55 protein-coding genes and 3 pseudogenes (2 of these 58 running past the window's edge) are annotated in these 55,164 nt (G+C 64.7%); 26 read left to right on the forward strand and 32 right to left on the reverse strand.

Annotation, left to right across the window (positions count from 1 at the left end):
* From FGF80_RS11180 to FGF80_RS11200, 7 genes and pseudogenes are all read left to right on the forward strand, one after another.
* Positions 1-220: the final stretch of a PrkA family serine protein kinase gene (locus FGF80_RS11180; RefSeq protein WP_138654040.1), read on the forward strand. The gene continues 2,066 nt to the left of window position 1, outside the view; the window shows 220 of its 2,286 coding nt (coding positions 2,067-2,286); the start codon falls outside the window, past its left edge; the stop codon is at positions 218-220.
* Positions 211-1,539 (forward strand): YeaH/YhbH family protein, encoded by a 1,329-nt coding sequence (locus FGF80_RS11185; protein ID WP_138654042.1) that lies wholly within the window; start codon positions 211-213, stop codon positions 1,537-1,539. Before FGF80_RS11180 ends, FGF80_RS11185 begins: the two co-directional genes overlap by 10 nt.
* A pseudogene (locus tag FGF80_RS19920) lies at positions 1,532-2,431 on the forward strand (SpoVR family protein); the annotation flags it as partial. The gene FGF80_RS11185 and the pseudogene FGF80_RS19920, both read left to right, overlap by 8 nt.
* Positions 2,432-3,127: 696 nt before the next feature.
* Positions 3,128-3,427, forward strand: a pseudogene (locus FGF80_RS19925) (LAGLIDADG family homing endonuclease); the annotation flags it as partial.
* Positions 3,428-4,735, forward strand: a pseudogene (locus FGF80_RS19930) (SpoVR family protein); the annotation flags it as partial.
* A gap of 97 nt (positions 4,736-4,832) precedes the next feature.
* Entirely contained in the window at positions 4,833-5,867 is a 1,035-nt protein-coding gene (locus FGF80_RS11195) for a HEAT repeat domain-containing protein (protein WP_006186702.1), read from the forward strand.
* A gap of 26 nt (positions 5,868-5,893) precedes the next feature.
* On the forward strand, positions 5,894-6,319 hold the full coding sequence (locus tag FGF80_RS11200) for a secondary thiamine-phosphate synthase enzyme YjbQ (protein WP_006186701.1): 426 nt from the start codon (positions 5,894-5,896) through the stop codon (positions 6,317-6,319).
* A 196-nt stretch (positions 6,320-6,515) separates the two neighbouring features.
* On the opposite strand, the gene FGF80_RS11205 is transcribed toward FGF80_RS11200, so the two are convergent.
* Complete coding sequence (locus FGF80_RS11205; RefSeq protein ID WP_138654046.1) at positions 6,516-7,181, reverse strand: glycerophosphodiester phosphodiesterase; 666 nt, start codon at positions 7,179-7,181, stop codon at positions 6,516-6,518.
* Positions 7,182-7,359: 178 nt separating this feature from the next.
* Between FGF80_RS11205 and FGF80_RS11210 the strand changes: the two genes are divergently transcribed.
* Entirely contained in the window at positions 7,360-7,806 is a 447-nt protein-coding gene (locus tag FGF80_RS11210; protein ID WP_138654048.1) for a response regulator, read from the forward strand.
* 69 nt (positions 7,807-7,875) lie between these two features.
* A complete protein-coding gene (locus FGF80_RS11215) occupies positions 7,876-8,610 on the forward strand; it encodes an SDR family oxidoreductase (protein WP_138654050.1) in 735 nt (244 codons plus the stop codon).
* Positions 8,611-8,638: 28 nt separating this feature from the next.
* On the opposite strand, the gene FGF80_RS11220 is transcribed toward FGF80_RS11215, so the two are convergent.
* A complete protein-coding gene (locus FGF80_RS11220; RefSeq protein ID WP_006186697.1) occupies positions 8,639-10,036 on the reverse strand; it encodes a sodium-dependent transporter in 1,398 nt (465 codons plus the stop codon).
* Positions 10,037-10,294: 258 nt separating this feature from the next.
* Positions 10,295-10,456 carry a hypothetical protein gene (locus tag FGF80_RS19210; protein ID WP_175417025.1) on the reverse strand — a complete coding sequence of 54 codons (162 nt, stop codon included), beginning with the start codon at positions 10,454-10,456 and terminating at the stop codon, positions 10,295-10,297.
* Positions 10,457-10,804: 348 nt separating this feature from the next.
* Between FGF80_RS19210 and FGF80_RS11225 the strand changes: the two genes are divergently transcribed.
* Both FGF80_RS11225 and FGF80_RS11230 read left to right on the forward strand, forming a co-directional pair.
* Entirely contained in the window at positions 10,805-12,349 is a 1,545-nt protein-coding gene (locus FGF80_RS11225; protein WP_138655521.1) for an acyl-CoA carboxylase subunit beta, read from the forward strand.
* 1 nt (position 12,350) lies between these two features.
* A complete protein-coding gene (locus tag FGF80_RS11230) occupies positions 12,351-12,704 on the forward strand; it encodes a hypothetical protein (protein WP_138654052.1) in 354 nt (117 codons plus the stop codon).
* 63 nt (positions 12,705-12,767) lie between these two features.
* On the opposite strand, the gene FGF80_RS11235 is transcribed toward FGF80_RS11230, so the two are convergent.
* Positions 12,768-13,922: an SPFH domain-containing protein gene (locus tag FGF80_RS11235; protein WP_006186693.1), complete on the reverse strand. Its 1,155-nt coding sequence runs from the start codon at positions 13,920-13,922 to the stop codon at positions 12,768-12,770.
* A gap of 192 nt (positions 13,923-14,114) precedes the next feature.
* Here FGF80_RS11235 and FGF80_RS11240 point away from each other — a divergent pair, with 192 nt between their 5' ends.
* Entirely contained in the window at positions 14,115-15,953 is a 1,839-nt protein-coding gene (locus FGF80_RS11240) for an acetyl-CoA carboxylase biotin carboxylase subunit (RefSeq protein ID WP_006186692.1), read from the forward strand.
* Between the two features lie 623 nt (positions 15,954-16,576).
* Here FGF80_RS11240 and FGF80_RS11245 read toward each other — a convergent pair.
* From FGF80_RS11245 to FGF80_RS11255, 3 genes are all read right to left on the reverse strand, one after another.
* Positions 16,577-17,035, reverse strand: coding sequence for a chymotrypsin family serine protease (locus FGF80_RS11245; protein ID WP_138654054.1), 459 nt, complete (start codon positions 17,033-17,035; stop codon positions 16,577-16,579).
* Positions 17,036-17,044: 9 nt separating this feature from the next.
* Entirely contained in the window at positions 17,045-17,443 is a 399-nt protein-coding gene (locus tag FGF80_RS11250; protein WP_138654056.1) for a BAR domain-containing protein, read from the reverse strand.
* Positions 17,444-17,678: 235 nt separating this feature from the next.
* Positions 17,679-18,812: a TIGR04053 family radical SAM/SPASM domain-containing protein gene (locus tag FGF80_RS11255; RefSeq protein WP_138654058.1), complete on the reverse strand. Its 1,134-nt coding sequence runs from the start codon at positions 18,810-18,812 to the stop codon at positions 17,679-17,681.
* 147 nt (positions 18,813-18,959) lie between these two features.
* On the opposite strand from FGF80_RS11255, the gene FGF80_RS11260 reads away from it, so the two are divergent.
* Positions 18,960-19,304 carry an Htur_1727 family rSAM-partnered candidate RiPP gene (locus FGF80_RS11260; protein ID WP_006186690.1) on the forward strand — a complete coding sequence of 115 codons (345 nt, stop codon included), beginning with the start codon at positions 18,960-18,962 and terminating at the stop codon, positions 19,302-19,304.
* Positions 19,301-20,515 carry a TIGR04347 family pseudo-SAM/SPASM protein gene (locus FGF80_RS11265; RefSeq protein ID WP_138654060.1) on the forward strand — a complete coding sequence of 405 codons (1,215 nt, stop codon included), beginning with the start codon at positions 19,301-19,303 and terminating at the stop codon, positions 20,513-20,515. The genes FGF80_RS11260 and FGF80_RS11265 overlap by 4 nt, the downstream gene beginning before the upstream one ends.
* Before the next feature lie 148 nt (positions 20,516-20,663).
* On the opposite strand, the gene FGF80_RS11270 is transcribed toward FGF80_RS11265, so the two are convergent.
* Together FGF80_RS11270 and FGF80_RS11275 are read right to left on the reverse strand one after the other, a co-directional pair.
* Positions 20,664-20,966, reverse strand: coding sequence for a CGCGG family putative rSAM-modified RiPP protein (locus FGF80_RS11270; protein ID WP_138654062.1), 303 nt, complete (start codon positions 20,964-20,966; stop codon positions 20,664-20,666).
* A 105-nt stretch (positions 20,967-21,071) separates the two neighbouring features.
* The gene (locus FGF80_RS11275) at positions 21,072-21,524 is read right to left on the reverse strand and encodes a ubiquitin family protein (protein ID WP_138654064.1); all 453 of its coding nucleotides are present in this window, start codon (positions 21,522-21,524) and stop codon (positions 21,072-21,074) included.
* A 93-nt stretch (positions 21,525-21,617) separates the two neighbouring features.
* Between FGF80_RS11275 and FGF80_RS11280 the strand changes: the two genes are divergently transcribed.
* The gene (locus FGF80_RS11280; protein WP_238705281.1) at positions 21,618-23,000 is read left to right on the forward strand and encodes a hypothetical protein; all 1,383 of its coding nucleotides are present in this window, start codon (positions 21,618-21,620) and stop codon (positions 22,998-23,000) included.
* A 39-nt stretch (positions 23,001-23,039) separates the two neighbouring features.
* Here FGF80_RS11280 and FGF80_RS11285 read toward each other — a convergent pair whose 3' ends face one another.
* Complete coding sequence (locus FGF80_RS11285) at positions 23,040-23,642, reverse strand: hypothetical protein (protein WP_138654066.1); 603 nt, start codon at positions 23,640-23,642, stop codon at positions 23,040-23,042.
* 92 nt (positions 23,643-23,734) lie between these two features.
* Here FGF80_RS11285 and FGF80_RS11290 point away from each other — a divergent pair, with 92 nt between their 5' ends.
* On the forward strand, positions 23,735-24,997 hold the full coding sequence (locus FGF80_RS11290) for a cation:proton antiporter (RefSeq protein ID WP_006186684.1): 1,263 nt from the start codon (positions 23,735-23,737) through the stop codon (positions 24,995-24,997).
* A 7-nt stretch (positions 24,998-25,004) separates the two neighbouring features.
* Here FGF80_RS11290 and FGF80_RS11295 read toward each other — a convergent pair whose 3' ends face one another.
* On the reverse strand, positions 25,005-26,222 hold the full coding sequence (locus tag FGF80_RS11295) for a hypothetical protein (RefSeq protein WP_138654068.1): 1,218 nt from the start codon (positions 26,220-26,222) through the stop codon (positions 25,005-25,007).
* Positions 26,223-26,229: 7 nt separating this feature from the next.
* Complete coding sequence (locus FGF80_RS11300) at positions 26,230-26,862, reverse strand: hypothetical protein (protein WP_138654070.1); 633 nt, start codon at positions 26,860-26,862, stop codon at positions 26,230-26,232.
* 249 nt (positions 26,863-27,111) lie between these two features.
* Between FGF80_RS11300 and FGF80_RS11305 the strand changes: the two genes are divergently transcribed.
* Positions 27,112-27,402 carry a HalOD1 output domain-containing protein gene (locus FGF80_RS11305; RefSeq protein ID WP_006186681.1) on the forward strand — a complete coding sequence of 97 codons (291 nt, stop codon included), beginning with the start codon at positions 27,112-27,114 and terminating at the stop codon, positions 27,400-27,402.
* A gap of 11 nt (positions 27,403-27,413) precedes the next feature.
* On the opposite strand, the gene FGF80_RS11310 is transcribed toward FGF80_RS11305, so the two are convergent.
* The 3 genes from FGF80_RS11310 to FGF80_RS11320 all read right to left on the reverse strand — a co-directional run bounded on the left by FGF80_RS11310 (position 27,414) and on the right by FGF80_RS11320 (position 29,401).
* Positions 27,414-27,809 (reverse strand): acyl-CoA thioesterase, encoded by a 396-nt coding sequence (locus FGF80_RS11310; RefSeq protein WP_006186680.1) that lies wholly within the window; start codon positions 27,807-27,809, stop codon positions 27,414-27,416.
* Positions 27,810-27,896: 87 nt separating this feature from the next.
* A complete protein-coding gene (locus tag FGF80_RS11315; RefSeq protein ID WP_006186679.1) occupies positions 27,897-28,649 on the reverse strand; it encodes a ribonuclease H-like domain-containing protein in 753 nt (250 codons plus the stop codon).
* Positions 28,650-28,741: 92 nt separating this feature from the next.
* Positions 28,742-29,401, reverse strand: a complete 660-nt coding sequence (locus FGF80_RS11320) for a DUF7504 family protein (RefSeq protein ID WP_006186678.1) — start codon at positions 29,399-29,401, stop codon at positions 28,742-28,744.
* Positions 29,402-29,536: 135 nt separating this feature from the next.
* Here FGF80_RS11320 and FGF80_RS11325 point away from each other — a divergent pair, with 135 nt between their 5' ends.
* Positions 29,537-30,310 (forward strand): DUF7547 family protein, encoded by a 774-nt coding sequence (locus FGF80_RS11325; RefSeq protein ID WP_138654072.1) that lies wholly within the window; start codon positions 29,537-29,539, stop codon positions 30,308-30,310.
* 34 nt (positions 30,311-30,344) lie between these two features.
* On the opposite strand, the gene FGF80_RS11330 is transcribed toward FGF80_RS11325, so the two are convergent.
* From FGF80_RS11330 to hflX, 5 genes are all read right to left on the reverse strand, one after another.
* The gene (locus tag FGF80_RS11330; RefSeq protein WP_138654074.1) at positions 30,345-30,704 is read right to left on the reverse strand and encodes a PhlB family protein; all 360 of its coding nucleotides are present in this window, start codon (positions 30,702-30,704) and stop codon (positions 30,345-30,347) included.
* Positions 30,701-31,861 (reverse strand): thiolase family protein, encoded by a 1,161-nt coding sequence (locus tag FGF80_RS11335; protein WP_138654076.1) that lies wholly within the window; start codon positions 31,859-31,861, stop codon positions 30,701-30,703. Before FGF80_RS11335 ends, FGF80_RS11330 begins: the two co-directional genes overlap by 4 nt.
* Before the next feature lie 254 nt (positions 31,862-32,115).
* Positions 32,116-32,475 (reverse strand): PhlB family protein, encoded by a 360-nt coding sequence (locus FGF80_RS11340; protein ID WP_138654078.1) that lies wholly within the window; start codon positions 32,473-32,475, stop codon positions 32,116-32,118.
* Positions 32,472-33,629 carry a thiolase family protein gene (locus FGF80_RS11345; RefSeq protein WP_138654080.1) on the reverse strand — a complete coding sequence of 386 codons (1,158 nt, stop codon included), beginning with the start codon at positions 33,627-33,629 and terminating at the stop codon, positions 32,472-32,474. Before FGF80_RS11345 ends, FGF80_RS11340 begins: the two co-directional genes overlap by 4 nt.
* A gap of 122 nt (positions 33,630-33,751) precedes the next feature.
* Positions 33,752-35,056 carry a GTPase HflX gene (hflX, locus tag FGF80_RS11350; RefSeq protein WP_006186674.1) on the reverse strand — a complete coding sequence of 435 codons (1,305 nt, stop codon included), beginning with the start codon at positions 35,054-35,056 and terminating at the stop codon, positions 33,752-33,754.
* 333 nt (positions 35,057-35,389) lie between these two features.
* On the opposite strand from hflX, the gene FGF80_RS11355 reads away from it, so the two are divergent.
* A complete protein-coding gene (locus tag FGF80_RS11355; RefSeq protein WP_006186673.1) occupies positions 35,390-35,707 on the forward strand; it encodes an FUN14 domain-containing protein in 318 nt (105 codons plus the stop codon).
* A 79-nt stretch (positions 35,708-35,786) separates the two neighbouring features.
* Here FGF80_RS11355 and FGF80_RS11360 read toward each other — a convergent pair whose 3' ends face one another.
* From FGF80_RS11360 to FGF80_RS11395, 8 genes are all read right to left on the reverse strand, one after another.
* Positions 35,787-36,512, reverse strand: a complete 726-nt coding sequence (locus FGF80_RS11360) for a ribosome assembly factor SBDS (protein WP_006186672.1) — start codon at positions 36,510-36,512, stop codon at positions 35,787-35,789.
* 200 nt (positions 36,513-36,712) lie between these two features.
* Positions 36,713-37,483 (reverse strand): archaeal proteasome endopeptidase complex subunit alpha, encoded by a 771-nt coding sequence (gene psmA / locus FGF80_RS11365; protein ID WP_138654082.1) that lies wholly within the window; start codon positions 37,481-37,483, stop codon positions 36,713-36,715.
* A gap of 4 nt (positions 37,484-37,487) precedes the next feature.
* Positions 37,488-37,973 carry an Rpp14/Pop5 family protein gene (locus FGF80_RS11370; protein WP_138654084.1) on the reverse strand — a complete coding sequence of 162 codons (486 nt, stop codon included), beginning with the start codon at positions 37,971-37,973 and terminating at the stop codon, positions 37,488-37,490.
* Positions 37,970-38,602: a class I SAM-dependent methyltransferase gene (locus FGF80_RS11375; protein ID WP_006186669.1), complete on the reverse strand. Its 633-nt coding sequence runs from the start codon at positions 38,600-38,602 to the stop codon at positions 37,970-37,972. The genes FGF80_RS11370 and FGF80_RS11375 overlap by 4 nt, the downstream gene beginning before the upstream one ends.
* Positions 38,586-39,290: an RNase P subunit p30 family protein gene (locus tag FGF80_RS11380; protein ID WP_006186668.1), complete on the reverse strand. Its 705-nt coding sequence runs from the start codon at positions 39,288-39,290 to the stop codon at positions 38,586-38,588. Before FGF80_RS11380 ends, FGF80_RS11375 begins: the two co-directional genes overlap by 17 nt.
* Positions 39,291-39,367: 77 nt before the next feature.
* Positions 39,368-39,691, reverse strand: coding sequence for a hypothetical protein (locus tag FGF80_RS11385; protein WP_138654086.1), 324 nt, complete (start codon positions 39,689-39,691; stop codon positions 39,368-39,370).
* A gap of 377 nt (positions 39,692-40,068) precedes the next feature.
* Entirely contained in the window at positions 40,069-40,887 is an 819-nt protein-coding gene (tbsP, locus tag FGF80_RS11390) for a transcriptional regulator TbsP (RefSeq protein ID WP_006186667.1), read from the reverse strand.
* Between the two features lie 409 nt (positions 40,888-41,296).
* Complete coding sequence (locus FGF80_RS11395; RefSeq protein ID WP_138654088.1) at positions 41,297-43,471, reverse strand: hypothetical protein; 2,175 nt, start codon at positions 43,469-43,471, stop codon at positions 41,297-41,299.
* Between the two features lie 268 nt (positions 43,472-43,739).
* Between FGF80_RS11395 and glyA the strand changes: the two genes are divergently transcribed.
* The 3 genes from glyA (at position 43,740) to FGF80_RS11410 (ending at position 46,988) form a co-directional block, all read left to right on the forward strand.
* Positions 43,740-44,987: a serine hydroxymethyltransferase gene (glyA, locus tag FGF80_RS11400; RefSeq protein WP_138654090.1), complete on the forward strand. Its 1,248-nt coding sequence runs from the start codon at positions 43,740-43,742 to the stop codon at positions 44,985-44,987.
* 197 nt (positions 44,988-45,184) lie between these two features.
* Positions 45,185-45,997: an alpha/beta fold hydrolase gene (locus FGF80_RS11405; RefSeq protein ID WP_138654092.1), complete on the forward strand. Its 813-nt coding sequence runs from the start codon at positions 45,185-45,187 to the stop codon at positions 45,995-45,997.
* A gap of 97 nt (positions 45,998-46,094) precedes the next feature.
* Positions 46,095-46,988 (forward strand): bifunctional methylenetetrahydrofolate dehydrogenase/methenyltetrahydrofolate cyclohydrolase, encoded by an 894-nt coding sequence (locus FGF80_RS11410; RefSeq protein WP_138654094.1) that lies wholly within the window; start codon positions 46,095-46,097, stop codon positions 46,986-46,988.
* Positions 46,989-47,088: 100 nt separating this feature from the next.
* On the opposite strand, the gene FGF80_RS11415 is transcribed toward FGF80_RS11410, so the two are convergent.
* The 3 genes from FGF80_RS11415 to FGF80_RS11425 form a co-directional block, all read right to left on the reverse strand.
* Positions 47,089-47,436: a PqqD family peptide modification chaperone gene (locus tag FGF80_RS11415; protein WP_006186662.1), complete on the reverse strand. Its 348-nt coding sequence runs from the start codon at positions 47,434-47,436 to the stop codon at positions 47,089-47,091.
* Positions 47,433-49,415, reverse strand: coding sequence for an OPT family oligopeptide transporter (locus FGF80_RS11420; protein ID WP_006186661.1), 1,983 nt, complete (start codon positions 49,413-49,415; stop codon positions 47,433-47,435). Before FGF80_RS11420 ends, FGF80_RS11415 begins: the two co-directional genes overlap by 4 nt.
* Positions 49,416-49,614: 199 nt before the next feature.
* The gene (locus FGF80_RS11425; protein WP_006186660.1) at positions 49,615-50,361 is read right to left on the reverse strand and encodes a DUF7117 family protein; all 747 of its coding nucleotides are present in this window, start codon (positions 50,359-50,361) and stop codon (positions 49,615-49,617) included.
* 254 nt (positions 50,362-50,615) lie between these two features.
* On the opposite strand from FGF80_RS11425, the gene FGF80_RS11430 reads away from it, so the two are divergent.
* The 4 genes from FGF80_RS11430 to FGF80_RS11440 all read left to right on the forward strand — a co-directional run bounded on the left by FGF80_RS11430 (position 50,616) and on the right by FGF80_RS11440 (position 53,896).
* The gene (locus FGF80_RS11430; RefSeq protein WP_006186659.1) at positions 50,616-51,227 is read left to right on the forward strand and encodes a hypothetical protein; all 612 of its coding nucleotides are present in this window, start codon (positions 50,616-50,618) and stop codon (positions 51,225-51,227) included.
* Positions 51,228-51,615: 388 nt separating this feature from the next.
* The gene (locus FGF80_RS19215) at positions 51,616-51,762 is read left to right on the forward strand and encodes a hypothetical protein (RefSeq protein WP_006186658.1); all 147 of its coding nucleotides are present in this window, start codon (positions 51,616-51,618) and stop codon (positions 51,760-51,762) included.
* A 451-nt stretch (positions 51,763-52,213) separates the two neighbouring features.
* Entirely contained in the window at positions 52,214-52,489 is a 276-nt protein-coding gene (locus FGF80_RS11435; RefSeq protein WP_006186657.1) for a PadR family transcriptional regulator, read from the forward strand.
* Between the two features lie 108 nt (positions 52,490-52,597).
* On the forward strand, positions 52,598-53,896 hold the full coding sequence (locus FGF80_RS11440) for an MgtC/SapB family protein (RefSeq protein WP_138654096.1): 1,299 nt from the start codon (positions 52,598-52,600) through the stop codon (positions 53,894-53,896).
* A 49-nt stretch (positions 53,897-53,945) separates the two neighbouring features.
* On the opposite strand, the gene purD is transcribed toward FGF80_RS11440, so the two are convergent.
* Positions 53,946-55,164: the 3' portion of a phosphoribosylamine--glycine ligase gene (gene purD, locus FGF80_RS11445; protein WP_138654098.1), read on the reverse strand. Its footprint extends 74 nt past the window's final position; the window shows 1,219 of its 1,293 coding nt (coding positions 75-1,293); its start codon lies beyond the right edge, outside the window — the gene reads right to left on this strand; it ends in the stop codon at positions 53,946-53,948.

A 55,164-nucleotide genomic window follows, 5' to 3' on the forward strand; every position in this document is an offset into this window, starting at 1 on the left:
GATCAAGACCGTCCTCGAGAGTCACGACTGGGACGACGTCGAGCGGACCTTCGGGGACTTCGACCCGCGCCAGTGGAGCGACCCGCCAAGCGGGACCGAGACGGCCGCCGTCAAGGAGAGCACGATCGATACGATGGTCGATCTCTTCGGCTACTCCGAGGCGTCGGCCGAGCTGACCAGCAGACACGTCATGGGACAGGTGAGCTACAGATGGGACTGAGAGACGACCTCGAGCGGTTCCGGGAGGTGGGTGAACAGCGTCGCGAAGATCTGGCCGACTTCATCCAGTACGGCGACCTCGGCCAGAGCCGGCCGGGCGAGATCAAGATCCCGGTCAAGATCGTCTCGCTGCCGGAGTTCGAGTACGATCAACGCGATCAGGGTGGCGTCGGGCAAGGCGAGGACGGCACGCCCGACACCGGCCAACCGGTCGGCCAGCCACAACCGCAGCCGGGTGACGACGACGGCGAGGACGGCGAACCGGGCGAGGACGGCGGCGACCACGAGTACTACGAGATGGACCCCGAGGAGTTCGCCGCGGAACTCGACGAGGAACTGGGGCTCGATCTCGATCCGAAGGGCAAGACGGTCGTCGAGGAGAAGGAAGGTCCCTTTACCGACCTCACGCGGACCGGTCCCAACAGCACGCTCGACTTCGAGCGGATGTTCAAGGAGGGGCTCAAACGCAAGCTCGCGATGGACTTCGACGAGGAGTTCCTGCGGGAACTCTGTAAAGTTGCGGACATCGAACCTCGCGACGTCTTCGAGTGGGCTCGCGGCGAGAACCTGCCGGTGTCGATGGCCTGGATCGAAGAAGCCTACGCGGACATCCCCGACGATGAGCGGGGGAAGTGGGCCTCGATCGAGGAGGTCGAGGCAACCGTCGAACGCGAGAGCGTCCAGCAGAAGATCCGCCGCGAGGGGATCAAACACGTGCCCTTCCGCCGCGAGGACGAACGCTACCGCCACCCCGAAATCATCGAGGAGAAGGAGAAGAACGTCGTCGTCGTCAACATCCGCGACGTTTCCGGCTCGATGCGAGAGAAGAAACGCGAACTCGTCGAGCGGACCTTCACCCCGCTGGACTGGTACCTACAGGGCAAGTACGACAACGCCGAGTTCGTCTACATCGCCCACGACGCCGACGCCTGGGCGGTCGACCGCGACGAGTTCTTCGGCATCCGCAGCGGCGGCGGCACCAAAATCTCGAGCGCGTACGAGCTCGCCGCCGAGTTGCTCGAGGACTACCCCTGGGCCGACTGGAACCGATACGTCTTCGCCGCGGGCGACTCGGAGAACTCCTCGAACGACACCGAGGAGCGCGTGGTCCCGATGATGGAGGAAATCCCGGCGAACCTCCACGCCTACGTGGAGACCCAGCCAAGCGGCAACGCGATCAACGCCACCCACGCCGAGGAACTCGAGCGTCACTTCGGCACCGACGCCGACGACGTCGCGGTGGCGTACGTCAACGACGAATCGGACGTGACGGACGCGATCTACGAGATCCTCTCGACGGAGGGTACTGCAAATGAGTAATTCGGACAGATTCCGCAAACAGGCGATCGCCAGCGAACTCGAGGAGCCGGTCGACGAGGCCCGGGCCCTCGCCGAGAAACTCGGCCTCGAGCCCTATCCGGTGAAGTACTGGATCATCGACTACGACGAGATGAACGAACTCATCGCCTACGGCGGGTTCCAGAGCCGGTACCCTCACTGGCGGTGGGGGATGCAGTACGACAAGCAACAAAAGCAGGGGCAGTACGCGGGCGGGAAGGCCTTCGAGATCGTCAACAACGACAATCCCGCGCACGCGTTCCTGCAGGAGTCCAACACGGTCGCCGACCAGAAGGCGGTCATCACCCACGTCGAGGCTCATTCGGACTTCTTCGCCAACAACGACTGGTTCGGCATGTTTACCAGCAGGCGCGCGGACGAGGATCAGGTCAACGCCGCGGCCATGCTCGAGCGTCACGCGCGGGCGATCGACGAGTATATGTCAGACCCCGATATCGACCGCGCCGAGGTCGAGAAGTGGATCGACCACTGCCTGTCCCTCGAGGACAATATCGACCAGCATCAGGTGTTCAGCCGGCGGCTCGACGTCGACGGACCCGCGATCGAGGGGATCGACGAGGACCTCGCCGAGAAGTTGGACGAACTCGAACTCTCCGACGAGATCAAAGGCGAAGTCTTCACCGAGGAGTGGGTCGAGCAACTCGAGGAAGAGGAGCTTACCGGGACCTTCCCCGAGGAGCCACAGAAGGACCTGCTGGCCTTCGTTCGCGAACACGGCAAGCAGTACGACGACGAAGCCGGTCGGGGCGTCGAGATGGAGGAGTGGCAACGCGACATCCTCGATATGATGCGCGCGGAGGCCTACTACTTCGCCGCCCAGAAGATGACGAAGGTGATGAACGAGGGCTGGGCCTGTGTCGATCCGGACACGCCAATATTCACTGCCGACGGACTTGTCTCGATGCGTGAAGTGGTCGATAACCACATGACCGTCTCCGACGGAGAAACGTCCCGAGCGGTCTACGACTCGAACGTCATTCACGATCACGACACCGTGACGATCGAGACCCGTCGCGGCTTCGAACTGACCGGGTCGAACAATCACCGGATTCGGCTTCCGGACGGCTCGTGGTCGCGCCTTGACGAGCTGTCGGTCGGCGACGAAATCGAAGTCTCGGGTGGGAACGAAACGTGGCCATCGACGTACGTTGATCTCGAGTGGCAGCCGCCGGAAAACGTCACGCTGAACGATGTCGCCGAGGAAGCTGGTGTTTCGGTCTGGACGGTCATGCGGTACCGACGAGTCGGCCGGGCACGAAAGGCCGAAGCCGTAGAGAACGCCTTGGGGGAGTACCAGGGGGGAGATCGAGGACTGGCCCAGCGAGACCCGATCGCCGTTCCCGACACGATCGACGAGCAGTTCGGTCGGTTCTTGGGATTGCTCGTGGGTGACGGCCACATCTCTTCGGCTGCCGGGCACGTCGGGTTTACCAACGGGGAGAAACGCCACGCCGAGGAGTTCGCCGGGCTCGTCGACGAACTCTTCGGGATCGATCCAACTGTCGAGCAGCAAGGGAGCCGATGGCGAGTATACGCGTATTCCCGTAATATGGTCGATTTACTGCAAGCAGAGATCGGCCTTCCGGACGGCAAGGCAGCGGACAGAAAGTCGGTTCCGGAACCGATCCGTCGCTCCCCACGAAGCGTCGTCGCCGAGTTCATCCGCGGGCTGTTCGACGCGGATGGCTACGCGGGCGATCAGGGTGCGATCCTGACCACGTCGAGCGAGGAACTGAGCGAAACAGTCCTGTTGCTCCTGACGAACTTCGATATCCTCGGTCGACGCCGGGAACAGACGGACGGGTGCTACCACGTCCATCTCACTGGCAAATCGGCCCGCACGTTCGCCGACGAAATCGGGTTCGGGTACTCAGAGAAGGCCGATGCGCTTCGCGCGTATCTCGACGATCTCGCGTGGTTTGAGGAAGAAGAATGGAGTGACGAAGTTGTCTCGATAGAGGAGTCGACCGGGACTGTGTACGATATTTCGGTCGAAGAAACGCACCGATACGCGGGTGCTGGAGTCATCAACCACAACTCCTACTGGGAATCGACGATGATGACCGACGAAGCCTTCGCGGGCGACGACGAGTTCCTCAACTACGCCGACCACATGGCGAAGGTGCTGGCGTCGGGCGGACTCAACCCCTACAGCCTCGGGATGGAACTCTGGGAGTACGTCGAGAACACGACCAACCGGCGGGAGGTCCTCGAGGCCCTGCTGCGCGTCGAGGGCATCTCGTGGCGCAACCTCGTCGATGTCGTCGACTTCGACGCCGTCCTCGAGCGGCTCGAGCCGCCGGCGGCGATCGAGACCATCACTCCCGAGACGCTCGACGCGCTCGAGGGGGTCTCCGACGAGTGGGTCGACCACGAGGCCGTCGAAAAGGCCCGCGCGGGCGAGATCGACGTTTCGAACTACCCCTGGAAGGTTCTAACCGAGACGGGGTTGGCGCGTCGCCACTACTCGTTGGTCAAGCGCCAGCACCGTGGGTTCCTCAGTCGGGTCAATCAGAACGAACTCGAGCGAATCGGTCGGTACCTGTTCGACGACGCCCGCTACGCGTCGGTCGAAGAGGCGCTCGACGATATCGACTTCACGGCGGGCTGGAACCGGCTGTTCGACGTCCGGGAGAGTCACAACGACGTGACCTTCTTGGACGAATTCCTGACCCAGGAGTTCATCACGGAGAACAACTACTTCACCTACGAACACTCCCAGGCGACGGGGCAGTTCCACGTCGCCAGCGACGCGGCCGAGGACGTCAAAAAGAAGTTGCTGTTGCAGTTCACTAACTTCGGGAAGCCGACGATCGCGGTCTACGACGGCAACTACAACAACGCCAACGAACTGCTGCTCGGCCACCAGTACAACGGCGTCATGCTCGATCTCGAGCAGGCCACGGAGACGCTCAAGCGGATCTTCGAACTGTGGGGGCGGCCGGTGAACCTGCTGACGATCGTCAAGGAGGTCGACGAACACGACATCGAGGTCGCCAAGCGCCGCAACCGTGAGCCAGAACCCGAAGAGCAGGGCAAATTGATCCGGTACAACGGCCAAACGGTGACGACCGAAGACGTGCCCTGGGAGGAGGTCGAACACCTCGCTGCCGACGACGTCGACTACGACACGAAGCCCGACGAATGGCTCGCGTAAGGGCGCTTGCGATCCGGTTGCCGTCTCCTCGGAGCGTATCGGTTCGGGGGCCGTTGGCCAGAACCCTTACATCGTCGTTCGCCAATGCAGGGACACGATGGATGGGGATGGGGGTGAGGCCGTCGAGCCTCGGGGCCGGGGGGCCACCGGGCTCGATCTGCCAGCAGTACTGACACGACTCGACGATCAGGAGCCGGCGGAGCAACGGGCCGCTGTCCGCCGGATTCGGACCACAATCGACGACCAGGGGCAGGCGGCGGCGTATGCCCCGACGGTGCCGAAGTTACGGTCGCTGCTCGAGCGGACTGAACTGGATTTTCACGACGAGATCGCCGCCTGTCTCGCCGAGTTGGCGGCCGACGCACCGACGGACGTCGCGCCGTCGACCGGCACGATCGTAACGGTCGCCCGCGAAAACGCCGACCAACCGGTGGCGCGGGAACTCCTTCGGTGTCTCGCCGCCGTCGCGGCCGAGCGGCCGGACGTCCTGGTCGAGCACCTCGAGGCGATCGCCGACGTGCTGGATCGGCGACGCGGGTACGACCGCCACGGGCTCCAGGCGATCGCCCGCGTCTCGACGGCGGAGCCGACGGCGATCGAACCGGTCGCGCCGATCCTCGTCGACGCGCTGGCCGCGAACCCGATCGAAAACGGGCCGCCGGTGTGCCGAGCGCTCGGTCGGCTGGCGCGGTCCGGCGGGGAACTGCCCACCCTCGAGTTCGTGACGCACGCTGCGGGTCTCGTCGACCACGACGACGGAGCGTTGCGACACGACGCGATCGGCTGTCTCGGCGATGTCGCCCACTGTGACCCCGACGCGGTCGACCCGGTCTGTGATGATCTCGCGGCGGCGCTTTCGTTTCCGGACCCGGAGACGCGGGCTATCGCGGCGGTCACGGTGGCCCGCATCGCCGCCGAGACCGGCGACGCGGTCGCGACGGTTCGCGAGGAGTTGCGCGAACGCCTCGCGGACGACCACGCGACCGTCCGGGCGAACGCCTGCGTCGCGCTCGGGTACGGGCACGTCGATGCGGCCGCGCCGCGGCTGCGGGAACTCGCGACCGATGACCCGGCACCGAACGTCCGCGATCGCGCTTCGTGGGCCGTGAGACGCCTTTCCGACGGCCGGTAGAGTCGACACGGACCGTAACGCAGTCGATGCTCGCGGCCGTTTCTCCGACTATGAACGTCAGCGTCGAGACCGAGTCCCGGTCGACGACCGTCGACGTAACCGACCGCATCGCCGCAGCCGTTCCGGACCACCTCGAGTCGGGCACCTGTACGGCCTTCGTCCAGCACACGACGGCCGGACTCGTCGTCCAAGAGGACGAGCCGCGGCTTCGAGGCGATCTCGAGTCGTTCCTGGGCGATCTAGTCCCCGACGACGGGCATGCACACGACGAGTTAGACGGCAATGCGGACGCCCATCTGCGAGCGGCGCTGCTCGGTCCGGACGTGACGATCCCGATCGTAGACGGGGAGTTAGCGCTGGGGACCTGGCAGTCGGTGTTGCTGGTCGAGTGCGACGGACCGCGAACCCGGACCGTGACCGTGACGACCGTCGGCGACACGAGTCGCCACTGAACGCCACTGCGCACCTGATCGCACGACGGCCGTGCGGTCGGTGTCTCACTCGTTTCAGTTGGCCTGCGAACGCCGTGCTCGAGGTGCCTGGCACGTGGGACCCGCCGGAGTCGGCCGGGGGTCGACGCGACGACACGAGGAGTCGGGCCCGAAGCGATCGAACGACGCGCTGTGACCCTCACTCGAAGCCGCGCGATCACACGGCGATCGGCCGATCCGCCGAAACGCAGTCGACGCCCCGGTACCAGAGCAGCACCGCCATCGATCGCCGCTCGACGGTCCACGCGTGAACCTCGAGCCCGACGCGTGTCGCCCGCGGGACGAGCCCGGTCACCAAACAGCGCCAGCGGTTCGCACCGAGCACGTCACAGTCGAGTTCGACCGCGGTCGTAACCGGCGTCTCGAGGTGGCGACTCACGAGCACCCCGATGGGCTGGTCCGGATCGCGCTCGCGGATCGCCCGCAGTTCGGAGACCAGAAAGGACGTCACGATAACGCGATTGTCGACGGCAGCCTCGTCGAGCACCGTGAGGACGTCCGCGGCGATGCCGGCTGTCTTGAGTTCGAGAGTGACCTCGACGGACGGCGGCAGGGCCGCGAGCATGTCCGCGAGGGTCGGAATCCGCTCGTCGGACTCGAGCACCGAGTAGTCGCTGAGTTCCGCGAGCGGGATCTCCGCGACGCTACCCGAACCGTCGGTGATGCGGTCGATCGTTTCGTCGTGGACGACGACGAGTTCGCCGGAGCCACAGCGCCGCACGTCGAACTCGACGGCATCGGCGTGCTCGGCGGCGGCCCGGACGGCACCGATCGTGTTCTCGGGGGCGGTCCCGGCGAAGCCGCGATGCGCGATGAGTCGCATTCACTGGCATAACGGGAGCCGCCGGCTTCAGTGGCGCGTTCGGTCGCAGAGCCTGTACCCGTCGCTCCAGGGCTGTCCAAATTACTTAGCAAGCAATGTTACAAGAGTCCGCCGACTAGATGGAGACGATTACTGGATTGGACTTCCGACTCATTCACTCGATCGGCGTGATCTACCTATGAGCGGTCGAGACAATGCGTCTGTCGACGTCCTGCTCGTCGAGGACGAGGCCGAAGCCGTTCGGCTCATCGGCGAGGCGTTCGACGAGGTCGACGCCGAAACGTCGGTTCGGGTCGCCGCCGACGGCGACGAGGCGCTGACGGTGCTGACCGAGCGCGGCGACGAGCCACCTTCGGTTCCGGATCTCGTGTTGCTTGACCTGGACGTGCCGCGGCTGAGCGGCCTCGAACTTCTCGAGGCGATCACGAACGAGCCGACGCTCGCGCGGCTTCCCGTGCTCGTGTTGACACAGTCGGCGGCCGTCGAGGACGTTCGAGCGAGCTACGAACTTGCAGCCAACGCCTCTCTCACGAAACCGTCCGAGCCCGAGGCCTACGCCGAGATGATCGAGGCGATCGCGGACTTCTGGTTCGGGCGGGCTGCCCTGCCGACGAACGGCTCGTAGCACCGATCCGAACGCGGCGGGGCGTCCTTCGCCCCGTCCTTTGATACGAACGGCCGGCACACGTACGGTATGGACGTCACGACCGACTTCGATGTCGATCTCGACGGCACCGTTGCGGTGATCACCGGTGCGAGCGGCGCGCTCGGCAGTGCGACCGTCGACCGCTTCCGCGCGGCGGGGGCGACCGTCTGTGCCGTCGACGTGATTCCGCCGGCCGACGAGGACAGTTCGCTCGAGGCGGACGTCGCCGACGAACCCGGCCTCGCGTTCTACGAGGGCGACCTGACCGACGAGGACGACGTCGCGGCCCTGATGGACGCCGTCGTCGACGATCACGGGCGGATCGACCACCTGCTGAACATCGCCGGGACGTGGCGCGGCGGCGACCACATCGAGGACACCGACCTCGCGGAGTTCGAGTCGCTCGTCGACATCAACCTGAAGACGGCCTTTCTCGCGTCCAAACACGCCCTGCCGCACCTCCGGGAGGCGGCGGGCTCGATCGTCAGTATCAGCGCTCGATCCTCGCTCGAGGGCGGCGCGGGCGACGGTCCCTACCGGATCACGAAGGCCGGCATCCGGCTGCTGACGGAAACGCTGGCCGAGGAGAACCGCGGGACCGTCCGTGCGAACTGCGTCATGCCGAGCGTGATCGACACGCCGATGAACCGCGAGCTGATGCCCGACGCCGATCACGACGAATGGGTCGCTCCGGGCGACATCGCGGACGTGCTCGCGTTCCTCTGTAGCGACGGTGCGGCGGTGACAAGCGGTGCTGCGGTACCGGTGTACGGCGAGGCCTGAAAAGGGACGGTGAACGGGTATCGATGCGTTACAGGTTCTGGCTGAGCCAGTCCGAGAAGGGCCCTGTGAGGAAGTCGACGTAGTCCACGAGGCCCAGGTACAGCGAGACGACGAGCACGATGACGATCGGGACGCGAACCGCCCAGATCCACGCCTGTCCAAGCCCGCCGAGATCGCCGATTCCCTTCGAGAGTTCCTCGACGGCGAACTTCGGTGCGACCCAGCCGACGAGCAACATCAACACGAGCGCACCGAACACCAGCAGGATACCGTCGGCGAACAGATCGAGCAGGTCGAGGAAGACCAGATCGTACGTGACCGGAACCCCGAGCAGGTAGATGACGCCGCCCATTCCGAGCGCCGCCTTCCAGCGCTCGATCCCCTTCTCGTCGATCATGTATGCGGTCACGACCTCGAGCAGCGAGATCGCACTCGAGAGAGCCGCGATCGTGACGGTCCCGAAGAACAGGATGCCGAGAAGGCGGCCGCCGGAGAGGGTCGCGAACGCGTCGGTCATCGAGATGAAGATCGCGCCGGCACCACCTTCACCCGGTTCGGTAATCCCGCCCGCGAAGAAGATCGGGAAGACGACCAGGCCAGTCAGGAACGCGATGCCGGTGTCGAATCCGATGATCGTGAGGGCGTCTCTGGTCAGGTTTCGGTCCTCACCGAGGTAGGATGCGTAGGTGATCATGACGCCCATCCCGAGCGAGAGCGTGAAGAACGCCTGTCCGGCCGCTGCGGGCAGGAGTTCGACCCAGTTGTCGAGAATGACGTTGAAGTCCGGGGACAGATAGTACGCATACCCTGCTCCGGCGTTGGGGAGCGTGTACGCCCAGATTGCCATGCCGACGAGCAAGAGGAGGATACCGGGAACCATCAGCTTCGTCGCGGTTTCGATACCGCGACGGATGCCGAGGGCGACGATCCCGATCGTCAACGCCATGAAGATCGTGTGTAACACGAACGCGTCGAGTCCGGTCGATAGCTCACCGAACATGAGAGCCGTCGTCGGCGCGCCGACTTCGGCCGCGGCGCTCTCGTAGCCCGCGAGGTGGCTCGCGTAACTCCCGCGGAACCCCTCGAGGAAGTACCGAATGAACCAGCCGGCGACGACGCTGTAGTACGACAGAATCACGCACCCCGTGACGATGAACACGCCTCCGATGTACTTCCAGGCACCCCCGCCCAGTTCCATCAGCGCGCCGACCGGATTTCGCTCCGTTCGTCTCCCGACGACGAACTCGACCAGAATGGCCGGGAACCCGATAAGTGCGACGAACAGCAGGTAGACGACCAGAAATGCTGCTCCACCGCCCTCTCCCGCGACGAACGGGAACCGCCAGATGTTTCCTAACCCCACCGCACTCCCGACCGCAGCGAGGATGAACCCTGTTCTCGTTGCCCATGTTTCGCGCTGTGCCATATCGGGGAGGATCGTTCCGGGGACCTAAAACCTTCTATTTGGGAACTAGGTACATGATGGTCTCATTTCCATACGTCTTGACACCATGTGACTTGAAACACAGTACCAAGAACCGTACCGGTGAGAGCCGGCACGCGCATTCGAGGGCGCAAGGGCGACGTTCGACGGCTGTGCGGCGGTTGCTTGCTGGACGAGAGAACGGCGTTTCGTCCCGAACGTCAGTTCGATCTGTCCATAGCAAGCGCTATCGTCCGACATTTAGTATTTCACGACCGGCGCGTGCTCCGACTGGACTGGAGACGACATGACGTCGATCATCGATAGCGTCCGCAAGATGATGACCGTGGGGATCGCTGTGTTCCGGATCGGCATGCCGAGGTTCCCCAGATCGCCGGTAACCGACTGGAGAACGCCGACCATGGCATCAGCATCGCCGCCGACGCCGGCACCGATACACCCGGCAACGCCTGTGATTCCTGCGATACCCAGCCCCCGTAGTACGTTTCGTCGATCAAATCCTATACTATAGAATTACAAGGTAATCTCTGGTAGAAGTCTCTTTGGCGACGTGCAAATTCCGGGAGAGTAACTGACGGAACCGGGCCGTGGAGGGCCGATGAGCGGCCGTCAGCCGGCCGCCGGACGCGAACCCTGATGCATGAAAACATACAATCCTTCATGGGAAATAATACGACTTACAGAACGTTTTTGACGCAGGTGACCGTTGCCTCGGGCAATGAGTTGGCACGGGAGGGTTTCCCTATGACGATGGAAGACCGCATCGACGAACTCGAGGAACTCCGCGAAGAGGCGCGGCGGGGCGGCGGCGAGGCCCGCATCGAGAAGCAACACGACAAGGGGAAGATGACCGCCCGCGAGCGGATCGACTACTTCCTCGACGACGGCTCCTTCACCGAGTTCGATCAGCTTCGGACCCACCAGACGAGCCAGTTCGGGATGGAGGAACAGAAGATTCCCGGCGACGGCGTCGTCACGGGCTACGGCGAGGTCAACGGGCGGAAAGTCTTCGTCTTTGCCCACGACTTTACTGTCTTCGGTGGTTCGCTCGGCGAAGTCTTCGCCGAGAAGGTCTGTAAGGTCATGGACATGGCGATGGAGGTCGGTGCGCCGGTCATCGGGCTCAACGACTCCGCTGGCGCTCGGATTCAGGAAGGGGTCAAGAGTCTGGCCGGCTTCACCGAGATTTTCCGCCGCAACCAGGAAGCCAGCGGCGTCATCCCCCAGATATCGGGGATCATGGGTCCCTGTGCCGGCGGCGCGGTCTACTCCCCGTCGATCACCGACTTCATTTTCATGGTGAAAGACACGAGTCACATGTACATCACCGGCCCCGGCGTCACCAAGACCGTCACCGGTGAAGACGTCACCCACGAGGAACTCGGCGGTGCGATGACCCACGCCGACAAGACCGGCGTCGCCCAGTTCGCCTGCGAGAGCGAGGAGCAGGCCTTAGACGATATCAAGCGACTCCTCTCCTATCTCCCGCAGAACAACGTCGAAGACCCCCCACGCGTCGAACCCTGGGACGACCCCGACCGCCGTGACGAGAAACTCAAGAGTATCGTCCCGCCGAGTCCGCAAAAGCCCTACGACATGACCGACGTCATCGATTCGGTCGTCGACGAGGGCTCGTTCTTCGAGGTTGCGGACAACTTCGCCAAGAACATCGTCGTCGGCTTCGGCCGCCTCGACGGGCGCTCGGTTGGCCTCGTCGCCAACCAGCCCCGCGTCAACGCCGGCACGCTGACCGTCGATGCCTCGATGAAGGGCTCGCGGTTCGTCCGCTTCTGTGACTCGTTTAATATCCCGATCGTCACGTTCGTCGACGTTCCCGGCTACATGCCCGGTACCGACCAGGAACACCGCGGGATCATCCGCCACGGCGCGAAACTGCTCTACGCCTACGCCGAGGCGACCGTCCCGCTGCTGACGGTCATCACCCGGAAGGCCTACGGCGGTGCTTACTGCGTCATGGCCTCGAAGAACCTCGGCGCGGACGTCAACTACGCCTGGCCAACGGCGGAGATCGCCGTCATGGGTCCGCAGGGCGCGGTCAACATCCTCTACCGCGAGGAACTCGAGGCGGCCGACAACCCCGACGAACTCCGCGACGAACTCATCGAGGAGTACCGCGAGGAGTTCGCCAACCCCTACACCGCGACGGACAAGGGCTTCCTCGACGACGTTATCGTCCCGACCGAAACCCGGCCACGGCTGATCCACGACCTCGAGATGCTCGAGACCAAGCGCGAACAGAACCCGGACAAGAAACACGGCAACATCCCGCTGTAACATGACCACCCAACAACAGCCGTCGGCCGACGACCGGGCCGCGGACGCCGGCGGCGAGCGGAACGACGACGCGTCGACGGGTCTCGAGGGGGTCCTGCCCGGCGACGTCACCCTCGACCTGCCGGACGACGCGGACGATGAGGAGGCGGCAGCGATCGCGGCCGCCGTCGGCGCGCACCTCCACGATCACGCGCTCGCAGCCGCCGCAGCGGCCGCCGAGGGCGAGGAGACGTGGGACGACGAACGGTGGGCCTTCGCCGGCCGGGTCCGCGCACAGCAACACCGGACCGTCCGCGTGCCCCGCGGCGCGCCGACCGACGCGTGGGCGGCGGCGGGACGGACCAGGCAGTTCTAACCCGCGGCGGACCGTCTGGCTGGGTCCTCGAGAACGAGAGCGAACCGCTACCCGCGGGCGGAGCTACTCCGAATCCGATCCCAGTTCCGGCTCCGGTTCGTCGTCGGATTCGGACATGGTGATCGGCTCGTCGGCCTCCATGCCCACGTCCTGGCCTTCCTTGATCGCTCGGGCTTGCTCTTCCATCGCTTCGACGTCCATTTCGGCCTGCTCGTCGATCTCGCCGATGATGTCGGCGATGTCGTCCAGCCCGATCAGTTCGCGCGTCTCGTCGTCGAACTCGAGGCTCTCGAGGTCCGTCCCGTTGCCTTTCACGTCGCTACCCGAGAGGTGTTTGCCGTAGCGGCCGACCAGCGAGGTGAGTTCCTGGGGCATGACGAACGTCGTCGACTCGCCCTGGCCGATATCGGCGAGCGTCTCCATTCCCTTGTCGATGACCGCGCGTTCGCCCATCGATTCCGCGGAGCGCGCTCGCAGGACGGTCGAGATCGCGTCACCCTGTGACTCGAGGATCTGGCTCTGCTTTTCACCCTGGGCGCGGATGATGTTCGACTGCTTGTCCCCTTCCGCCTTCTCGACGGCGCTGCGGCGTTCACCCTGCGCCTCGAGGATCATCGCACGGCGGCGGCGCTCGGCGGAGGTCTGTTCCTCCATCGCGCCCTTGACGCCCGCGGAGGGCGTGACCTCGCGGACCTCGACCGACTCCACTCGAATGCCCCACTCATCGGTGGGTTCGTCGAGTTCCTGGCGGATGCGCTCGTTGATCATCTCCCGCCGCGAGAGGGTGTCGTCGAGTTCCATGTCGCCGATCACGGCTCGCAGCGTCGTCTGGGCCAGGTTCGAGACCGCACGCTGGTAATCGTCGACCTCGAGGAACGCACGCTTGGCGTTCATGACCCGGATGTAGACGACGGCGTCGGCCGTAACGGGGGAGTTGTCCCGTGTGATGGCCTCCTGCTGGGGCACGTCGAGCGTCTGCGTTCGCATGTCGAACGTGTAGATCCGGGAGACGTACGGCGGGACGATGTTCAGCCCCGGCTCGAGCAGTTTGCGGTACTCGCCGAAGACGGTCAGCGCGGCTCTGTCGTAGGCGTCGACGATCTCGACCATCTGCCAGACCGTGACCACGACGAGGAAGAGTCCGATCAGGCCGACGAGCAGGAGCGGGTCCTCGAGCACCGATTGTGTCTGTAGCGGGCCGAGTACGTTCTCGTACATCGTGTGTATGAGGGACCCAGGTCGGATAACGCTTGCCCATAACACGCATGGAACGTGGTCGCGCTCGGTTCGGAGTGGAACCGACGCCGACAGCGATCGACGGCTTTCGGGACGTGATCTGGCAAAAACTGACACGAGATCGGACCCGTTGCGAAAAAGTAAGGTAGGGCCCTCACGACGGTATCCACAGAAATGTTCAGGAAGGTTCTCGTGGCGAACCGCGGGGAAATCGCCGTTCGCGTGATGCGAGCGTGCGAAGAGTTGAATATCGGGACCGTCGCGATCTACTCCGAGGCCGACAAGGACTCGGGTCACGTCCGCTACGCGGACGAAGCGTACAACGTGGGGCCGGCGCGTGCGGCCGACTCCTATCTCGACCACGAAGCCGTCATCGAGGCCGCGCGGAAGGCCGACGCCGACGCCATCCACCCCGGCTACGGGTTCCTCGCCGAGAACGCCGAGTTCGCGGGCAAAGTCCAGGACGCCGAGGGAATCACCTGGATCGGCCCGTCCAGCGATGCCATGGAGTCGCTCGGCGAGAAGACCAAGGCCCGGACGATCATGGACGAGGCCGACGTCCCGATCGTTCCCGGGACGACCGATCCCGTTACCGAGCCCGAGGCCGTCAAGGAGTTCGGCGAAAAACACGGCTACCCGATCGCCATCAAAGCGGAAGGCGGCGGCGGCGGCCGCGGGATGAAGGTCGTCTGGGACGAAAGCGAGGTCGAGGACCAACTCGAGAGCGCCAAACGCGAGGGCGAGGCCTACTTCGATAACGATTCGGTCTATCTCGAGCGCTACCTCGAGCAGCCCCGCCACATCGAGGTCCAGATCCTCGCCGACGAACACGGCAACGTCCGCCACCTCGGCGAGCGCGACTGCTCGCTCCAGCGCCGTCACCAGAAGGTTATCGAGGAGGCCCCGTCGGCCGCACTGACCGACGAACTGCGCGAGAAGATCGGCGAGGCCGCCAGGCAGGGCGTCGCTGCCGCCGACTACACCAACGCCGGAACCGTCGAGTTCCTCGTCGAGGAAGAACCCGGCCGGGACGGCCCGCTGGGGCCCGATGCGAACTTCTTCTTCCTCGAGGTCAACACGCGGATCCAGGTCGAGCACACTGCGACCGAGGAGATCACCGGGATCGACATCGTCAAGCGACAGATCCAGATCGCTGCCGGCGAGGAGATCGATTTCGAGCAGGACGACGTCGAGATCGACGGCCACGCGATCGAGTTCCGGATCAACGCCGAGAACGCGGCCGACGACTTCGCGCCCGCGACCGGCGGCACACTCGAGACGTACGACCCGCCGGGCGGGATCGGTGTCCGACTCGACGACGCCCTGCGACAGGGCGACGACCTCGTCACCGACTACGACTCGATGATCGCGAAGCTGATCGTCTGGGGCGAGGACCGCGACGAATGTATCGAGCGGTCGCTTCGCGCGCTTCGCGAGTACGAAATCGCGGGAATTCCGACGATCATCCCGTTCCACCGGCTGATGCTCACTGACGAGGAGTTCGTCCGGAGTACGCACACCACGAAGTACCTCGACGAAGAACTCGACGAGAGTCGCATCGAGGAAGCCCAGGAGCAGTGGGGCGGCGACACCGGCTCGGGCGGCAGCGAGGACGACGAGGAGACCGTCGAGCGCGAGTTCACCGTCGAGGTCAACGGCAAGCGCTTCGAGGTCGAACTCGAGGAACGCGGTGCACCCGCCATCCCGACCGGCGATGTCGAGGCCGGCGGCGGCCAGGCGAGCCGGCCCGAGCCTGCGGGCGGCTCGAGCGGCGACGGCGGGACCGAACTCGAGGGCGACGGCGAGACCGTCGACGCCGAGATGCAAGGGACGATCCTCGACATCGAGGTCGCGGAGGGCGACGAGGTCGCCGCCGGCGACGTGCTGGTCGTCCTCGAAGCGATGAAGATGGAAAACGACATCGTCGCCTCCCGGGGCGGCACCGTCACGCAGATCGCTATCGAGGAAGGCGAGAGCGTTGATATGGGCGACACGTTGGTCGTCCTCGAGTAACGCGGTTACAGTACTGCAGTTCGGACTAACCCCCTGCCGCGACCGTATTCGGGGAATTTTCGTTCATCAACTGTTTCAGCGACTGCAGCGACCGCAGTTCGATTCGGCCCGACTCGATCGGACCACGACTCGAGTGACGATCGCGACGACGAACCCGAACCGGGAGAGATCGGACCAGCGTTCGACTACAGCCAGATGCGACAAAACCCGCTGTACGCTCGTGGTAAGACATGGGACGAGCTTGAGGACCAACTCGGAATTACGCTCACGCCCGAATTCCGCGAAGAAGGCGTTCGAGACGACCAACTCCGCGAAGTCCATGACGCGATATTAGAAGTCGCACTCGAGCACATGGACGAGGTTTCGGACCGAGTTTTAGAAAAACGGGTCAAATCCCACCGGTACGAAGAGTTTTGAGCTATTCAGATGAATAGTAAACAATTATTCACTGTACGCGCTTGAACTAGAGTCACAGAATGACGAACATGCAAAGTAGTACGTCGGAATCTACGGTAATCAACTTCGAAAGAAAATGAAATATTAGCAGCCTATCCAAGCCCATTTTATACTTTTACATGGGTCTCAGTGATGAATAACAATATTATTCAGTTGTCCAATAGAAATTATCCGAAGTAAAAGCTACCTCCCATATGATTACTGATAGCTTCCGCAGAGACACCAGCAGTTTTTTCGTAGCCAGTATATGAATTCCCATCACACCTAATACTATTCCCGGTACGTGTTCGTCCCAGTGTGGCTAATCCTGTAGTGATTTCCATCGGATCGTCCGAGAGTCCCTCACGAAGTATGAATGGCACGCTACCAGAATCACCCGCTGCTTGGAACATAGAGTATTCTAGGCCCTTTCCATTTAGATCAACACAACTAGTCCAACCAGAGTCATTAATACCTGTAATGGTCCCTGATCTATATCCAGATGTTTTTCCACTTTTATAAACGGTTTCATTATTCTCCATGATGACTTCGTAGTTTGTTGCATGACCCACCATTCGATAATCATTCCCTTCGTAAGTAACCTGATTGTTGATTATGACATCATCGTTAGTCTGCCGAACAAGCATATAATCTAGCTAGGTTAAGCAATCTTCTGTAATTGCTGCGATTATCCCATCACTTTCGACGTATACTCCAAGTGGATAATCTTCGTTCTGATATCGGGGCAGTGATTCCAGTGAATTTCTACCCTCTTTGAGTTCTTCTTTTGAATTTGGGTCCACAGAAAACTGTTCATATTTTCCGCTTGGTCTTGTTATCTTTTCCAGATCTCTATCTTTATCTGTCGCTATGTTGAATATACGTTTGATTATGTTAACTTCCATTAGTTCTTTCTCGTTTGCAGATATTATCGGAGCATCTTCTGGAGAGTCTTTCAGCAATTCGACATGAAAAGAACAACGAAGTTGATTGCTGTTATTATTTTGGTCTGAATTTGATTCATTAGAGTTATTCGGTTGTTCTTCGGCATCCATGTTTCCACTATTGTCAAGACATCCTATAAAAGTCATTGTCACGGTCGTACCAGTGCCAGCGAGGATCGCTCGTCGCTTCATATTAGATAACATTGTGAGAAGTGGTATAACCTTTCTCCAAGGTGAAATTGGAATATAGTTGGTTGGTTCTTGATAATTAAAGACTTTCTTCAGCTTCTCGCCGAACGGGACGGCTACAATCGAGTCGCGAAAATCGAGTTCAAACGGTGGCCGATCACTCCCCGCTCAAGACGCCACGCGTCTCGCCGTCGGTGTCGTCCCAGGGGAGCGGGCCGTCGTAGCCCTCGGGAACGAACGGACAGAGCGGGTCGCTCGCCAGCGGGTCGCCGGTGTGGGCGAACGCCCGCGAGCGGCTGCCGCCGCAGACGTGGCGGTAGGGACAGGCCCCGCACTTGCCCGAGAGGTTGTCGCGGTCGCGCAGCGACTGGAACAGTTCCGACTCGCGGTAGAGTTCCGTGACCGGCCGCTCGCGGATGTTGCCCGCCGATTCCGGCAGGAAGCCGGAGGGGAACATCTCGCCCGTGTGACTGACGAACGCGAACCCGTCGCCCGCGACGATGCCGGTCCGCCGCTCGATGCCGGCCCCCGGACCGGCCGCACCGTTATCGGTCTCGTCCCCGTCCGCCCGTCGCTGCATCGCGACCCGGCGGTACTGCGGGGCCTCGGTGGTCTTGACGCCGAAGGGTTCGGTCTCGCTGACCTCGTGGAGCCACTCCATTACCGCGTCAGCCCGGTCTGGCGCAATCGGCTCGAGGACCCGTCCACGACCGACGGGCACGAGGAAGAAGACGCTCCACATGACGGCCCCGAGTTCGGTCAGCAGGTCCCGGATCGCGGGGAGTTCGTCGACGGTCTGTCGGCAGACGGTGGTGTTGACCTGGACCGGGAGCCCGGCCTCGCGGGCGTCCTCGACGGCGCGGATGGTCTCCTCGAAGCTCCCGTCCTCGCCACGGAAGGCGTCGTGGGCCGCCGGTGATGCGCCATCGAGGCTGACCGCCATCCGCTTGAGTCCGGCGTCGGCCATCGACTCGATCCGGTCGGCGGTCAGCGAGCCGGTCCCACTGGGCGTGATCGTCATCCGCAGACCGAGGTCGTCGCCGTGAGCGATCAGGTCCGCGACGTCGTCGCGGACGAGCGGGTCGCCGCCCGAGAGGACGACCAACTGGCCGTCGCCGAACTCGGCCGCGTCCTCGAGCAGTTCCATCCCCTCCGCGGTCGAGAGTTCGTCGGGATGGCGACGCTGCTGGGCGTCGGCGCGACAGTGATCACAGGCGAGCCCACAGGCCTGGGTAAGCTCCCAGATGAGGACGAACGGTCGCTCGGACGTATCGAACGTGCCGGGGCGCATAGCCGAGGGTGGGTCTCCGACGACCGAAAACGCCCCTCTGGTTCCCGCCGCCCGGGAAGACGGGAAGATGTTCGACCGCTCGTGCGGCTATTCCCGCGCGCTGGGAGATCGCACAACGGCCTTCGGTATCGTGTCGAAGGTATCGATATGGTCGAGAAAGCGCGCCGGTCGGCGGTCGAGAGCGACGAGCGAGGGAACCCGACTCGGCAGTGGGAGGTCTTCGTCCGTAACGAGGAGGGAGATCCGATGCGCCACGTCGGGAGCGTCGCGGCCGCGAGCGGAAGCGAAGCACACGAGCACGCGTCCCGGCTGTTCGGCTGGTATGCCGCCGACATCTGGCTCTGTCCGGCCGACGAAGTCGAACGGTACTCGACGCGTGGCCTGGTGGACACGGCCCAGGAGCGATCCGACGATGACAACGGCGACGACGGGAGCGAGGAACAGCGCGTCTACGAGGAGACTGCGGGTGCCTCGGAGGTGAACAGTCTGTGATCTCGATCAGCAAACTGCTCTGCGATCTCGACGCCGAGGGCGACGGACTGCGCTACGACGCGGCCGACGATTCGGAGAAACCGCAGATCACCGAGGAGAAACAGCAGCGGCCGGTCGTCGTCTGGAACGCGACCCGTCGGTGTAACCTCTACTGTTCGCACTGTTATGCCGGGGCCGAGACCGAGGCCGCGACCGGCGAGTTCACGACGGCCGAGGCGAAGTCGTTCCTCGACCAACTCGCCGACTTCGGCGCACCCGTCATCCTCTTCTCCGGCGGCGAACCCCTCGTCCGCGACGATCTGGTCGAACTCGTCTCCTACGCGGCGGATCGCGGGCTCCGCCCCGTCCTGTCCTCGAACGGCACCCTGATCACCCGCGAGACGGCCGCGGCGTTGCGGGACGCCGGACTCCAGTACGCCGGCATCTCCGTCGACGGCCTCCCCGAGCGCAACGACCGCTTCCGCGGCGAGGAGGGCGCGTTCGACGCCGCCGTCCGCGGGATCGAACACTGTCTCGAGGTCGGCCTCAAGACCGGCCTGCGGTACACGATCACCGAAGCCAACGCACCCGATCTCGAGGGAGTCGTCGATCTCCTCGTCGAGAAGGGGCTCGACCGGTTCTGTTTCTACCACCTGGATTACGGCGGTCGGGGGGCCGAGATCGTCGATGCCGACCTCTCCCCGCAGGCAAAGCGCGAGGCGATCGAACAGGTCGCCGACCTCACGCTCGCGTATCACGACCGCGGCGAGGAGATCGAGACCCTGCTGGTGGGCAACTACGCCGACGCCGCCTTCCTCGTGGAGTACGCCCGCGAGACCTTCGGCGAGGCGAAGGCCCGCGCGGTCTACGAACACCTCGAGCGAAACGGCGGCGACCCGACGGGCGAACGGATCGCGGACGTCGACTATCAGGGCAACGTCCATCCGACGCAGTTCTGGCAGGGGTACAGTCTCGGCAACGTCCGCGACCGGCCCTTCGGCGAGATCTGGGACGACGAGTCGAACCCGCTGCTCGAGGCGCTGCGGAACCGCGAGGAACACCTCCACGGAAAGTGTGCGGACTGTCAGTATCAGTCGATCTGTCGGGGCGGCTCGCGGCTGCGGGCGCTCGCCGAGACGGGCGATCTGTTCGCGCCCGACCCGCAGTGTTACCTCCACGAGGACGAAGTGCGCGGCGAGGGCGGCCCGGTCATCGGCGGTGCCGCGGACTGACTCCAGTCTCGAAGCGCTCTCGGCCGAACGGCCGGGTAACGCCCGTTCTCGAGCGGCCGACTCCTCAGCGTCGGGAGTCGGCTCTTGCGGGACGCCGCCCCAGACGGTGACAGCAGTCGGTATCGCCGTGTTGGTGCGATCACCGCGCTCAGTCGCCGCCCACATGGACGCGCGTCACGTGCCCGCCACAGCCGCATCGATCGACGTACTCGAGTCGAACGTCGTCGAACGCCGCCTCGAGTTCGTCCCAGAGGTACGTCTCGGGATGGCCGTGATCGCCGTGGGTGACGAGGTTGACGTGGTAGCCGGCGGCCGTCTGGGCGATCGCGTCTTTCGACTGTGCGACGATCAGGTCCCGATCCATCGCGTGTTCGGGTCCCTCGAGATTCGCGGACCACGACGCGTCGTGTTCGCGACGTGTGACGGGTTCGACGCCGGAATCGTCGGTCATAGTCGACACTCGGGTCCCGACGAGCCTCAGCAGTAGGGCGAACGTGTTCGCCACGGTGGCCGTCGGCGTCGTCGCCGCAGCCACCGCCGACGGATCGCAAGCCGATCAACAGCAGAACAGAAACGGGTAGAGCAGCGCAACGCGGTCGTCGTCGGCGAGTTCCGTCTCGAATCCATCGAGGTGTTCGTTGAACCGACCGTTGACACAGACCCGCGCGTACGGCCGGGTCTGCTCGCCCTCCGGGTTCTTTCGCCACGTCCCGGGCAGGTCGTCGGGAACGGGTGCCCAGCCGCTGTGGGTCGCGTCCGCTTCGGTTTCGGCAATGAGCATGTCCGCGAGATCGTACTCCGCGAAGAAGGCCTCGAGGAAGTCCCGAAGGCGGGTCCCCTCGAAGGTGAACTCGAGTTCGTGGCGGCCGAGTGCGGTGCGGACGTGGCCGGTACAGCGGACGGTGACGGTCGTCTCGGTTTCCCGACCGGCCGTCGCGGCCGCGTGCTGGTCCGTAACGGTCGCGGTCGATCCCTCGTCGGCGGTAGTCGTCGCCTGGTCTGGTCCCATGGCTCACACGGCGATACGGTACGGACCGGCAAACGCTATCGTCCGAACGTGTTCGGGAGGAAGGGGACGGCCGTACGGGCCGTACCGCGAGACATGAACGGAATACCGGGCGGGTTACGGACCGACCAGCAGCCGCCGATGGTGATCCCGTTGCGGCATTTCCTGCTCGCGCTGGGTTTTCTCGCGGTCGGCATCGGTGGGGGGACCGTCCTGGCCGTCGCGACGCTGCCCGGTCTCGCCGGGCTGGCACGCCTCCACGTCCTGCTCGTGGGCTGGATCGCGGTGACGATCATGGGTGCGATGACCCAGTTCGTCCCCGTCTGGTCCGGCGTGTCGATCCACTCGCGGCGGTTGGCGGTCGCCCAACTGTGGCTCGTGACCGTCGGACTACTCGGATTCGGCGCGGCGTTGCTCGCGGGCGCGTTCGCCTGGCTCCCGGTCGCCAGCGCGCTCATGCTGGCGGGTATCTGGACATTCGTCTATAACGTCGGGCGCACGATCATCCGTGCACGCCCGTTCGATTTCACGGAGCGCCACTTCGCACTCGCGCTCGCGTGCTTCGCCCTCGTCGCACCGCTCGGGGCGCTTCTCGCGACGGATTTCACCACGCCGGTGTTCGAGTCGGTCCCGGTGAACCGATTCGAAATCCACGGCTCTCACGCGACACTGGCGCTGTTCGGCGCGCTGCTCGCGACGGTCGTCGGTGCGCTGTTCCAACTGACGAAGATGTTCACGCAGGCGGAGCCCAATCGGTGGGGCGACCGCCTGCTCGCCCTCGAGCAGTTGTGTTTCCCCGCCGGGCTCGCGGCACTCGTGGTCGGCCGCGGACTCACCATCGCCCCCATCGCTCGCGTCGGCGCGGTCGCGCTCCTCGTCGGACTCGCCGCGTTCGCGGTCGTCGTCGCCCAGTTGCTGGCCGGCGCGACGGTCGAGCGGTCCCCGATGCTCGCTCGCTACTGGCTCGTCGTGGCGGCATTGGTCGCGTGGATCGCCCTCGCCGCGCCGGCGTGGTGGACCGACCCCCTCGCGTACGAGTCGCTCTTCGGATATCCCGGGACCCGGACGCTTCTGCTGTTCGGCGTCTTCGGACTCGTCGTCATCGGGTCGCTGTACCATATCGTCCCCTTCATCATCTGGATCGAGCGCTACAGCGATCGCCTGGGCTTCGAACAGGTGCCGATGATCGACGACCTTTACGACGACCGCCTCGAGCGCGCGGATTTCTGGCTGCTGTTCGTCGGCTTTGCCGGCCTGTCGCTGGCACCGCTGGTCGACCTTCCCGCCGTCGTTCCCACCGCGAGCAGTCTCCTCGCGACGATCGGCGTCGGCGTGTTCATCGCGAACATGCTGCTGACGATCCATCGTCACGGGCCCGACGGCATCGCCGGCGTACTCGCAAGCACGTTCGAGTCGGGCGAGGACGACCCTGCAGCGGCCGGCGGAGAGCCCGACGTGGACGCGTCGCCAGATCGGTGACCGGGTGCGGTCGACCCCATCGGCGCGGATCGCGCGAATCTATTCCTCCGGCGACACGTCGACCGCCGGTTCGGACCGCTGTGATTCGATCGTCGAGACGACCAGTTCGCCGTACTCGGCGGCCGTCAGCTCGCCCGCGTTGTATGCCGCCGCGTGTTCCGTCTCGACCGTCGCCGATCCGTACGACGCGGGCGCGTCGTCGAGAATCGTCGCCCCCAGCGCGACGGTATCGTAGCCCGCGTTGACCAGCGCCGCGTAGCCGCCCGCAATCAGGGCGATATCGTGAGCGTTGCCCTCGTCGTACCGATCGGTGTTGACGTACTCGAGGGTCAGCACGTCCCGCTCGCGTGCGACCGACCCGACGGCCATGTCGAACTCCGCGAGCGTGGACGCGAGCCCGTCCGGAGTCGTGATGTCGGCAGCCGCCAGCGCCGGAATGCGCTCCTCGAAGATTGCGCGTCGTTCCGCGACGGGGAGGGGAGGGACGTACGCCGAGACCGGCCACTCCGTATTTGCGGGGAACTCCGTTCCCATCTCCTCGATACAGCCGGTGAGGGCGACGGTCACGGCGACTGCCCCCGCCCGAAGGAACCGCCTCCGTGTTGACCCCTCGCTTCCCTCTCCCGGCGCGTTCCGACCCATACCCTCGATACGCCGGCCCGCTGCAAATGGGTTCGTTCTGCAAACGCCGGCATCGGGATAAAGACGCGATTTCCCGTAGGCCGGACCAGCGGATGGCCCTCGAGCTGTACAACGTTGGACTGGTCGTCATCGGTGTGGCACTGTTCGGCGTCGCCGTCCTCCCGCGGTTCGTTGCGGACCGTGCGATCTCGCTGCCGATCTTCTTCGTCGCGTTCGGCATGCTCGCTTTCGGCCTGCCGATCGGACTGCCCGCGCCGGACCCGCTCGAGCAAGGGACGACGACGGAACACCTCGCAGAATTCGGCGTGATCGTCGCCCTGATGGGAGTCGGGTTGAAGATCGATCGGGTCCCCGGGCTGCGCGCGTGGGCGTCGACCTGGCGGTTGCTCGCGATCACGATGCCGCTGTCGATCGCCGGCGCGGCGCTGCTCGGCTGGTGGCTCGGCCTCGTGATTCCGACCGCGGTCCTGCTCGGTGCGTGCATCGCGCCGACCGATCCGGTGCTGGCATCGGAGGTCCAGGTCGGGGGACCGGGCATGGGCAGCGAAGCGGAAGGTCTCGAGGAGGCGGCCGGTGGTGAAGACGAGGTCAGATTCGCGCTCACCTCCGAGGCCGGACTGAACGACGGGCTCGCGTTCCCGTTTACGAACATGGCGATCGCGATCGCGCTCGTCGGCCTCGTGCCCGGCAACTGGGTCGGCGAGTGGCTCCTCGTCGACGTTGGCTACCGGATCGCCGTCGGCGTACTCGTCGGCGTCGTTCTCGGCTCCCTGACCGCGCGGCTCGTCTTCGCGACGGAGCCCGAGACCCCCGTCGCGGAGTCGGTCCAGGGACTCGAGGCGATCGCCGGCACCCTGTTCGTCTACGGGGCGACCGAACTCGCGGGCGGCTACGGCTTCATCGCAGTCTTCGTCGCCGCGCTGATGATCCGCCACTACGAGCGCTCCCACGACTACAACCGGTCGCTTCACGAGGTCAGCGAGTTCGCCGAACAGGTGATGATGGCGCTCGTCATGCTCTTCTTCGGCGGCGCGATCGCCGGGGGGCTCCTCGAACCGCTCACGTTCGAATGGATCGCGGCGGCAGTAGCGATCGTGTTCCTCGTTCGACCGCTCGCCGGGCTGGTCGGGTTCCTCGGGTTCGACCGCGACCCCGCCGAGCGGGCGACGGTCGCCGTCTTCGGCATCCGGGGGATCGGCTCGTTCTACTACCTCGCACACGGCCTCAACGAGGCAGCGTTCCCCGACGCCGACGTGCTGTGGGCCGTCGTCGGCGCGGTCGTGCTCATCTCGATCGTCGTCCACGGGATCGCCGCCACCCCCACGGTCCGCTGGCTTGAGGCGCGGGTGGAGTAGCGGGCGCTCATCCCGTCCAGTCGGCGCGCTCGAAGAAAACCGTCCAGCAGACGGCAGCGTAGAGGCCCGCACCGACGACCGAGAGCCAGCGGCCCGGCTCGACCAACGTTGGGACCGACCCGAGCAGGCCCGCGACCTCGAGCCCCAGGCCGGTGACGAGCGCCGCGACCGACGCACTCGCGGTTCGGTCGCCGATTCCGGGGGCGGACGCGACGGCTGGCGGATAGAAACGGTAGGTGACGCCGACGATCGTCAGGCCGAGGAAACCGCCGACGGCGAGCCGGTAATGGGCGTCGAACGCGGCTGCCGGTAGACCCGCACTGGGTGCGAACGCGAAGCAGAGACCCAGAACGGCGATCAGCGCGCCACAGCCGGCTGCCGCGAGGATGGCCCGGCCGCCGACGCGTCGGCGGTCGCTCTGCCGAGCCAGGTCGAGAACGGCGACGGCGAACCCGACGAGGGCGGTCGCCTGAAGCGCGGCACCGACGCGAAACAGCGTCCCGCCACGAAAGTCGGCCGCGAGCAGTGCGGGGCCGACGATACCGGCGGCGACGACGACCGAGACCAGCAACGGGTGCACTGAAGCGACCAGCAGCCGGGGTAACAGTCGGAAGCCGATCGCAAAGACGAGCAGCGCCACCGTGCCGGCGGCGAACAAGTGCGTGGTGGCCGGCCCGCTCGCCGGAAACACGGACGGCTCGAGACCGAGTGCGGCCGCTAGCGGCAGCGCCGAGCCGACGATCAGGTATGCGAGCACGAACGGAACGGCGACGTTCGCGACCCGGTCGGCGCGCCGACGGTGGGCATCGGTCTCGCCGGTGCCGGTCTCGCGGCCCGTCGGGTTGTCGCGGACGGTCCAGCACAGCGTCCCGACGAAGACGAGGCCGCCGACGAGCCAGCTCGCCGCGCTCGCGAGCGTCACGGTCGCAGAGCCGATTCCGATCCCGGTTGCGAACGCACCGATCGCGCCGAGCGAGGCGAACGGGAGGTGGATCGCCGGCGCGCGCGGTACCGCGAGTTCGCGCGCGAAGTACGACGGGACGAGCGTGTAGGCCTTGCCGAAGACCACGTGGAAGACGAAGCCGAAGACGCCGAGGGGGACGGTCGCCGCTCTCCCCGCGCCGACAGCGACGGCGACCTGCCACGCGACGAAGTAGCCGATACCGACCGCGACGAACGCACGCGACCACCGTGTGACGGTTGCGGTCGCATTCCCGGTCCCCATCGCGCGATCAGAACGGCGACTGAACGCTCGTCTCGTCGCCGTCCTCCCCCTTCGCTCCGGTCCCGGGGCCGCTACCGACCGGTTCGGTCGGGACCTCGCCGGACTCGAGGTACTGCGCTTCGAGGGACTCAAGCGTCCCGTTGAGGGACTCGGACTGGTGGTGGGACGGACGGACGCGGACGCGGACGAGATCGTACTCGTGGCGATCACTCAGGCCGTTCCAGGCGCGAAACGAGCCCTTGACGAGCGCATCGGCTTGCGGACAGAACTCCGTCGTGGGGCTGAACTCAGCCCGGAGGACGGTCGGATCGTCGGCATCGACCGCGTACCGGTAGCCCGCTTCGGGATGTCGCCGGTCGAGGTTGAGTCGCGCCAGATTATAGCCGAAGGTGGCGTCGTAGACGCCCCGCTCCTCGAATAGATCTCGAGTCACGTCGTGGAAGGCGACGTGCTCCTCGCCTTCGAGGACGTCGTGGCCCTCGAGGAATGCCCCCGGATCGGGCACGTGGTCGGGCACGAACGATCCGGGCGCATCGAAGCTCCCCTCGCTGTCGCCCCCGTCCGTCGATCGCCCGCTCGAAAACGGATTCATCGTGGTCCGGGCTATGTCCCGAATCGCCCAGTAACTCTTCCCGAACATGTTACCCTTCGTGCTGCCCTCGAGACAGTTTTCCCGAATTTCACGCCACCCCCGTCGGCAATCGGTGGTTGCGTAGTGACTGTCACTCCCTGAAGAGTTTTAGAATTTGTGAATGAAATAAGATTAGCAACTATTCTATACCCAATTAGTTGGGTATTGAACACATATATACATTATTGATCAGACATGGACACCAACCTCAAGTTAGGGCCAGAGGATTTATACCTGATCGAAGAAAGGCTCCGGTCAATGCTACTCTCAGTCGATCGATCGGACACGACAGACCGACAATCTCTCAGTTTCGACGTGGTCGCTGCTGTCGCCGAGCGCGAAGGCGTCGATCCCGTCGATCTCGAGCCCCCGGAATACGAAGCCCTCTACGATGTCGTCAATCCCGAAGCTCTGGACGCGCTCTTTGCGACGCGAGAGAACGGCCACGAGCGGCCGGTCGGCCGCATCGAATTCCCCTTCTGTGGTTATCGGGTCGTCGTCACGAGCGACGGCGATGTCGACGTATCCGATCCCGAAACGTCGCGGTAGCCGGCGAGCAGCTACTCCCGGTGCTCGATCCGTCGCCGCCATTCGGACGGCAGCGGCTGTGAACCGCCGTCGTCCGGCGCAGCGAGGACCTGAACGGTGCGCGCCGTCGCGGCACGCTCGCCGTTCGCGCGGATTTCGTACTCCATCGGCAGGCTCGAGTCGCCGAGTTCCGGCACGCGGAGCGCGACGGTGACGGCGTCGTCGGCCTCGATGGGGCGGGCATACTCGAGTTCGAGGCTCACGAGAACGGTGTTCGTCTCGGTCAACGAGACATCGAGCACGTCCCGAAAGTAGGCCTCGCGGGCCTGCTCGAGGTACGTCGCATAAGTTGCGTTGTTGACGTGGCCCATGAAATCGATGTCGCGGAGCCGGACGTCGATAGCGGTCTCGTAGCTGTAATCGTCCATGTACGAGTGGGTAGTGCGCTGGCTGCCGTATAGCTGCTTGCTCACCGCCGCCGTCACGCACGCGCGACGGTCGATCCTGCCGGCCGATCAGTCGCCGGCCGTCGCGGCCTCGAAGACGGTCTCGTGGAGGCGATCCGCGACGAGTTCCATCAGCGGCTTCATGTTGCGGGTGTCGGCCCGATTGTACTCGACGAGCGTCTCGAGGGCTCCCTCGTCACCGGCTTCGTACTCGTGCCAGAGGCGCACCGCGTCGCGTCCGCTGAGGTCGGGCTTGTCCCGATCGATTCCGACGTCCTTTTCGATCGCTTTCAGCCCGCCGTCCAGTCCCACCTTCTTGCAGGGGTACATGAGGTCGACGTGGGGCACGTCCACGTCGATATCGAAACACGTCTCGAGGAAGGGAACGTCGAAGCGCTGGCCGTTGAACGTAACCAACAGCGGCGCATCGGCGAGCTCCCGCTCGAGGCGGTCGCTCGTGAGATCGCGGTCCTTGACGAAGGTCGTCGTCTCGCCGCTCCGATGGAGGCTGACGGTCGTCACCTCGTTCGTGGACGCGTCGAGCCCGGTCGTCTCGATGTCCAGAAAGCACGTCTCGTCGCTGACGTTCTCGTAACAGCGCCAGCGACTCGAAGCCGGCAGCGCCTCCGCGAAGACGGAGATATCACCGCGCTCGAGGTGGGTCCGTCCCTCGTCGATGAACGTCTCGATCCGATCGGCCAGTGTCGAGCCGACGACGCTGCCGTCGAACTCGTCCCAGTGGGTCACACCGTGTTCCCAGAGTCGTCGTTCGGTCGTCTCCCCGACCCCGCGAACGGGGATGAAACTGTTCTCGATTCGCACACCAGTTTGGAGGGCACGGGGTAGGTAAAAACGCTTGGATCGGTCGCCACGCCGTGGTCGACTCTCACCGTCGGCGACGAAAGCGGTGCTGACTACAACTCGAGCCAGTCGGTGGTCGTGTCCGCCTCCCGGAGATACCACTGCTGTTCGTCGATTCCGTTTCGGGATCGGACCGTCACGACCGCATCGAACAGCGGCTCGAGGAGGTTGACGGCGTCGTGGTCCGGACCCAGCGGTAGGTGATAGTGACCCATGCCACACGCTTGATCGACTCGCGAGGTCGTCAACTGCAGCAGGCGGAACACCGCTTCCGCGTCGTACTCCTGGAGCAGCGGCACGAGCGAATCGACGCAGACGCGAAGCGCCGACGGAGCGAGCCCGTCGGCGCTGTCGTCGAACTCGCCGATGGTCTCGACGATCTCGATCCCGAGCGTCCCCAGCGACGGCTGCCCGCTCCCGCCGTCCGATTCCGACATCGACTCGAGTTCCGACCGCGAATAATCGATCGTTCGGACCCGTTCGATCCCGGAATCGGAACCACGTTCGTGTGCGACGTGGTCGTCCGCATCCGTGACGAACAGGCGGTATCGAGCGTCTTCCCGTGCTGCACCGAGTAGTTGTTGGCAGACGGTCTCGTGTGGCTCCCTGGCCGTCCCAACGAGTAAGATGTTGCTCCCCTCCTGTTTGAGGGTTCCGAGCGTTCGTGCGAACGTCGCACAGTCCGGGACGGCGTCCCCTCGCTCGTCTTCCATTCCGTTCGATCAGTCAAACGGTATCGAGATAAAAATTGCGGCTGAGTTCCCCTCGGAAAAGGGTCTCACGTACGGCCATTACTATCGAATACTCCCGATCGGCCGGTTTTTTACACCGGCGGTCGTAGGGAGCGCATGGCCGATTCCGACGACGAACTCGCCGACGCGATTCGCGAACTCGCGCGAACGATCGACGCGCTCCGAGAGGAACTCGAGGGGCCGCGCTCGCGTCGCCGGCCCCCGCTGCGCCCGCCGACGCCGCGGGAACTCCTGCGATTCACCGACGAGGTCGCCCTTCCGGCCGCCCTGACCGTTCTCGAGACCAGCGTCCGCGCGCTCGAGGCGTTCCAGCGGAGCCTGAACGTCGTTCGAACCGGGCAAGAGGCGCGGGACCGAACGGAGGCGGCCACCGAAGCGACGAGCGAGCGCGCGAGCGAACTCCGTCGCACGACGCTCTCACAGCTCGATTCCGTGCTGTCGGAGCTCCAGCGAGCCGCTTCCGAGGGCGGTCTCCCCGCCGACGAGGAGGCCCGCGACCTCCTCGCTGAGGCTCGGGAACTCCGCGACGATGTCGACAGCCGGCTCCGGGACGCCGCCGAACGCGAGTCGCGATCCGGACCGACCGCCGCGGACTCCGATCGACCGGCGGCCGAACGCGGAGTGACGATCGATATCGAGGACGGCCCGCCGGCCGAAGACGGAGCGGACCGCGCCGACGACCCCGACCGCGACTCCGCCGTCGATGTCGACGCCGAACTCGAGACGCTGCGAGATCAGTACGCCGACGACGAGGACGGCGACTCGAATGCGGCTGCCTCGAGCGAGGGCGACGCCGACGGGTCGGATGGGGAGGGCTCCGATGCCGACGCTGGGGCTGACGGCGCGGAAGACGGCAGCGGCGAACCCTGAATCCGCTGTGGCGGGCGCGTCGGCCCGGCGGCCATCAGAGCGGCTCGAACCGGTAGCCGTCCCACGCCTGACTCTCCGGCTCTCGAATGCCCGCGCCGGGTTCGCGGAGTTCGTCGACGGAGACCGGCCGTACCTCGTCACCCGTCTCGATGTCACCGGTGGTCAGTTGGCCGATCGCGCGGACGGACTCGCCTTCCACATCGAACTCGACGATCGCGAGGTGGTTCGGTTCGCGGACGCCGGGTGGCGTCGCGGTGCTGGTCGTCCACGTCACGACCTCCGCGGTGTACTCGCTGAGATCGATCATCTCGACCGGCTCCGCGCCGTCAGGGCCGCGCGGGTGCCCAGGGTAGGTGACCGTCCCGTCGTCGTAGCGCGTCGCTTCCAGAGTCATTGTGCAGCCTCCATGATGGTCGTAATCACACAGTTGCCGAAGCCGCCGACGTTACAGCACAGGCCCGCGTCCGCGTCGACCTGTCGGGGACCGGCCTCGCCGACGAGTTGCTCGTAGATTTCGACGCCCTGGGCCACGCCGCTGGCTCCGAGCGGGTGCCCCTTCGATTTGAGCCCGCCCGAGGTATTGGTCGGCAACTCACCGGTGTCTCGCTCGGTGTCCCCGTCCTCGACGCGCTTCCAGGCCGCACCCTGCTCGGCGAAGCCCAGCCCCTCCATCTGCAGGAACTCGAGAATCGTGAACATGTCGTGGAGTTCGGCCACGTCGATATCCGCGGGTCCGAGTCCGCTCATCTCGTAGGCTCCCCGCCCGCTCTCGACGACGCCGTTCATTACGGTCGGTTCCTCGCGTTCGTGGACGACCTGCGTGTCCGTCGCCCCGTCGACGCCGGTGACTACGGCGTAGTCGTCAGTGTACTCCCGGGCGACGGATTCGGGACAGAACAGGAGTGCTGCCGAACCGTCCGTGATCGGACAGAAGTCGTACAGTCGGAGCGGATCGGCGACGATCGGCGACTCAAGGACCGTCTCGAGGTCGACTTCCTTCCGGAACTGGGCATGCGGGTTGTCGACGCCGTTCTTGTGATTCTTGACCGCGACTTTCCCGAGGCTCTCGCGGGGCGCGTCGAATCGCTCGAGATAGCGGCGTGCGGTGAGTCCGGCGAACGACGGGAGCGTGACGCCGGCGTTGTACTCGACTGGGTGCGTTACCGAGGCGATGATGTCGGTCGTCTCGGATGTCGATCGGTGTGTCATCTTCTCGCCGCCGACGAGCAAGGTCATGTCGCTGGCCCCGCTTTCGATCGACTGCCAGGCGGCGTAGATTCCCGCACCGCCGCTCGCGCTCGTCTGATCGACGCGCTTGGTGTACGCCGGGATGGCACCGATGTCGTGTACCAGCGCGTTCATCACGCCCGTCTGTCCTTCGAACTCGCCGCTGGTCATGTTCGAGACGTACAGATGCTCGACATCGTTCGCATCGACGCCCGCATCCTCGAGACAGTCGATTCCGGCCTCCGCGAGGAGATCCGTGATCCATTCGCCCTCGCGTTGTCCGAACTGGGTCATAGCGGCTCCGATGATCGCAACACGTTCCATAGCTAGTGTACCTCTGGTGGTGGCTGACCACGAACGGTGATTTAAAATTAAGGGGGAACAGCATTCGACGAATTTAGGACACCGAACGGTGACGATAGTTCGATCCGAAGGTACGTCTCAGTAATCGGCCTGAACCGTCCTCGACGACGGTCACGGGAAACGGGGCGCTGATCGGTTGGTGCCGGAGACCCGTTTTCCCATCCGCGGGCGCGCCTCGAGTACCGGACACTCGAGACGCACAACTATTTTCGCGCTTACACCGGCTCGAACCGGTAGCCGTCCCACGCCTGACTCTCCGGCTCTCGAATGCCCGCGCCGGGTTCGCGGAGTTCGTCGACGGAGACCGGCCGTACCTCGTCGCCCGTCTCGACATCGCCAGTGGTCAGTTGGCCGATCGCGCGGACGGACTCGCCTTCCACATCGAACTCGACGATCGCGAGATGGTTCGGCTCGCGGACGCCGGGTGGCGTCGCGGTGCTGGTCGTCCACGTCACGATCTCAGCAGTGTACTCGCTGAGATCGATCGTCTCGACCGGTTCCGTCCCGCCCGGGCCGCGTGGATGTCCGGGGTAGCTGATCGAGCCGTCGTCGTAGCGCGTCGCTTCCAGAGTCATTGTGCAGCCTCCATGATGGTCGTAATCACGCAGTTGCCGAAGCCGCCGACGTTACAGCACAGCCCCACGTCCGCGTCGACCTGTCGGGGACCGGCCTCGCCGACGAGTTGCTCGTAGATTTCGACGCCCTGGGCCACGCCGCTGGCCCCGAGCGGGTGGCCCTTCGATTTGAGCCCACCCGACGTGTTGATCGGGAGTTCGCCGTCACGTTCCGTGTGTCCCTCCTCGACGAGTTTCCAGGCTTCGCCCTGCTCGGCGAAGCCCAGCCCCTCCATCTGCAGGAACTCGAGGATCGTGAACATGTCGTGGAGTTCGGCCACGTCGATGTCCGCGGGTCCGTATCCGCTCATGTCGTAGGCCCCGTTGCCGCTCTCGACGACGCCGCCCATGACGGTCGGGTCCGCGCGCTCGTGGACGACGTGGGTGTCGGTCGCCCCGTCGATGCCCGAGATCACGACGTAGTCGTCCGTATACTCCTTCGCAACCGACTCGGGACAGAGCATCAGCGCCGCGGAGCCGTCCGTGATCGGACAGAAGTCGTACAGTCGGAGCGGATCGGCGACGATCGGCGACTCGAGGACCGTCCCGAGGTCGACTTCCTTCCGGAACTGGGCATGCGGGTTGTCGACGCCGTTCTTGTGATTCTTGACGGCGACCTTCCCGAGGCTCTCGCGGGGCGCGTCGAACCGCTCCAGGTAGTGGCGCGCCGTCAGGCCCGCGAAGGAGGGCAGCGTGACGCCGTGTTTGTACTCCACGGGATGGGTCAGCGACGCGATGACGTCGGTCGCTTCCCCGGTCGTCTTATGCGTCATCTTCTCGCCGCCGACGAGCATCGTCATGTCGCTGGCACCGCTGGCGACCGACTGCCAGGCGGCGTACATTCCCGCGCCGCCGCTCGAACTCGTCTGGTCGACGCGCTGGGTGTACGCCGGCATCGCGTCGAGGTCGTGAGCCAGCGCGTTCATCACGCCCGTTTGCCCTTCGAACTCGCCGCTTGCCATGTTCGAGACGTACAGGTGCTCGACGTCGTCGGCGTCGACGCCCGCATCCTCGAGACAGTCGCTGCCGGCCTCCGCGAGAAGGTCCTGAATCCACTCCCCGTCCCGTTGCCCGAACTGGGTCATGGAGGCTCCGATGATTGCAACACGTTCCATAACGTATCGGACTCGAGACATCGATTTATAAGTGCGGGTCACGGGTGCGGACGCCCTCGTCCTGAGGGCGGGCATCCCGCCGACCGCGCTCGGAGAAAGAGCGTCGTCGCGGCGTCCGACCCCTACGAGGCCGATTCCGCCGCCGTCGTCCGCAGCTCGCTCGCTCGCGAGCGTGCCTGCGAGATCACCGCGGGCCGAGCCTCGAAGGAGACGATCACGTCCTCGTCGCCGTAGGTCACGTCGTCGACGTTCGCGTTGTCGTGAAGCCACGAGACGACGCTCATCGTGTCCTCGGTCATCGGCAGCATGAGCCGCTCTTCCTCCCAGTCGGGCAGTTCGTGGTCGATCCGCTCGAGGAGGCCGTCGACGTTGAGCCCCTCCCTGGCGCTGACGGTGACCGGGTTCGGCGCGAGCGACGACAGGGCTTCGCGCTTGTCCGTGAGGTCCTCGTCGCTTACCTGATCGATCTTGTTCAACACGGTCACGATCGGGGCCTCGTTGCGCTCGTAGAGGGTGTCGTGGGACGTGACCAGCTTCTCGTGAATCTCGTCGACCGGCTCGCTGACGTCGACGACGAGCAAGACCAGGTCCGCCCGGTAGACCGAGTCCAGCGTCGACTTGAACGACTCGACCAGCCAGTGGGGCAGATCGCTGATGAACCCGACCGTGTCGGTCACCAGCACGTCCCGCCGGTCGATGGCCGCCCGTCGCGTCGTCGTCCCCAGCGTCGTGAACAGCTTGTCCTGGGACTCGGCCGTCGGGTCCAGGTCGGGATGGAGCTCCTCGTTTTCCTCGACCTCGAGATCGGTCGCGAGCTGACGCAACAGGGTCGACTTCCCCGCGTTGGTGTATCCCGCAAGCGCGACCAGATCGAACCCGGAGTCCCGACGGCGCTCCCGGCGCTGCTGTTCGGTCTGCTCGATCCGCTCGAGTTCGTCCTTGATCCGGCTGATCTGGGCTTTGATGTCCCGTTCGCGGCTCTCGTCGTACTCGCCAAGCCCCATGAAGCCGGGGTGTTCCTCCCGCTTTGCGAGGCTCGTCTTCGCCTCGGCACGGGGGAGTTCGTAGCGGAGCTCGGCCAGTTCGACCTGGAGCTGTGCCTTCCGCGTCTGGGCGCGCTGGCCGAAAATCTCGAGGATCAGCGTAAATCGATCGATGACCTCGACGCCTTCCGGCAGGAGCCGCCCGAGGTTGTACGTCTGATACGGGCCGAGCCGATTGTCGAAGACGACGGTCGTCGCGTCGGTCTCCGCGGCGAGCGCGGCCAGTTCCTCCGCTTTCCCCTCGCCGATCTGAAGGGCCGGATCGGCCCGTCGGGACTGCGTGACCTCGCCGACGACGGTATACCCCGCCGCCCGGGCCAGGTCGCGAATCTCGCTCGTGTCAGCCGTGCCGGAATCGACGCGTTTCGCGATGATCGTGTTCATGCGGGTGGCTTCGTGTCTGCCGGGCGTGGTCGGTCGTGCTCGCTCGAGCGCCGCAGCTCGTCGCTTGCGCGCCCCGTCGCTCGCCGACACCGGCCGTACAGTCGGTGCGGGCACTGCCGCGTGGACCCGGAGACGCTAACGATGCCGGTCGCACACCTCCGTTGGACGCACGTGAGTCATACTCGTCCGTACGCGGCGAACCGTCTTGAATCCCGCGCCCGTTGTGACCGTCCGCGCGTTCGCGTCGCGGCCGCCATCGATCGGGTTCCGTCCGGTCCGTCGAGCGGACCCGATCACAACAGTCATACGAACCGACTCGAATTGAGGTGCATAATGCTCGATCTCGATCCGACGGCGCTTGGCCTCGAAATCGGGGGCGGCGCGGTCATCGGCGGCGTCATCGGGTTCGCCGCGAAGAAGATCGCGAAACTCCTCGCGATCATCGTCGGCGTGCAGTTGATGGCCTTTCGCTACCTCGAGTCCCAGGGGATCATCATCGTCGACTGGAATCGGCTCTCGGCCGGCCTCCTGAAAACGCAAGCGCGCGCCGGGGACGCTGCGAACAGCCACTGGGTTCAATCGCTGCTCTCGACGCTCTCGATCGGTGCAGGCTTTACCGGCGGCTTCCTGATCGGCTTCCGACGCGGCTAACGCGGTCCCGACCCGGAACCGGACGCGTCATCGACCAGGCATACACCGAGAGTACCTCGGGGACAAGCCCCGAGGTACGTCACCGCGTTCGGAGATCGTCTTTGTCCTTGACGATTTCCGTCTCCGCCTGTCCGCTGGTGTGTTCGTTGACGGTGTCGTAGAACTCGTTTTGCAGTCCGGCCGGGAACGTCAATACGCCGATCCACGAGCCGTCGTTTTGCCACTCCTCGCGCTCGAGATCGCCGAACTGGCGGATTTTCGCCTGCGCGCTACCCGCGTGATCCGCCGGCACCTGGACGGCGACGGTGACCTCTTCGAACCGGATCGGGATCACGGGCCGTAACGCGTCCAGCGCGTCGTCGACCTGCTCTTGGACCGGCTCCATCGGGTCGACCGTGAAGCCGGCCTCCTCCAGGGCGTTCTCGATCCGTTCGGGCGGATGGGGCGCGTTGTCCATCTGGGGGTTGACCGCGTTGCGCGTGATCGTATCGATCAACTGCCTGCGCTTCTGTTCTTGCATCTCGCGGCGCTGATCGGCCGTGATCTGGATCTCCCCCTGCTTTATCACTTCGGGAATGATCTCGAGGGGCTCCGTGGTATCGAAGACCGTCTCGAGGTCCGACTCCGCGGGCCGGTCGCCGCGCGAGGCGTCCTCGAAGACGTCCTCGGCGGCGATCACGTCCTCCAACTCGCCGTCGAACTCGTCGCGTTTGATCGAAAGCGCCGCGTCCGGATCGACTAACACTTCGAAGCGCGCCCCGTGTGACTCGAGTCGCGCTGTCACTGCCTCGTCAAGCGAAATCATACCTGACGGTTCCGCCGCCAATGAAAAGAGTGTTTCCCGAACCGATCCGGCACTCGAGGTCGAAAACGCCTCGAGTCGCCGTGGATCGACGGGGCCGCCGACGCGACGTGACCGGCGCTTCGAGGGGTGTCGCGTTCGAGCGGGCCGCTTTCCAACGAGGCGACGGAATACGGCGTCGAAAAACGAACTCGGCGTCTCGATTACTCGGCGGCGTCGTCGGCTTCGTCCTCGCCCTCGCCCGTATCGAGGAGGTCGTTCTCCTCGAGATGGTCGGCGATCCGATCCTGGTCGAACTGCTCGAAGGACTCGGTTTCGACGTCGACGGTCGCCAGCCCCACTTCGTTGGGGAGCAAGGACCCGTCGTTGACCGACGCGAGCGCGTCGAGGGCGAGCTGAATGCCGCCGTCGAGGTCGGCCTCATCGTCGTAGTGCTCCTCGAGGTAGGTCTGGAGTTCGCCGCGGTCGGAGCCGACGGCCAGCGCCTTCCACTCGTAGGGCGTCCCCGAGGGATCGGTCTCGAACAGGCGCGGCTCGCCGTTCTGGATGCCGCCGACGATCAGCGCGACGCCGAACGGTCGGGCACCGCCGACCTGCGTGTACTGCTGGATATGGTCGGTAACCTCTTTGGTCAGCGTCTCGACGCCGATGGGCTCGCCGTACCGAAGCTGGTTGACCTGCGTCTGGCGGCGCGCGAAGTCGATCAGCTGGCGAGCGTCGGCCACGTGACCCGCGCTGGCGATGCCGACGTGGTCGTCGGCCTTGTGGATCTTCTCGACGCTCGAATCCTCGAGCAGCGGGGAGGGGACTCGTTTGTCGACGGCGAGGACGACGCCGTCGTTCGTTCGGACACCGATGCTCGCCGTGCCTCGTTTGACCGCCTCACGAGCGTATTCGACCTGATAGAGTCGGCCGTCGGGCGAGAAGATCGTGATGCCGCGGTCGTACGCCTGCTGTTGTTGTTGTCCCTGCATAGTATCACACTAAATGGTAATCGAGGTCTGTCGCGCCCACGAACGCCTCATCGAACCGTACGTCCCCGACGTCGTCCCGCAGGACGGCGGCTCGCTCTTCGTTCCCGAACACGACGTTTCTCTCTCCCAAATCTTGCCGGTCGCGTCCTAAATAGTTTTCTTCAGCGGCACGGATCGTGCCACTGATACCGCGGACCCGAACGCCGACGGGAGCGCCGTCGATCCCGTCGATACAGGCCAGTGCCGCTCGAGCGGGCTCCGTCTCGCCGCGGCGGGCCTTGACAACTGCGTCCCCCGTTCCGTCGGCGAACTCGAACCTGACAACCGTCAGATCGGCGTCGGCGCTGCCCGGATCGCCGAGTAAGTTCTGACCCGCGTACCACAGCTCACGCTGGAACGACCGCCTGCCGATCCGCTCGTCGGGCCACGTCTCGAGTTCCACCGCGAGGTACCGCCAGCGCGGCCGGAGGTGTTTCGGGAGGTGTTTCATTCACCGACTACCGCGTCGCCCGCCGTCGAACTGCGCTCCGCGACCAGCACGCCGACCTGCTCGTGGACGCGCTCGACGGCCGTCAGCGAGAAGCCCGCATCGGTAAAGGCGTCGGCGAGCATCCCGACGGTCGCCGGATCGTCGACCTCAGGCGAGTAGAACGGCTCCTCGGGGTCGGGCTCGCCGAAGAACATCACGTCCCCCAGCACGAACGTCCGGGGCTCGAGGTCCCCGATGACCGCGATCGCCTCGCGTTTTTCCGCGTCCGAGAGATGGTGCATGGCGAAGTTCGAGGTGACCACGTCGACCGGCCCGTCGTACTCCGGCTCGCGGAAAGTTCCCCGGTCGAACTCGAGGTTCTCGAGCCCGTGGTCGTCGGCCTTCCGTTTCGCTTCCTCGAGCATCCCGTCGCTGATGTCCCGGCCGACGACCCGCTTCGCGTCGGGGGCCAGGGCGAGCGCGATCGCGCCGGTGCCGGTCGCCAGATCGAGGACGACGTCGTCGGCCCCGGGAGCGGCGTGCTCGATGACGAGATTCGCACAGGCGTGGTACTCCTCGGACTTCGAGTCGTCGTACTCGCCGGCCTGTTCGTCGAACCGCGCGGCGTGTTCCTCAAGACTCCTCTTCATACCTCCCCCGTTCGACCCCCGGCTCAATGAACGACTCGGAGTGGACGTGGCGATTGCGCTCGGCCAGCCGCCCCCACTCCGCGAGGCCGTCTTCGACGAACTCGCCGGAGAACCCGATCTCCTCGCCGAGCGCTTTGAGCTCGCGGGGCGTGCGCAACTCGAGGTGCGAGGTCGGATCGGCGCTGACGACGTAGGGCGCGTCGTAGTGGGCGACGATCTCCCGGAGTTTCCGCAGCGACTGCAGGATTCGGACGCGGCGGCCGCCGCTCTCTCGGAGGACTCCGCCGAGGTTGAACTCGATGCGAACGCCGTTCTCGACGGCGGCTTTCGCCAAGACGTGATTGATGTCGCCGTTGCCGGTCATCGGATGGGCGAGCACGTCCACTTTCGCCTGTTCGACGGCGAAGCGGTTCAGCGCCGTCGTCCCGCCGTGAATCCCGACGATCGTGTGTGATGTCCGGAAGTTCCCCACAGACCCGCTGGCCTGCTGTGGGTCGTCGGCCCGGATCTCGACGCCCTCGACGACATCGATCCCGTACTCGTCGCGGATTTCGTCGGGATCGTACTCCGCTCGAGCGTCGGCGTGATTGCGGACGACCACGCCCTCGAACCCGTAGTCGGCCGCCGTTTTCGCGACTCTGGCGACCGTGCTCTCTCCGTCGGGGTGGGCGTGGACGGCCTCGTACATACTCGAGTCCTCTCGCGGCGGCAACTTGGGGTTTGCGTCATGTGCTGTCCAATCGTATAGAGATCGCACACCACAAACTATTTTATATTGAAGATGAGGTCAGATATTGTAAATATACCAACAATAAATAATATTGCAGAGGCAAGTATATATCCCCATGATAGTATAATCACACCAGCTATGATTGCAAGAAGACCACCAATAAGATAGAACGATTTATTGAGGTTCTCTTTCTCGGACATTTCCCTGGATATATTGACCGATAGCAGTATGAATAAAACACCAACCACAGATATTGATATTTTATTGGCATCAATAATAAAGAGGAATGTCAAAAGAAGCCCTAAAATCATACTGCCTATTAGACCGTTATAATTGATCTCATCTCGAATCCTATCCATGGAATAATGTGGCACCAGCCCATATAAATACCTTTACGTTAAATATGAGGGGTTATTCAAACTGGCGATAGATATTTTCGAACGAATATAGCAAATATTACGATCGCAAGGACGATGACCAGTACTTCTCTGATGGATTCTAAGAGCATCACTTCTTGCGAGACGCTTTCTGAACCAGCCCGAATTTCGCTGCTTGTGAACCGAACTCCCCCTTGTATCAGACCCAATATGGAAAGGATACATTCTATCTCGGCAGTCCGTCGGCTTCTCGGCTTGCGGTTTCCAGCCGCTAGACACCGTCAACGAGCGGCGTGCAAAGTACCGCTGATCGAAGGATTTCCGGGACGCGACGTCGCCGCGCCCGCAGCCCAAAAGTGTTAGTTCAGGATGGACTGTGCGACGGTCGCGAGCTGACCGTTGTCGGCCTCACTGAGGCGCTCGTCGCCGATCTTCAGGCGGAGCCGCGGTCGGCCGACGTCGATCGGGACCTTCTCGGTGTCGATCAGGCCCATATCCTCGAGTTTGGTCTTCGTCCGGGAGAAGGTCGCTTTGGAGGCGATGCCGACGTCCTCGCCCCACTTGCTGATGTCGTAGAGCAGCGCTTCGTTCTTGGCCGCCACGAGCAGGGAGATGGTGACCTCGTCGAGGCCATCGCCGTCGCCGCGAGCGGTCTCGAGGGAGTCGAGGATGGCGGTGAAGTCGGCCTCGGCCTCGGGGCTGATCTCGTCGGACAGCGTTTCGCGGACGGCCGTGATCGGCGGCGTACGGAGGTTGAAGTCGGTGGCGTCCTCCCAGCGGCCCGCGTAGGTGTCGTAGGTATCTTCGACGAAGCTCTCGTCGTCCGTGGTGAGCCCGCCGACGCGGTCGTCGGCGTGGACGAGGGCAACGACGCGGTCCTCGCTGACCAGCAGCGAGTTTTCGGGCGCTTCCGCGAGCGTTCGCAGCGACAGCGCGTCCTCGCTGATGAGGTCGGCGGCGTTCGAGGCGACGATGAAGTCGTCCATGACGTCTTTCAGGGTGCGTTCGTCGGCGAGCATGCGGACCGAGGGCAGGTCGCCGTCGAACGCAGTCGCGACGGAAATGAACTCTTCAATGGCATCCCGTGACGGGTTGACCATGTAGATAGTACCGCTCACGTCCTCGAGCACGGACCCGAGGATATCGTCAATTTGGTGATTAAGTAAATTCGAGGTCATGCCTATACAGAAGTAATCGAGAGCGTCGTACTTAATTTTGGTGGCCGTTTTCACGCCAGAACTTCTCTCTCGGGGCCTGTACCGGTAATTTTTGACCAATAATTCGTTAGTTCGCCTATGAAAACGCGATATCACTTCCAGGACCGGCGAGATGAAAACCTCCCAGTCGATCTGTGAGCGAGGCGCGGCCATCGACTCGAGACAAAGGCAATATTCTATCAAAGTTTACAATAACTATATAACGGAAACGTGGCATTACCATATCGTATGGGTGTTCGACACAATCGACTGTGGTGGGTCGTACAGACGGTAGTCGAGAGCGCGGCGAACGGGCGAGGGGCAGATCGGATGTCGCCGCGGTTCACGGCGCGGGCCAAGCGAGTCAGCACGTACGGCGGGCCGTAGTCGCTCACCGATCGAACCGCTTGCTCAGTTCTTTTGACCAGTAGATATCGCCGTCGTAGATTACCGACGCCTCCGTCTCCGCGAGCATCGTCGCCAGCTCCGGCTCCGTCAGCGTAAAGTTCGACTCGTTCCCGCAGAGATAGGCGTAGTCGTTGGTTTCGGTGTGTGGGTAGTAGTACGAGCCGGTCACCCGCGTCGAGTAGCAATCGAGCGACAGCAGGTACTGCCCGTCGTTTTCGCCCTCCCCGAGTTCCTCGAGTCGCGCGGTCGTCGGATTGCGGCTTTCCGCCTGGGTAAGCGAGTGGGTGCCGTCACCGACGACGGCGTAGTCTTTCCCCATCATGATCCGCCGCCGAGCGAGCACCATCGCGCGTTCGATGCTGAAGCCGTGAACCAGTAACTTTGCGAACGTCGATCCGACCTTGACGGCGTGGTCGTTCAACACCTTGGTGACGGTGACCGCGCCCGCGACGCTTCCCTTTTCGATCAGGTTCATGCCCTCGTAGAAGGACCCGCAGGCGTTCAGGAAGAACGTCTGTGCATTACAGCGGTCGAGACTCGAGGTCGCGAGGGTTCCGTCGGGGCAGCACAGTCCGCCGGTTTCGCAGTGGCCGATGTAGTGAACGAAGTCGTTGTCGTCCTCCAGGACGCGGGCGAGGGCGGCCGTCTCGAGGGACTCCGCGACGGTGAGATCGATCGTGAGCTCCTCGGAGCGCCGGCGATAGATTTCGGCGACATCGTCGTGCTCGCCGGCCATCTCCGGATCGTTGAGGACGACACAGATCGAGGTCGAATCGCTCGCCTGCTCGAGGAACTCCAATCGGTTGTGGTAGGCCGTGGGCGTCGATTTGAAAACGTCGATCGGAACGCCGTCCGCGAGCCATCCGTGCGTGCGGCCGCTTCGGAGTTCGGGTTTGACGATATCGACCGAGGCGACCTGGCCGGTGGTGGCCCGACCGCGTCCGGAGCCACTCGATCCGACCGTCGGCGTGGCTTCGATACCCGACACGAATTCGGCGGGGCCGCCCTCGCCCCGATAGAAGTCCTCCAGCGACCGCTCGACCAGTTCCTGTCCCTCGAGCTCCGAGGTTTGGGGCGTGTAAATCATGCTCAACCGGTCGAGCAGGAAGGGCAGCGTCTCGACGCTGTCGTAGGTCGGGGAAACGTACGTCGAGAGGTGCCACTCCGGCAGGCGATGCTTGATCGCCGCGTAGGGGACATCGAGGTAGGTCGCCAACCGATCCTGGGGCGACGCATGATAGAGCACGCTGGCGTCGAGACCAAGGGCCGCGAGCAGACTGCTCTCGGAGAGGGTGGTCCCGTGGGGACCGGCGTTCCGGGCGAGGCAATCGAGGAAGAACGTCTTTCGAAGGAGTCGCTCGACATCGCGCTCGAGATCCGGCATCGGTGACAGTTCCTCCTCGCGGTCGTGATCGCGGAGTCGGAGCCGCGGCCGGTCGGAATCGGCTCCGGCACGAGAGCCCGGTCCATCGTCGGTCGTCCGGACGGTTGCCTGCAGGTAGTACGCCAGCGGCGCGGCCACGAACAGCGACTCGTAGTCCGGCGGGAGGATCAGTTCGATCCCGTGATCCGGCGTATCGGCTCGGATGCAGTCGGGGATTTCGAGGCGTTCGCCGCGTTCGATCAGCGATGGATGACCGCGGAGCGTGGGGTAGGATCGGTCCGGCCGGGTGGTCTTGTGCGAGGCGGCCATGTGCGTGATAGCCTCGGCGATCGCCGACGGGGAGTCCGGCACGGTGATCGTACCGGCGGGGAGTTCGTGGCGACAGCGAACGCCGAGGATGACGCGCGTTCGATCCGGAAAAGAGACGACGATCTCCTCGTAGCCGTCGGTCTTTTCGATCGTCGCTTCCCCGGCGAACTGGAGGTAGGCCTTGATCTCGGTATCGATGTCCACGATGTACTCGCCGGGCGACAGCGCGAGCGGCTCGCCGCCGGGATCGAGTTCGTGCTGTTCCTCGCACCCGAGGGAGAACGCGTAGACGACCGCGTGGGGAAACCGTAGCTCGTCCGTCGTCACGGCGACCGTCTCGTCGACCGGGCGCGAGACGTCGCTGTCGGAACTGCTGACGTCGAGGTCGTCACCAGTGACCGCTAGCTCGGCGTTATCCGCGTCGGTGACGTGGAGAGTGTCGCCATCTACCGCCCACTCGATCATTCGGTTGGCAGAATGTCACTGGGACAAGTTAGTTGTATCGGGGTTCGTGTAAGTGGCATATACAGCCGGTATTCGACCGCTCGGTTACAATATTGATAGGTAATAGCGGTCGGAACAGAACATTGACGAACTGACCCGTCTCGGACGGGGCGTTGTGTCCACCTGCGAGCGGTCGACGGCAGGCAAGCGGTTGGGTCAAGACCTCGTATAGTGGCTCCTCTTGCCGGGGAAAGGTACACTTATGCGGCCGCCAGACTGCATTTCGGATATGGACCACGATCAGGTTCGGGACGTCGATCCCGCCGTTGCCGACGCCCTCGAGGGCGAGGTAGACCGTCAGCGAGAGACGTTGCAGATGATCGCCAGCGAGAACCACGCCAGCGAGGCGGTCATCGACGCGCAGGGCAGTGCGCTGACGAACAAGTACGCCGAAGGCTATCCCGGCGAGCGCTACTACGGCGGTTGTGAGTACGCCGACGCGGTCGAGGAACTCGCGATCGAACGCGCGACGGAACTGTTCGGTGCCGATCACGTCAACGTCCAGCCCCACGCGGGCACGCAGGCAAATCAGGCAGTATACTTCGCGATGCTCGAGCCCGGCGACAAGATCCTATCGCTGGATCTGAACCACGGGGGCCACCTCAGCCACGGCCATCCAGCGAACTTCACGGGCCAGCTCTACGAGGTCGAGCAGTACGAAGTCGATCCCGAAACGGGCTATATCGACTACGACGCCCTCGCCGACCACGCCGCCGAGTTCGACCCGGACATCATCGTCTCGGGCTACTCCGCGTACCCGCGCGAGATCGACTTCGAACGCATCCAGGCGGCAGCCGACGACGTCGACGCCTACCACCTCGCGGACATCGCCCACATCACGGGACTCGTCGCCGCGGGCGTCCACCCCTCGCCGGTCGGCATCGCCGACTTCGTCACCGGCTCGACCCACAAGACCATCCGCGCCGGTCGCGGCGGGATCGTCATGTGCGACGAGGAGTACGCCGACGACATCGACTCGGCGGTCTTCCCCGGCGGTCAGGGCGGCCCGCTGATGCACAACGTCGCCGGCAAGGCCGTCGGCTTCAAGGAAGCGCTTCAGCCCGCGTTCACCGAATACGCCGAGCAGACGGTCGCGAACGCGCAGGCGCTCGGTGAGAGCCTCTCCGAAAACGGCTTCTCGCTGGTCTCGGACGGCACCGACAATCACCTCGTGCTCGTCGACCTGCGTGACAGCCACCCCGACACGTCCGGCAGCGACGCCGAGGAAGCCCTCGAGGAGGCCGGCATCGTCCTCAACGGGAACACGGTGCCCGGCGAGACGCGATCGCCGTTCAATCCGAGCGGGATCCGCGCCGGAACGCCGGCGCTGACCACGCGCGGCTTCGACGAGGACGACTGTCGGAAAGTCGGCGACCTGATCGCCCGCGTCGTCGACGCCCCCGAGGACGAAACCGTCATCGAGGACGTCCGCGCCGAGGTCGCGGCCCTCTGCGACGCCAACCCGCTCTACGAGTAGCCGACGACCGCGTCGCCACGGCCGGTCCGACTGCGAACGCCACTCGCCGGTTTTTCCGCGCGTTCTTCCTGTAGGCTCGAGGCTGTCGAAATCCGCGACCGCGTGTGCTAGACCTCGCGTCGCCGGTCGCCGTCCGTTTCGAGCGAGATCGCGTCGGACCGAATACCTTTTGTCACTTACTAATGTGGGTTGGTAGCATGAGTGACGAAACGGCGACGGCGATGTACCGCACCAGAACCGACGCGCTCACGACCGACGTCGGCGAGGGCCAGCCGGTCGTCTTCGCCCACGGGACGTTGATGGACCGGACGATGTTCGCGCCCCAGCTCGAGGCGCTGCGGGACGGGTACCGGGCGGTCGCCTACGACCTCCGGGCCCGGACCGACCGGTACGCTCCGGGCTACGGTCTCCGGGAGCTGGCCGACGACTGTGACGCACTGCTCGACGGGATCGGTGAGGACAGCGCCGTCATCGCCGGCATGTCGATGGGCGGGTTCATGGGGCTGCGTTTCGCCCTCGAGTATCCCGAGCGGGTCGATGGGCTGGTCTTGATCGATTCGATGGCAGCACCGCACACGGCCGAAGAACGGGCGGTCTACGGCGATCTCGTCGAGCCGCTGGACGGGTCTCACGAGGCGACCCCGCGCGAACTGGCCGACGGCGTGACGGGATATCTCTTCGGCGAGACGACCCGCGAGGAGAACCCCGAACTGGTCGAGACCTGGGTCAATCGCTGGGCGACGTATCCCGGCGCGGCGGTTTACCACGAGCTACACTCGTGGCTCGACCGGCCGGACGTGACCGACCGTCTCTCGGAGATCGATGTACCAGTCCTGATCGTCCACGGCGAAGAGGACCCCTCGATCGCCCCGTCCCGAGCGGAGCCGATGCTCGAGGAACTGCCCGACGCCGAGATGGAACTGATTCCGGAGGCGGGCCACACCGCGAACCTCGAGGGGGCCGAGGCGGCAAACGACGCGATCCGGTCGTTCCTCGACGAGCGGTTCTGATGTGAATATCCACGAACGTGTGCATTTGGGCCGCATATACCGACGTTGTGCGCACCGATCCGGGGATTAATGAGCCCCGCGGCCCCCCACTCAGGTAATGACCGAGATCATCGACGGCAACGCTGTCGCGAGCGAGCTTCGAGACGAGTTAACCGACGCGATCGAGACGCTCGCCGACGCGGGTTCGCGGCCGGGGCTGGCGACCGTGCTCATGGGCGACGACCCAGCGAGCCAGACTTACGTAAACATGAAACAGCGAGACTGCGAGGAGGTCGGCATCGAGAGCCACCACGTCGACGTCGACGGCGACGCGCCGCCGGAGGAGCTGTACGACGCCATCGCGGCTCTCAACGACGACGACGATGTTCACGGCTACATCGTCCAGGCTCCGGTTCCCGACCACGTCGACTACCGCGACGTGATCCGTCGCGTCGACCCGATCAAAGACGTCGACGGCTTCCACCCCGAAAACGTCGGCCGGCTGGTCGCCGGCGACGCCCGGTTCCGTCCCTGTACACCCCACGGCGTCCAGAAACTCCTCGAGGCGGCCGAGATCGACACCGAGGGCAAGGACGTGACCATCGTCGGCCGCTCGGACATCGTCGGCAAACCGCTCGCCAATCTCCTGATCCAGAAAGCCGAGGACGGCAACGCGACGGTGACGGTCTGTCACTCCCGCACGGACGACCTCGCCGCAAAGACCCGCAGCGCCGACATCGTCGTCGCGGCTGCCGGCGTCCCGGAGCTCGTCGACGGGTCGATGCTCGCGGACGGGACGGTCGTCATCGACGTGGGCGTCAACCGGGTCGACGCCGACACGGACAAGGGGTACGAACTCGTCGGCGACGTCGAGTTCGAGAGCGCGAAGGCGAAAGCCAGCGCGATCACGCCCGTTCCCGGCGGCGTCGGCCCGATGACCCGCGCGATGTTGCTCTACAATACGGTCAAAGCGGCGAGCCTGCAGGAATCGGTCGACGTCGAACTCCCCTGATCCGGGCGGCGGGGTCGTCTCGAGGGACGCGTTTCGATCGCTCGATATCGGTCGAATTCGGTGCGCCTCGAGCGTCGCCGCCGTGAATCGGTGACGGGAGTTACTCGTCGAACCGGATCAAATCACGCTCCGCGAGCTGCATGAGGAAGTGCGAGAGCGTCTCGTCGACGGGCTCGACGCGGTCGCCGTCGTGTGCATCGGCGACGGCCGCGGCGATTTCGGCGACGGTGTGGTCGCCGTCGCAGTGTCGCCAGACGGTCGTGCCGACGGCGTCGAGTGTCAGTTCGCGCTCGCGGCTCGTTCCGAAGAGGTCGAACAGGAACTCGTCGAGCCGGTTCCGCGGGGGGCGGCTCCGAACGATGGTCACCCTCGAGTCGCCGTCGACGGTCGTCTCCCGCCAGTCGTCGGCGACTCGTTTCGGAACCGCGGTCGGCCCGTGAGCGCTCATGTGTCGACCGTCTCGGCGGAGTCAGCGTTCCAGAGCACGCTCGCGGTAAAGAGGCCAACGAGCGCGACGAGCGCCACGACGCCAAGGAGCGTCTGCGTCTCGCCGGCGAGTCCGAGTGGGTAGGGCGCTCCTTCCGCATTACCGCTGCCGGTGATATAGAGCGCGCCGATGACGATCCCCATGATCGCCTCGCCGGTGATCAGGCCGGCCGCGACGATCCGGCCCCTCGAGGTCGCGTGCTCGGCGAGCGTACCGTCCTCGTCGTCGCGCCGGGCGACGTAGCGGTCGATCCCGGCCCGGAGCAGGCCGCCGAGGAAGATCGGCGTCGAGAGCGTGATCGGGAGGTAGATTCCCACGGCGAACGGGAGGACGGGGACATCCATGAGGATCAGGACGAACGCGAAGACCGCGCCGATGAGGATCATCCCCCACTGGGCGGAGCCGGTGAGGACGCCCTCGGAGATCAGCGCCATCATCCCGGCCTGGGGCGCGGGGATGGGATCGGTGCCGATGCCGTAGGCCTGGTGGAAGAAGTATAGGATCCAGCCGGCGAACAGCGCCGAGACGGCGATCCCGATCACTTGGGCGATCTGCTGCTTTCGCGGGGTCGCGCCGAGCAGGTAACCGGTCTTCAGGTCCTGGGAGGTGTCGCCGGCGACCGCGGCGGCGATGGCCACGACCGAGGCCGTCATCAGTACCACGACGGGGTCGGCGACGCCGGCCGAGCGCATCGCCAGCGCGGCGATCAGGACAGTCGCGACGGCCATCCCGGAGACGGGGTTCGAGGAACTGCCGACGACCCCGACGAGATACGCCGAGACGGCGACGAAAAGGAAGGCGGCGATGACGGCGATGAACCCGCCGAGCAATCCGACCTGCACCTGCGGGACGGCGACCAGTGCAAGCGCGATCAGAACCGCGCCGACCACGACGAGCTTCATCGGGAGGTCCCGCTGTGTACGCTTCCGGTCGCTCATCGCAGCCGATTCGGACCCGCGGATTTCCGTCGCGGCGGTGCCCAGCGCGTCGGCGATCGTTCCCCGCATCGAGAGAATCGCGTAGAACCCGCCGACGATCATTGCACCCGCGCCGACGTAGCGGATGTACTCGTCCCAGACCTTGTCGGCCTGTACCATCAGCGCCGCGTCGGCGGTCGACTCGGGAACGAAGCCGCCCGTGATGAGCAGCGGGATCAGCATCATCCAGGCGATCAGCCCGCCGCCGAAGACGTAGCCGGCGATCCGGGGTCCGATGATGTAGCCGACGCCGATCAACGCGGGCGTGAAGTCGCCGCCGATGGCGAACCCGTCCGTCTCGCCGGCCGAAAACGCCGTCTGGAGCGTCGTCCGGAATGCGGCCATCCCGTTTGCCAACCACATGTAGATGAAACTCACGAGGAAGCCAAACGAGATGAGTTTCACGCCCTCGTCGCCGCGAGAGCCGGCCTCGAGAACGTCGGCACACGCGGTTCCCTCGGGATAGGGGAGTTCCTCGTGTTTGTCGACGATGAGATAGCGGCGCATGGGGATCATAAAGAGGACCCCGAGCAGGCCGCCGAGGATCGCTACCGACGCGGTGCCGACGATGTCGATGGACTCGTCGAGGAACGTAACGCCGGCGATGGTGAAGATCACGCCGGCCGCCAGCGCCTCGCCCGCGGAGGTCATCGTCTGGACGATGTTGTTCTCGAGGATCGAGCCGCCGATGCCGGCCCGTCGAAGGCCGTAGAAGAGGCCCATACTGATGACTGCGGCCGGGATGGACGCGCTGATCGTCATTCCCGAGCGCATGCCGAGGTACATGTTCGCGGTCAGCATCACGACGTTGAGTGCGAGGCCCATGCCGACCGCCTTGATCGTGAGTTCGGCGACGCTCTTTCCCGCGGGAACGTACGGGGACGGCCCGTCAGCCGTCGACTGTTCGGATGCTGTGCGACTGTCGCTCGCCTCCGGGTGGTTCTCCGATGGTTCGTGTTCCATAGTGGGTGGCCCGGCCACCCTGCGGACGTTCGGTGGGACGACCGATTCGAGACGGCCGTGCCGGTATCGAACCCGTCGCTAACCGAACCGATTCAGGGCGGTCCGTGCGTCGATTAGTCACTATTCAATCGAGAGTATAAGTGATGCAAGATTTACGACGACCGAGACGGGGGCACCGGTGCCGGCTCGAGGCGTCGGCTCAGCCTCCGAATCGGCCATCGGCGTCCCCGTCGGCGAACTCGAGGGCGTCCAGACGCTCCTGTGCCTGCGTGAACGCGAACTCGTCGCCGCGCAGGCCGTGTGCTAGCTCGCGGGTCGCCTCGACGAGCCGTTCGGCGGTCTCCGGTTCGATGTCGCCGTCGAGCATCCGGACGCGGGTGACGTGTTCGCCGAGCGTCTCGAGGGCGCTCCGTTCGTCGGCGGCGAGATCGCGGTCGGCGGCCCACGTTTTGATGTCGCGGCGGTACTCGCGGACGGCGGTCGCGTACGCGAGCCCGCGGGCCGCCTGCAACGAGCGCGGGACGTCCTCGACCGGCGGCCGCTCGCCCCGATCGGCGTCGCGAAGCAGCGAGAGGAAGTACAGCTCGTCGCGGTCCTCGAGGTGGATCTCGCGGGCGACGATGTCGCCGACGTGGAGGAGTTCGCCCGCGGCGAGGTAGGTATCGTCGAGGTCCCGAAGGGTGCCGGCGTTGACGAACCCGCGTCGGCGAACGTACTCGCGACAGCGGTCGCGCGCCCGCTCGGCGAGTTCGTCGGGGTCAGTCTCGTCGATCGCGTTCCGAACGGGGGTGAGATCGAACGCGACCTGCAGGTCGGTATGTTCGGTCCGTTCGTCGACGCCGACGCTTCGGAGACTCCCGCAGGCCGGACAGCCGACGCTGCCGGTCTCGTAGTACGACCACCGAGTCCCACACGCCTTGCATTCGCGCTCGCCCCGGATTTTCATGGGCGGGGATACGGTCGGAACGGCAAAAGTCCCACCGACCCGCCGCGACCGGGCAGCGAGGGCGCGTGCTCGGTTCGATGGGCCGGTCGAACCCATCGTGTCGTCCCTGTTTCATCACTTCCTGTGACACTTCGGCCCCGTTGATGGTACGCATACGAGGAGGATCATCGATCGGTGGGCATCGTTCAATAGGTCATTAACGGGCAGCACCTGCAGGCCACATCGAAACCAACCGGAACGTCCAACCCGAATATATGTCCCGGAGACTGAACCGGCGAACGTTCGTGACCGCAGCAGGAACAGCAAGCGCGCTCGCACTTGCCGGGTGTGCAGACAGCGGCCCCGGCGGCAACGAGACGGACGACGAGAACAACACGACCGACGATGAAAACGAGAGCGAGGACGGGGGAACCGGCGACGGGACGTATACGCTGACCGTCATGGTCGAGGACGCCGACGGAGCGGTCGAAGGCGCGACCGTCACTCTCGAGGAAGCGGGCATGGGCGGGTCATCGGACGACGAGATGGACAACGAGTCCGATAACGTCTCGGACAACGAGACGATGACCGACGACGGGACGGACAACGTGTCGGACGGCGAGATGGACAACGAGTCCGACAACGAGACCACGACCGACGGCGGCGAGGAGAGTTTCCCGATGGAGGACGAGACCGACGGGGACGGTGGGGTCGAATTCGAGGACCTCGAGGACGGTTCCTACACCGTCAGCGCCGAATACGAGGGCGACGAGACCGAATCGGATGTCGAAATCGACGGCGGCGACGAGGAGGTCACGCTGACGTTCGGCGACGGCGACACCGGCGGTAACGAGAGCAACGAGAGCGACGCCGAGAACAGTTCGTAACCGGTTCCGTCGGGCCCGACCAGGGCCGTGCCCCATCGGTTTCGATCGTCTCGCTCACAACTGACGGCGATTCCGTTTTCGACGCGAGAGTCGAGGTAATCGACGCTGCACGCCGAGCGCTTGCCATCTGAGAGCGGCCGCCCGTTTCGGATCGTTTCGTGACGGAAAGTGCGTCCTTCCGTCCTGAAACGACGCGGCGACGCAGTGCGGAACCCGGCGACAACGACGGTCCGATGCCCGTTGTGTGGAGGTGCCCGCATATTCGTCCACGCGCGTGTGTCCGGGCAGCAGGTCGCCGTCCGCTCGAGTGCGAGCCCCGAACCGGGAAACGGCACGATGTCAGTTCGGCGTAGCGGCTTTTTTCCCCGTCCGCTCGGAAGTCACGGGTATGCGTGACGAAGACGAAATCCGCGAGCAGTACGAGTTCCTCAAAGACCACCTCGAGAGCGACGAGATGCGCCACGACGGCGTCGAGGAGATGTTTACCTACTACAAGCGCGCGATCGGCTGGGTGCTCGAGGAAGAACACATGTGACCACGGCGACGCGCGACGGGAACGCCGCCCCGACCAGTGTCGTTACATTTAAGTACACTCGGCAGAACCCTTCTGGTGACGCTTCGCTTGGAGGGCCGAAGCGTCAGCGGGGACCAATTCAGGGCGGCAAGCGATCGCGTGACATTTTTCCGTCACGCGATCTGCTTTCCTGTTTCGATATCGAATCGACATAGCATCGGCGCTGTCCGTTATTCCGGACCGATACGAGCCCGTGGTGGCGCGGTCGTTACGTATAATTATCCCGGAACGTAACTCACGAACTGTAAACATGAACCGCGCATTATGTGTGGTTCCGCAGACGATTCGTCATGGGTGTTATGGATCGCCGATACTGAAAACGCGTCCTCTCGCTGGTAATAGCCCCCTTTCGATCGAAACAACCCGATAGCCTTATTAAAATTCGACAGTAAGTACGATTGGTACTTTCCCAATGTACGACCTGACAGGATTCCAGCGTGACTTGCTCTACGTCATCGCTGGCGAGGACGAGCCACACGGCCTGGCGATCAAGGAGGAACTCGAACAGTACTACGAAAAGGAGATCCACCACGGACGGCTCTATCCCAACCTCGATACGCTCGTCGACAAGGGCCTCATCGAAAAGGGCCGCCGGGATCGTCGAACGAACTTTTATACGCTCACTCGCCGCGGCCGCCGCGAACTCGAGGCGCGCCGTGAGTGGGAGAGCCAGTACGTCGACCTGTAGCGGGTCCCGGACCCCGGTCGCTTCCGCCGCTGGACGCCCAGGAGTCACGACTGTCGGTCCGCCGTTCCCGGCGGGTCGCTTATCCGTGGTCGTGGCGAACGTTCGGCAGTGAACGAGGTTGCGCTACAGGTCGCGGATGCGCCCCTCGAGGAGACGGTCGTTCGGATGGCCCTCGCGGGCGCGCTGGGGATGTTCCTCGGACTCGAGCGCGAGTGGTCACAGAAATCGGCCGGCATCCGGACGTTCTCGCTGATCAGTCTGCTCGGTGCGGTCTTTACCGTGCTCGTACGTGAGGGTGGGGTCGGCGAGAGTCTGCTCCCGTTGGGCGGCGTTTTAGTGATCGTCCAAGGAATCTTGCTCGCGGTCCAGGGACTCATGCAGGACGACCCCGCGGAGACGGGACTGTCGCTGACGACCTCCGTTTCGATGCTCGTCGCCTACGGCGTCGGTGTCCTGGTTGCCGCCGGATTCATCCTCGAAGGCGTCACCGTCGCCGTCCTCTCCTCGCTCCTGTTGGTGTTAAAACGGGAACTCCACGAGTTCGCCTGGGGACTCTCCCGCGAGGAGATGCGCTCGACCACGGAGTTCGCCATCCTCGCGTTCGTCATCTATCCGGTGCTTCCGGCCACCTACGAGCCCGAAATCGCGGGGCTTACCATCCCGCTCGAGCCACAGGTCATCTGGCTGATGGTCGTCGCCGTCGCGGGGATCGGGATCGTCAACTACGCGATCGTCTCCACCTACGGCGGTCGTGGTATCGCGATCACCGGCTTTTTCGGCGGACTCGCCTCTTCGACGGCCGTCGTCGGAACGATGCTCGATCACGTCAACCAGCGGCCCGACGCGTCCTCGTATGCCGTCGCGGCGATCCTGCTCGCGAACGCCGCCATGGCTGCCCGGAATCTGGCGATCGCGGTCGGCTTCACCGCGGGCGGGGAGACGGATATCCTCGTCGAGGCGATCGTCCCGCTCGGGACCGTCATCCTGCTCGCATTCGCCGTCGCTGCACTCACCGCCGACTGGACCGAATCCGGTCCGATGGAACTCGAGAGCCCGTTTTCGCTGAAGAACGCCCTCGCGTTCGGGGCCGTCTTCCTCGTCGTCCTCGTGTTCGGGTCGCTGGCCGAGACGTGGTTCGGAACGCTCGGCTTCTACGCGACCGCCGTCGCCAGCGGCTTCGTCTCGAGCGCCGGTGCAACCACTTCGGCGGTCGTCCTCTACCGGGGCGGCCAGCTCGGGCCCGCCGAGGCGACGATCGCCATCCTGCTCGCGACCGTCTCGAGCATCGTGGTCAAGGCACTGCTGGCTTCGACCTCGACGAACGACGGCTTCCGGAACCGGGTCGCGGCCTACAGCACCGTGCTGCTCGTGGGTGGGGCGGTCGCGTCGGTGGTTCTCGTCGTCTAGACCGCGAGCACTGTCGTCACCAGCACACGGACGAAAGCGGGACCGTGGCTCAGTTATCGCGGAGTTCGCTCATGTGGTCGATCCGGCGCTGGATGAGGTCGGCGGTACCGATATCGTGGCGCACGCGTAGTCCGTCTTCGCCGGCGACCGCGAGCGCGTCCGCGGCGATTGCCTCGGCTTCGTCGATCGAGTCGGCGACGCCGACCAGCGCGAACGACCGCGAAGTGGTCGTGTAGATACCGTCGTCGCGTTCGTCCACGCTCGCGTAGTAGAGCAAGGCGTCGCCCGCGCTCTCCTCGTCGACCTGTACCTTCGCACCCGCCTCGGGGTCGGTGGGGTACCCCTCCGGCACCGCGTACTTGCAGACCGTCGCCTGCTCGGCGAACTCGAGTTCCGGTGGTGCGTCGCCGTCGCGAGCGGCGGTCAGAATCTCGAGGAAGTCGGTCTCCAGTACCGGCAGCGTGTTCATCGCCTCGGGATCGCCGAAGCGGGCGTTGAACTCGACGACGCGGGGGCCGGTCTCGGTCAGCATGAACTGGCCGTAGAGGATGCCGCGGTAGTCGTCGAGTGCGTCGACGGTGGCCTCGATGATCGAGACGGCGTCCTCGTAGTCCGACTCGGTCATGAACGGCAGGTCGTCGGTCGCGTCGGAGTAACTGCCCATGCCGCCCGTGTTCGGCCCCTCGTCGCCCTCGTAGGCGCGCTTGTGGTCCTGGACTGCCGGCGCGGTGCGGAACTCGCCGTTGGCGACGAACGCCTGAATCGTGAACTCCTCGCCGATCAGTCGCTCCTCTAAGACGATCCGGTCGTAGTCGGCGTCGCGGACGTACGCCTTCCCCTCCTCGGCGGTCACCTGATCGCCGATGACCTTCACGCCTTTCCCGCCGGTGAGGCCGGCGGGCTTGATCGCCAGATCGCCGTCGTAGTCGTCGATGAACGCGCAGGCCGCGTCCATGTCGTCGAACGTCTCGAAGTCCGGACAGCCCGGCACGTCGTTCTCCTGCATGAACCGCCGCTGGAAGGCCTTGTCCGTCTCGATCCGGGCGTCGGCCTCTTTTGGCCCGAAGGGGTAGACCCCCGCGGCCTCGAGCGCGTCCGCGACGCCGGCCTCGAGCGGCGCTTCCGGACCGATGACGGCGATCGTCGCATCGATCTCCGTGGCGTAGTCGACGACGGCGTCGGGGTCGGTCGTCTCGAGCGTCTCGAACCCGACGGCGATCCGGGCGATACCGGGATTCCGATTGCCGGCACAGGCGTACAGGTCGGCC

The sequence above is a fragment of the Natrinema pallidum genome, from assembly GCF_005890195.1.
Classification (GTDB): Archaea; Halobacteriota; Halobacteria; order Halobacteriales; family Natrialbaceae; genus Natrinema; species Natrinema pallidum.

Excerpts from the sequence above, each read along its gene's own strand:
- FGF80_RS11185 (WP_138654042.1), top strand. The coding sequence starts at position 211 with ATGGGACTGAGAGACGACCTCGAGCGGTTCCGGGAGGTGGGTGAACAG.
- FGF80_RS11195 (WP_006186702.1), top strand. The coding sequence starts at position 4,833 with ATGGATGGGGATGGGGGTGAGGCCGTCGAGCCTCGGGGCCGGGGGGCC.
- FGF80_RS11200 (WP_006186701.1), top strand. The coding sequence starts at position 5,894 with ATGCTCGCGGCCGTTTCTCCGACTATGAACGTCAGCGTCGAGACCGAG.
- FGF80_RS11205 (WP_138654046.1), bottom strand. The coding sequence starts at position 7,181 with ATGCGACTCATCGCGCATCGCGGCTTCGCCGGGACCGCCCCCGAGAAC.
- FGF80_RS11210 (WP_138654048.1), top strand. The coding sequence starts at position 7,360 with ATGAGCGGTCGAGACAATGCGTCTGTCGACGTCCTGCTCGTCGAGGAC.
- FGF80_RS11215 (WP_138654050.1), top strand. The coding sequence starts at position 7,876 with ATGGACGTCACGACCGACTTCGATGTCGATCTCGACGGCACCGTTGCG.
- FGF80_RS11220 (WP_006186697.1), bottom strand. The coding sequence starts at position 10,036 with ATGGCACAGCGCGAAACATGGGCAACGAGAACAGGGTTCATCCTCGCT.
- FGF80_RS19210 (WP_175417025.1), bottom strand. The coding sequence starts at position 10,456 with ATGGTCGGCGTTCTCCAGTCGGTTACCGGCGATCTGGGGAACCTCGGC.
- FGF80_RS11225 (WP_138655521.1), top strand. The coding sequence starts at position 10,805 with ATGGAAGACCGCATCGACGAACTCGAGGAACTCCGCGAAGAGGCGCGG.
- FGF80_RS11230 (WP_138654052.1), top strand. The coding sequence starts at position 12,351 with ATGACCACCCAACAACAGCCGTCGGCCGACGACCGGGCCGCGGACGCC.
- FGF80_RS11235 (WP_006186693.1), bottom strand. The coding sequence starts at position 13,922 with ATGTACGAGAACGTACTCGGCCCGCTACAGACACAATCGGTGCTCGAG.
- FGF80_RS11240 (WP_006186692.1), top strand. The coding sequence starts at position 14,115 with ATGTTCAGGAAGGTTCTCGTGGCGAACCGCGGGGAAATCGCCGTTCGC.
- FGF80_RS11245 (WP_138654054.1), bottom strand. The coding sequence starts at position 17,035 with ATGCTTGTTCGGCAGACTAACGATGATGTCATAATCAACAATCAGGTT.
- FGF80_RS11250 (WP_138654056.1), bottom strand. The coding sequence starts at position 17,443 with ATGGATGCCGAAGAACAACCGAATAACTCTAATGAATCAAATTCAGAC.
- FGF80_RS11255 (WP_138654058.1), bottom strand. The coding sequence starts at position 18,812 with ATGCGCCCCGGCACGTTCGATACGTCCGAGCGACCGTTCGTCCTCATC.
- FGF80_RS11260 (WP_006186690.1), top strand. The coding sequence starts at position 18,960 with ATGGTCGAGAAAGCGCGCCGGTCGGCGGTCGAGAGCGACGAGCGAGGG.
- FGF80_RS11270 (WP_138654062.1), bottom strand. The coding sequence starts at position 20,966 with ATGACCGACGATTCCGGCGTCGAACCCGTCACACGTCGCGAACACGAC.
- FGF80_RS11275 (WP_138654064.1), bottom strand. The coding sequence starts at position 21,524 with ATGGGACCAGACCAGGCGACGACTACCGCCGACGAGGGATCGACCGCG.
- FGF80_RS11280 (WP_238705281.1), top strand. The coding sequence starts at position 21,618 with ATGAACGGAATACCGGGCGGGTTACGGACCGACCAGCAGCCGCCGATG.
- FGF80_RS11285 (WP_138654066.1), bottom strand. The coding sequence starts at position 23,642 with ATGGGTCGGAACGCGCCGGGAGAGGGAAGCGAGGGGTCAACACGGAGG.
- FGF80_RS11290 (WP_006186684.1), top strand. The coding sequence starts at position 23,735 with ATGGCCCTCGAGCTGTACAACGTTGGACTGGTCGTCATCGGTGTGGCA.
- FGF80_RS11295 (WP_138654068.1), bottom strand. The coding sequence starts at position 26,222 with ATGGGGACCGGGAATGCGACCGCAACCGTCACACGGTGGTCGCGTGCG.
- FGF80_RS11300 (WP_138654070.1), bottom strand. The coding sequence starts at position 26,862 with ATGTTCGGGAAGAGTTACTGGGCGATTCGGGACATAGCCCGGACCACG.
- FGF80_RS11305 (WP_006186681.1), top strand. The coding sequence starts at position 27,112 with ATGCTACTCTCAGTCGATCGATCGGACACGACAGACCGACAATCTCTC.
- FGF80_RS11310 (WP_006186680.1), bottom strand. The coding sequence starts at position 27,809 with ATGGACGATTACAGCTACGAGACCGCTATCGACGTCCGGCTCCGCGAC.
- FGF80_RS11320 (WP_006186678.1), bottom strand. The coding sequence starts at position 29,401 with ATGGAAGACGAGCGAGGGGACGCCGTCCCGGACTGTGCGACGTTCGCA.
- FGF80_RS11325 (WP_138654072.1), top strand. The coding sequence starts at position 29,537 with ATGGCCGATTCCGACGACGAACTCGCCGACGCGATTCGCGAACTCGCG.
- FGF80_RS11330 (WP_138654074.1), bottom strand. The coding sequence starts at position 30,704 with ATGACTCTGGAAGCGACGCGCTACGACGACGGGACGGTCACCTACCCT.
- FGF80_RS11335 (WP_138654076.1), bottom strand. The coding sequence starts at position 31,861 with ATGGAACGTGTTGCGATCATCGGAGCCGCTATGACCCAGTTCGGACAA.
- FGF80_RS11340 (WP_138654078.1), bottom strand. The coding sequence starts at position 32,475 with ATGACTCTGGAAGCGACGCGCTACGACGACGGCTCGATCAGCTACCCC.
- FGF80_RS11345 (WP_138654080.1), bottom strand. The coding sequence starts at position 33,629 with ATGGAACGTGTTGCAATCATCGGAGCCTCCATGACCCAGTTCGGGCAA.
- hflX (WP_006186674.1), bottom strand. The coding sequence starts at position 35,056 with ATGAACACGATCATCGCGAAACGCGTCGATTCCGGCACGGCTGACACG.
- FGF80_RS11355 (WP_006186673.1), top strand. The coding sequence starts at position 35,390 with ATGCTCGATCTCGATCCGACGGCGCTTGGCCTCGAAATCGGGGGCGGC.
- FGF80_RS11360 (WP_006186672.1), bottom strand. The coding sequence starts at position 36,512 with ATGATTTCGCTTGACGAGGCAGTGACAGCGCGACTCGAGTCACACGGG.
- psmA (WP_138654082.1), bottom strand. The coding sequence starts at position 37,483 with ATGCAGGGACAACAACAACAGCAGGCGTACGACCGCGGCATCACGATC.
- FGF80_RS11370 (WP_138654084.1), bottom strand. The coding sequence starts at position 37,973 with ATGAAACACCTCCCGAAACACCTCCGGCCGCGCTGGCGGTACCTCGCG.
- FGF80_RS11375 (WP_006186669.1), bottom strand. The coding sequence starts at position 38,602 with ATGAAGAGGAGTCTTGAGGAACACGCCGCGCGGTTCGACGAACAGGCC.
- FGF80_RS11380 (WP_006186668.1), bottom strand. The coding sequence starts at position 39,290 with ATGTACGAGGCCGTCCACGCCCACCCCGACGGAGAGAGCACGGTCGCC.
- FGF80_RS11385 (WP_138654086.1), bottom strand. The coding sequence starts at position 39,691 with ATGGATAGGATTCGAGATGAGATCAATTATAACGGTCTAATAGGCAGT.
- tbsP (WP_006186667.1), bottom strand. The coding sequence starts at position 40,887 with ATGACCTCGAATTTACTTAATCACCAAATTGACGATATCCTCGGGTCC.
- FGF80_RS11395 (WP_138654088.1), bottom strand. The coding sequence starts at position 43,471 with ATGATCGAGTGGGCGGTAGATGGCGACACTCTCCACGTCACCGACGCG.
- glyA (WP_138654090.1), top strand. The coding sequence starts at position 43,740 with ATGGACCACGATCAGGTTCGGGACGTCGATCCCGCCGTTGCCGACGCC.
- FGF80_RS11405 (WP_138654092.1), top strand. The coding sequence starts at position 45,185 with ATGAGTGACGAAACGGCGACGGCGATGTACCGCACCAGAACCGACGCG.
- FGF80_RS11410 (WP_138654094.1), top strand. The coding sequence starts at position 46,095 with ATGACCGAGATCATCGACGGCAACGCTGTCGCGAGCGAGCTTCGAGAC.
- FGF80_RS11415 (WP_006186662.1), bottom strand. The coding sequence starts at position 47,436 with ATGAGCGCTCACGGGCCGACCGCGGTTCCGAAACGAGTCGCCGACGAC.
- FGF80_RS11420 (WP_006186661.1), bottom strand. The coding sequence starts at position 49,415 with ATGGAACACGAACCATCGGAGAACCACCCGGAGGCGAGCGACAGTCGC.
- FGF80_RS11425 (WP_006186660.1), bottom strand. The coding sequence starts at position 50,361 with ATGAAAATCCGGGGCGAGCGCGAATGCAAGGCGTGTGGGACTCGGTGG.
- FGF80_RS11430 (WP_006186659.1), top strand. The coding sequence starts at position 50,616 with ATGTCCCGGAGACTGAACCGGCGAACGTTCGTGACCGCAGCAGGAACA.
- FGF80_RS19215 (WP_006186658.1), top strand. The coding sequence starts at position 51,616 with ATGCGTGACGAAGACGAAATCCGCGAGCAGTACGAGTTCCTCAAAGAC.
- FGF80_RS11435 (WP_006186657.1), top strand. The coding sequence starts at position 52,214 with ATGTACGACCTGACAGGATTCCAGCGTGACTTGCTCTACGTCATCGCT.